The 57671-nt window shown below is 45.5% G+C and carries 61 protein-coding genes, 1 tRNA gene and 1 pseudogene (1 of these 63 running past the window's edge); 16 read left to right on the top strand and 47 right to left on the bottom strand.

The window, feature by feature from the left end; genetic code table 11:
- The 3 genes from PMI05_RS09065 to PMI05_RS09055 form a co-directional block, all read right to left on the bottom strand.
- A protein-coding gene (locus PMI05_RS09065) for an ABC transporter substrate-binding protein (RefSeq protein ID WP_007720233.1) crosses the window boundary here: on the bottom strand, positions 1–430 show its 5' portion. Its footprint begins 554 nt before the window's first position; 430 of the gene's 984 nt are visible here — the first part of the coding sequence; it begins with the start codon at positions 428–430; its stop codon lies beyond the left edge, outside the window.
- Positions 431–517: 87 nt separating this feature from the next.
- A complete protein-coding gene (locus PMI05_RS09060; RefSeq protein WP_007720232.1) occupies positions 518–1345 on the bottom strand; it encodes an AraC family transcriptional regulator in 828 nt (275 codons plus the stop codon).
- Between the two features lie 262 nt (positions 1346–1607).
- Positions 1608–2117 carry an SRPBCC domain-containing protein gene (locus tag PMI05_RS09055; RefSeq protein ID WP_007720231.1) on the bottom strand — a complete coding sequence of 170 codons (510 nt, stop codon included), beginning with the start codon at positions 2115–2117 and terminating at the stop codon, positions 1608–1610.
- A 293-nt stretch (positions 2118–2410) separates the two neighbouring features.
- Here PMI05_RS09055 and PMI05_RS31330 point away from each other — a divergent pair, with 293 nt between their 5' ends.
- On the top strand, positions 2411–2722 hold the full coding sequence (locus PMI05_RS31330; protein WP_039960504.1) for a helix-turn-helix transcriptional regulator: 312 nt from the start codon (positions 2411–2413) through the stop codon (positions 2720–2722).
- 78 nt (positions 2723–2800) lie between these two features.
- Positions 2801–3976, top strand: a complete 1176-nt coding sequence (locus tag PMI05_RS09045) for an MFS transporter (protein WP_007720228.1) — start codon at positions 2801–2803, stop codon at positions 3974–3976.
- A gap of 150 nt (positions 3977–4126) precedes the next feature.
- Here PMI05_RS09045 and PMI05_RS31775 read toward each other — a convergent pair.
- Positions 4127–4463, bottom strand: a pseudogene (locus PMI05_RS31775) (DUF2785 domain-containing protein); the annotation flags it as partial.
- Positions 4464–4618: 155 nt separating this feature from the next.
- Positions 4619–5938 (bottom strand): hypothetical protein, encoded by a 1320-nt coding sequence (locus PMI05_RS09035; protein WP_007720226.1) that lies wholly within the window; start codon positions 5936–5938, stop codon positions 4619–4621.
- Between the two features lie 143 nt (positions 5939–6081).
- On the opposite strand from PMI05_RS09035, the gene PMI05_RS29620 reads away from it, so the two are divergent.
- Positions 6082–6525: a recombinase family protein gene (locus tag PMI05_RS29620; RefSeq protein ID WP_007720225.1), complete on the top strand. Its 444-nt coding sequence runs from the start codon at positions 6082–6084 to the stop codon at positions 6523–6525.
- A 3-nt stretch (positions 6526–6528) separates the two neighbouring features.
- Positions 6529–6993: a recombinase zinc beta ribbon domain-containing protein gene (locus PMI05_RS29615; protein ID WP_007720224.1), complete on the top strand. Its 465-nt coding sequence runs from the start codon at positions 6529–6531 to the stop codon at positions 6991–6993.
- 329 nt (positions 6994–7322) lie between these two features.
- On the opposite strand, the gene PMI05_RS09025 is transcribed toward PMI05_RS29615, so the two are convergent.
- The 5 genes from PMI05_RS09025 to PMI05_RS09005 all read right to left on the bottom strand — a co-directional run bounded on the left by PMI05_RS09025 (position 7323) and on the right by PMI05_RS09005 (position 11271).
- Positions 7323–8147, bottom strand: a complete 825-nt coding sequence (locus PMI05_RS09025; RefSeq protein ID WP_007720223.1) for a YecA family protein — start codon at positions 8145–8147, stop codon at positions 7323–7325.
- Between the two features lie 9 nt (positions 8148–8156).
- Positions 8157–8678, bottom strand: a complete 522-nt coding sequence (locus PMI05_RS09020) for a hypothetical protein (RefSeq protein ID WP_007720222.1) — start codon at positions 8676–8678, stop codon at positions 8157–8159.
- A gap of 106 nt (positions 8679–8784) precedes the next feature.
- A complete protein-coding gene (rlmH, locus tag PMI05_RS09015; RefSeq protein WP_007720220.1) occupies positions 8785–9264 on the bottom strand; it encodes a 23S rRNA (pseudouridine(1915)-N(3))-methyltransferase RlmH in 480 nt (159 codons plus the stop codon).
- Positions 9265–9268: 4 nt separating this feature from the next.
- A complete protein-coding gene (locus tag PMI05_RS09010; protein ID WP_238543272.1) occupies positions 9269–9535 on the bottom strand; it encodes a CxxH/CxxC protein in 267 nt (88 codons plus the stop codon).
- A gap of 503 nt (positions 9536–10038) precedes the next feature.
- On the bottom strand, positions 10039–11271 hold the full coding sequence (locus PMI05_RS09005; protein WP_007720216.1) for a S1C family serine protease: 1233 nt from the start codon (positions 11269–11271) through the stop codon (positions 10039–10041).
- A 281-nt stretch (positions 11272–11552) separates the two neighbouring features.
- Between PMI05_RS09005 and PMI05_RS09000 the strand changes: the two genes are divergently transcribed.
- Complete coding sequence (locus PMI05_RS09000) at positions 11553–11789, top strand: hypothetical protein (RefSeq protein ID WP_007720214.1); 237 nt, start codon at positions 11553–11555, stop codon at positions 11787–11789.
- Here the strand turns inward: PMI05_RS09000 and PMI05_RS08995 are convergent.
- The 6 genes from PMI05_RS08995 to PMI05_RS08970 form a co-directional block, all read right to left on the bottom strand.
- On the bottom strand, positions 11784–12572 hold the full coding sequence (locus PMI05_RS08995) for an MBL fold metallo-hydrolase (RefSeq protein ID WP_007720212.1): 789 nt from the start codon (positions 12570–12572) through the stop codon (positions 11784–11786). The two genes, PMI05_RS09000 and PMI05_RS08995, sit on opposite strands and share 6 nt — an antisense overlap.
- A gap of 43 nt (positions 12573–12615) precedes the next feature.
- Positions 12616–13389, bottom strand: a complete 774-nt coding sequence (locus PMI05_RS08990) for a two-component system regulatory protein YycI (protein WP_007720206.1) — start codon at positions 13387–13389, stop codon at positions 12616–12618.
- On the bottom strand, positions 13376–14758 hold the full coding sequence (locus PMI05_RS08985) for a YycH family regulatory protein (protein WP_007720205.1): 1383 nt from the start codon (positions 14756–14758) through the stop codon (positions 13376–13378). The genes PMI05_RS08990 and PMI05_RS08985 overlap by 14 nt, the downstream gene beginning before the upstream one ends.
- A complete protein-coding gene (walK, locus tag PMI05_RS08980) occupies positions 14755–16578 on the bottom strand; it encodes a cell wall metabolism sensor histidine kinase WalK (RefSeq protein WP_007720204.1) in 1824 nt (607 codons plus the stop codon). The genes PMI05_RS08985 and walK overlap by 4 nt, the downstream gene beginning before the upstream one ends.
- A complete protein-coding gene (yycF, locus tag PMI05_RS08975; protein WP_007720203.1) occupies positions 16575–17285 on the bottom strand; it encodes a response regulator YycF in 711 nt (236 codons plus the stop codon). Before yycF ends, walK begins: the two co-directional genes overlap by 4 nt.
- A gap of 207 nt (positions 17286–17492) precedes the next feature.
- Complete coding sequence (locus PMI05_RS08970) at positions 17493–18989, bottom strand: peptidoglycan DD-metalloendopeptidase family protein (protein WP_007720202.1); 1497 nt, start codon at positions 18987–18989, stop codon at positions 17493–17495.
- A 173-nt stretch (positions 18990–19162) separates the two neighbouring features.
- On the opposite strand from PMI05_RS08970, the gene PMI05_RS08965 reads away from it, so the two are divergent.
- Positions 19163–19618, top strand: coding sequence for a hypothetical protein (locus PMI05_RS08965; protein WP_052006419.1), 456 nt, complete (start codon positions 19163–19165; stop codon positions 19616–19618).
- Between the two features lie 68 nt (positions 19619–19686).
- Here PMI05_RS08965 and PMI05_RS08960 read toward each other — a convergent pair whose 3' ends face one another.
- From PMI05_RS08960 to ychF, 10 genes are all read right to left on the bottom strand, one after another.
- Positions 19687–19902 carry a hypothetical protein gene (locus PMI05_RS08960; protein WP_007720197.1) on the bottom strand — a complete coding sequence of 72 codons (216 nt, stop codon included), beginning with the start codon at positions 19900–19902 and terminating at the stop codon, positions 19687–19689.
- Positions 19903–20035: 133 nt separating this feature from the next.
- The gene (locus tag PMI05_RS08955) at positions 20036–21322 is read right to left on the bottom strand and encodes an adenylosuccinate synthase (RefSeq protein ID WP_007720196.1); all 1287 of its coding nucleotides are present in this window, start codon (positions 21320–21322) and stop codon (positions 20036–20038) included.
- Positions 21323–21503: 181 nt separating this feature from the next.
- Positions 21504–22853, bottom strand: coding sequence for a replicative DNA helicase (gene dnaB / locus PMI05_RS08950; protein ID WP_007720194.1), 1350 nt, complete (start codon positions 22851–22853; stop codon positions 21504–21506).
- Positions 22854–22877: 24 nt separating this feature from the next.
- The gene (gene rplI / locus PMI05_RS08945) at positions 22878–23321 is read right to left on the bottom strand and encodes a 50S ribosomal protein L9 (protein WP_007720193.1); all 444 of its coding nucleotides are present in this window, start codon (positions 23319–23321) and stop codon (positions 22878–22880) included.
- Between the two features lie 26 nt (positions 23322–23347).
- Positions 23348–25285, bottom strand: coding sequence for a DHH family phosphoesterase (locus tag PMI05_RS08940; protein WP_007720189.1), 1938 nt, complete (start codon positions 25283–25285; stop codon positions 23348–23350).
- A gap of 4 nt (positions 25286–25289) precedes the next feature.
- Positions 25290–26198, bottom strand: coding sequence for a DUF2232 domain-containing protein (locus PMI05_RS08935; protein WP_007720188.1), 909 nt, complete (start codon positions 26196–26198; stop codon positions 25290–25292).
- 101 nt (positions 26199–26299) lie between these two features.
- Complete coding sequence (gene rpsR, locus PMI05_RS08930) at positions 26300–26530, bottom strand: 30S ribosomal protein S18 (RefSeq protein WP_007720187.1); 231 nt, start codon at positions 26528–26530, stop codon at positions 26300–26302.
- Between the two features lie 40 nt (positions 26531–26570).
- The gene (locus tag PMI05_RS08925; protein ID WP_007720185.1) at positions 26571–27050 is read right to left on the bottom strand and encodes a single-stranded DNA-binding protein; all 480 of its coding nucleotides are present in this window, start codon (positions 27048–27050) and stop codon (positions 26571–26573) included.
- Positions 27051–27079: 29 nt separating this feature from the next.
- Entirely contained in the window at positions 27080–27367 is a 288-nt protein-coding gene (gene rpsF, locus PMI05_RS08920) for a 30S ribosomal protein S6 (RefSeq protein WP_007720183.1), read from the bottom strand.
- Between the two features lie 143 nt (positions 27368–27510).
- Entirely contained in the window at positions 27511–28611 is a 1101-nt protein-coding gene (gene ychF, locus PMI05_RS08915) for a redox-regulated ATPase YchF (protein WP_007720182.1), read from the bottom strand.
- A gap of 212 nt (positions 28612–28823) precedes the next feature.
- Here ychF and PMI05_RS08910 point away from each other — a divergent pair, with 212 nt between their 5' ends.
- Entirely contained in the window at positions 28824–29447 is a 624-nt protein-coding gene (locus PMI05_RS08910) for an NAD(P)-dependent oxidoreductase (protein ID WP_007720181.1), read from the top strand.
- Between the two features lie 66 nt (positions 29448–29513).
- Here PMI05_RS08910 and pepF read toward each other — a convergent pair whose 3' ends face one another.
- Positions 29514–31424, bottom strand: a complete 1911-nt coding sequence (gene pepF / locus PMI05_RS08905) for an oligoendopeptidase F (protein WP_007720180.1) — start codon at positions 31422–31424, stop codon at positions 29514–29516.
- Positions 31425–31780: 356 nt separating this feature from the next.
- Here pepF and PMI05_RS29900 point away from each other — a divergent pair, with 356 nt between their 5' ends.
- Positions 31781–31867 carry a YjcZ family sporulation protein gene (locus tag PMI05_RS29900; protein ID WP_017246824.1) on the top strand — a complete coding sequence of 29 codons (87 nt, stop codon included), beginning with the start codon at positions 31781–31783 and terminating at the stop codon, positions 31865–31867.
- Positions 31868–32087: 220 nt separating this feature from the next.
- On the opposite strand, the gene PMI05_RS08890 is transcribed toward PMI05_RS29900, so the two are convergent.
- The 4 genes from PMI05_RS08890 to PMI05_RS08875 form a co-directional block, all read right to left on the bottom strand.
- Positions 32088–32867, bottom strand: a complete 780-nt coding sequence (locus PMI05_RS08890) for an Ig-like domain-containing protein (protein WP_007720178.1) — start codon at positions 32865–32867, stop codon at positions 32088–32090.
- 114 nt (positions 32868–32981) lie between these two features.
- The gene (locus tag PMI05_RS08885) at positions 32982–33191 is read right to left on the bottom strand and encodes a DUF951 domain-containing protein (protein WP_007720174.1); all 210 of its coding nucleotides are present in this window, start codon (positions 33189–33191) and stop codon (positions 32982–32984) included.
- A gap of 15 nt (positions 33192–33206) precedes the next feature.
- Positions 33207–34082, bottom strand: coding sequence for a mechanosensitive ion channel family protein (locus PMI05_RS08880; protein WP_007720170.1), 876 nt, complete (start codon positions 34080–34082; stop codon positions 33207–33209).
- On the bottom strand, positions 34079–34360 hold the full coding sequence (locus PMI05_RS08875) for a DUF3343 domain-containing protein (RefSeq protein WP_007720168.1): 282 nt from the start codon (positions 34358–34360) through the stop codon (positions 34079–34081). The genes PMI05_RS08880 and PMI05_RS08875 overlap by 4 nt, the downstream gene beginning before the upstream one ends.
- Positions 34361–34574: 214 nt before the next feature.
- Between PMI05_RS08875 and yyaC the strand changes: the two genes are divergently transcribed.
- Positions 34575–35180, top strand: a complete 606-nt coding sequence (gene yyaC / locus PMI05_RS08870) for a spore protease YyaC (RefSeq protein ID WP_007720159.1) — start codon at positions 34575–34577, stop codon at positions 35178–35180.
- A gap of 90 nt (positions 35181–35270) precedes the next feature.
- Here yyaC and PMI05_RS08865 read toward each other — a convergent pair whose 3' ends face one another.
- From PMI05_RS08865 to rpmH, 16 genes are all read right to left on the bottom strand, one after another.
- Positions 35271–36170, bottom strand: a complete 900-nt coding sequence (locus PMI05_RS08865) for a diacylglycerol kinase family protein (RefSeq protein ID WP_007720157.1) — start codon at positions 36168–36170, stop codon at positions 35271–35273.
- 166 nt (positions 36171–36336) lie between these two features.
- The gene (locus PMI05_RS08860) at positions 36337–37050 is read right to left on the bottom strand and encodes a DUF554 domain-containing protein (RefSeq protein WP_007720154.1); all 714 of its coding nucleotides are present in this window, start codon (positions 37048–37050) and stop codon (positions 36337–36339) included.
- Positions 37051–37080: 30 nt separating this feature from the next.
- Complete coding sequence (locus PMI05_RS08855) at positions 37081–38235, bottom strand: aminotransferase class V-fold PLP-dependent enzyme (RefSeq protein ID WP_007720150.1); 1155 nt, start codon at positions 38233–38235, stop codon at positions 37081–37083.
- A 15-nt stretch (positions 38236–38250) separates the two neighbouring features.
- On the bottom strand, positions 38251–39096 hold the full coding sequence (locus PMI05_RS08850) for a ParB/RepB/Spo0J family partition protein (protein WP_007720148.1): 846 nt from the start codon (positions 39094–39096) through the stop codon (positions 38251–38253).
- Positions 39093–39851, bottom strand: coding sequence for a ParA family protein (locus PMI05_RS08845; protein WP_015894094.1), 759 nt, complete (start codon positions 39849–39851; stop codon positions 39093–39095). The genes PMI05_RS08850 and PMI05_RS08845 overlap by 4 nt, the downstream gene beginning before the upstream one ends.
- Positions 39852–40357: 506 nt before the next feature.
- Positions 40358–41212 carry a nucleoid occlusion protein gene (noc, locus tag PMI05_RS08835; RefSeq protein WP_007720143.1) on the bottom strand — a complete coding sequence of 285 codons (855 nt, stop codon included), beginning with the start codon at positions 41210–41212 and terminating at the stop codon, positions 40358–40360.
- A 637-nt stretch (positions 41213–41849) separates the two neighbouring features.
- A complete protein-coding gene (locus PMI05_RS08830) occupies positions 41850–42413 on the bottom strand; it encodes an MgtC/SapB family protein (RefSeq protein ID WP_007720139.1) in 564 nt (187 codons plus the stop codon).
- Positions 42414–42626: 213 nt separating this feature from the next.
- On the bottom strand, positions 42627–43343 hold the full coding sequence (gene rsmG, locus PMI05_RS08825; protein ID WP_007720137.1) for a 16S rRNA (guanine(527)-N(7))-methyltransferase RsmG: 717 nt from the start codon (positions 43341–43343) through the stop codon (positions 42627–42629).
- 11 nt (positions 43344–43354) lie between these two features.
- Positions 43355–45253, bottom strand: a complete 1899-nt coding sequence (gene mnmG / locus PMI05_RS08820; RefSeq protein WP_007720135.1) for a tRNA uridine-5-carboxymethylaminomethyl(34) synthesis enzyme MnmG — start codon at positions 45251–45253, stop codon at positions 43355–43357.
- A 22-nt stretch (positions 45254–45275) separates the two neighbouring features.
- Positions 45276–46652, bottom strand: coding sequence for a tRNA uridine-5-carboxymethylaminomethyl(34) synthesis GTPase MnmE (gene mnmE / locus PMI05_RS08815; RefSeq protein WP_007720133.1), 1377 nt, complete (start codon positions 46650–46652; stop codon positions 45276–45278).
- Positions 46653–46940: 288 nt separating this feature from the next.
- Positions 46941–47570 (bottom strand): RNA-binding cell elongation regulator Jag/EloR, encoded by a 630-nt coding sequence (gene jag / locus PMI05_RS08810; RefSeq protein WP_007720132.1) that lies wholly within the window; start codon positions 47568–47570, stop codon positions 46941–46943.
- Complete coding sequence (gene yidC, locus PMI05_RS08805) at positions 47567–48325, bottom strand: membrane protein insertase YidC (protein ID WP_007720130.1); 759 nt, start codon at positions 48323–48325, stop codon at positions 47567–47569. Before yidC ends, jag begins: the two co-directional genes overlap by 4 nt.
- Before the next feature lie 38 nt (positions 48326–48363).
- Positions 48364–48588 carry a membrane protein insertion efficiency factor YidD gene (gene yidD, locus PMI05_RS29890; protein ID WP_238543271.1) on the bottom strand — a complete coding sequence of 75 codons (225 nt, stop codon included), beginning with the start codon at positions 48586–48588 and terminating at the stop codon, positions 48364–48366.
- A gap of 4 nt (positions 48589–48592) precedes the next feature.
- The gene (gene rnpA / locus PMI05_RS08800; RefSeq protein WP_039960495.1) at positions 48593–48973 is read right to left on the bottom strand and encodes a ribonuclease P protein component; all 381 of its coding nucleotides are present in this window, start codon (positions 48971–48973) and stop codon (positions 48593–48595) included.
- Between the two features lie 141 nt (positions 48974–49114).
- Positions 49115–50083 carry a nucleotidyltransferase domain-containing protein gene (locus PMI05_RS08795; RefSeq protein WP_007720126.1) on the bottom strand — a complete coding sequence of 323 codons (969 nt, stop codon included), beginning with the start codon at positions 50081–50083 and terminating at the stop codon, positions 49115–49117.
- A gap of 158 nt (positions 50084–50241) precedes the next feature.
- Complete coding sequence (rpmH, locus tag PMI05_RS08790; protein WP_007720125.1) at positions 50242–50376, bottom strand: 50S ribosomal protein L34; 135 nt, start codon at positions 50374–50376, stop codon at positions 50242–50244.
- A gap of 584 nt (positions 50377–50960) precedes the next feature.
- Here rpmH and dnaA point away from each other — a divergent pair.
- The 7 genes from dnaA (at position 50961) to PMI05_RS08755 (ending at position 57572) form a co-directional block, all read left to right on the top strand.
- Positions 50961–52322 (top strand): chromosomal replication initiator protein DnaA, encoded by a 1362-nt coding sequence (dnaA, locus tag PMI05_RS08785; RefSeq protein ID WP_007720124.1) that lies wholly within the window; start codon positions 50961–50963, stop codon positions 52320–52322.
- Positions 52323–52529: 207 nt separating this feature from the next.
- Positions 52530–53669, top strand: a complete 1140-nt coding sequence (gene dnaN, locus PMI05_RS08780; RefSeq protein ID WP_007720122.1) for a DNA polymerase III subunit beta — start codon at positions 52530–52532, stop codon at positions 53667–53669.
- A gap of 32 nt (positions 53670–53701) precedes the next feature.
- Positions 53702–53917, top strand: coding sequence for a S4 domain-containing protein YaaA (gene yaaA, locus PMI05_RS08775; protein WP_007720120.1), 216 nt, complete (start codon positions 53702–53704; stop codon positions 53915–53917).
- 16 nt (positions 53918–53933) lie between these two features.
- Positions 53934–55052, top strand: coding sequence for a DNA replication/repair protein RecF (recF, locus tag PMI05_RS08770; RefSeq protein WP_007720119.1), 1119 nt, complete (start codon positions 53934–53936; stop codon positions 55050–55052).
- A 12-nt stretch (positions 55053–55064) separates the two neighbouring features.
- Positions 55065–55352, top strand: a complete 288-nt coding sequence (gene remB / locus PMI05_RS08765; protein ID WP_007720118.1) for an extracellular matrix regulator RemB — start codon at positions 55065–55067, stop codon at positions 55350–55352.
- On the top strand, positions 55352–57277 hold the full coding sequence (gyrB, locus tag PMI05_RS08760) for a DNA topoisomerase (ATP-hydrolyzing) subunit B (RefSeq protein ID WP_007720116.1): 1926 nt from the start codon (positions 55352–55354) through the stop codon (positions 57275–57277). The genes remB and gyrB overlap by 1 nt, the downstream gene beginning before the upstream one ends.
- Positions 57278–57495: 218 nt before the next feature.
- Positions 57496–57572 (top strand) — tRNA-Ile (locus PMI05_RS08755).
- Positions 57573–57671 lie beyond the last annotated feature (99 nt).

Genomic DNA, 57671 nt, shown 5'->3' with positions numbered 1-57671 from the left:
GTGAATCATACATTTTTTCATGATGCTCAGTTGCTAAAATAATGTCAGGCTCTATCGATAGGATTTTTTCAATATTAGGTGATAATTTTTCTCCTAATTCATCAGCTGAATCCAGCTTTCCTTTTAAATAGGATAAAGAAGATAGATACTCTTTTTCAGTAGAAGCAGCAGGCGGCTCACCTAATGCAACTAGTATTTCAGGATAAAAATACCATAATGAAGCAATATTCTCTGGTTGTTTCTCGATAACAATTTCTTTACCTAAGGCATCCTTAAATGTTCTTGGCCATTCAGTTGTATCTACCTTACCTGCTGTTGTAGATGCGCCTTCTGTCGTTGATCCTTTATTTTCAGCAGGTGTTTCATTACAACCTGCCAGTATGCCTGCTACTAATAGCATGGAGATTAGCAGGCCTTTCATCTTTTGCATACGAAAATTCCTCCAACATCATGTTATCTTTCGTTTGCCATTAGTATAGAAAAGGAATTTTTAGATGAGAATGGATGCCTGTTGAAGTTAGCATGGATTATTGATGAACTTCTCTCGATATTCAGTAGGAGAGATACCGAGTTGTTTCTTGAACACTCTACTAAAATAAAACGGGTCAGCAATTCCAACCGTTTGCGCAATTTGTTGTACAGACGCATCACTTGTAAATAGCATTTCTTGCGCCATGTTTATACGATGTTTTAATATGTATTCCGCTGGTCCCATACATGCATGTCTTCTAAATACATAAGACAGTCGATTTCGATTCACGTTATGTTGTTCTGCAATCGATGCTATTGTAAGGCTTTGATCATAGTATTCATGAATATAATGAGATACCCGTTCGAACAAAGTTTGTGATTCACAGCTATTCTGCCTATTCACAACACATAATAAGGTTTCATTCAGTACATCACGAAACAGCATTTCGGTCTGAAACATCGAAATGCCACCAGGCTGATTATACACATGCCAAAGGCGCATAATTAATTCAATCAGACGAGGAGATTGACCCGTTGATAATTCAAAATGCTGATGGGAAAAGCTTGTCTCTTCTAGTTCTGAGTTATATATCCGATATAAAACAAGGATATATTCCCAGTTTGTGTTACCGAACATTTTTTGAGCTAGTTTCATTCTTGCACCGCCATGCACAACTTTTCCTGGCGAAAAGATATAAGGCGTTCCATTAAATTGAAATTGTACCTTCCCTGTAAGTGGAAACACAAATCCAGGAAAAGAATCTGTATATTCAGCGTAAGGTACACCTGGATTTTTCGCATATCGATATACTCCTTCTACTTGAAAAGGAATGTGTGCCAAATGCTCCGCTAACTGATTAACGTCGATTTTCACATTGCATACCTCATTTCAAAAGTCGTTTGCCAGTAATACGTAAGATCGATCGTTGTACATCCTGTGCAGCTTCTTGATCAGATGCAGATGAGGGCCTTGTTTATTTTACCATTATCGATAACGATTATCATTGTCAACCTGTGCGGACAATAAAAATGCCGCACCCGCTAATGTTAAAACAGCGGGTAACGGCAAGTGTAAAGATAACTTTTCTGCTCACAGAACTTTGGACCAAAAAAAGACATCCTATTGGACGCTTTGGCTAGTTTTTTTCCTCCGACAAATATTGTTCAAGCTGATCAAAAGTTCCTCCGAAGCCCTGCTTCATAGAATCGAACATCCCCTCAAAGAAGCTGCGCTCTTCTTCAGTAGCATTGATCGGTCGGCTGCAAAGGGTTATTTGGGTTGTACCATTATTATCGCTCATTGTTACCTCATTGCGAATTTCGAGCGGGATCAAATCACTGAATGGAGACCTGACAATGTTTCCTGCCTCATCGGAAAAGCAGTTGATCCAGACAATCTTCTCGGGAGCCTTGATCTCCTGGTACACAAATTTACCCCACATTTGACTGCCATCAGGAGCTTGCATGCTGTAGTGGAAAAATCCGCCCTTACGAAAATCGAGATGCTTTACACTTATTTCAAACCCTTTCGGCCCCCACCAGTGCTTCAGGTGCTCTGATTCAGTCCATACTTGGTATACAAGTTCGCGTGGCGCATGAATCTCACGCGTTATTATTAACTCTTTGCTTTCCGAGTTGGGCGTCATATCGATTCCTCCATCAATCAGTATTCCTTTTAATTTATATAAGTGCTTGGACGAGATACCGTGCCCAACCGCGATTACTGACACCGCCAATATTATTAAACAAAGTTAATACCTTTAAACATACCCACCCAGTTAAATATATAAATCTAATCATTACGAACTTTATTTCAAAGCAACTACTTTGTTAATGCTTGTAAATACTTGCCGTTACTTATGATAAGGCTGAGCAAGCATCGTCGGAGAAACAGCCTTTTCATATTTACAGATCTATAAAAATAGATATAATGATCTATATGGAACCTTCATTGATTTATAAAGCTTTGTCTAACGAGACTCGTAGTCAAATTATGCAATGGTTAAAGAATCCAGAGGAATTCTTTGATGAAAAGCCCTATTTACAACAAGGCCTCAATTTTCGGATTGGTGTATGCGTGGGAGATATTCAGGCAAAATCGGGACTTGCACAATCTGTTATCTCGAGTTATTTGTTGACTATGCAAAAAGCTGGTTTGCTAGAATCTGAGCGAATTGGGAAGTGGACGTACTATCGTCGGAACGAAAAGATAATACAGGAATTTTCCGAGTACATCAAAACGAAACTATAAACGGAAAGGAGCTCTTTTTTTGTTTATTTATATCTATAATTCTGTATATATGAATATGATTGGAGGCTTACATTTAACATGAAACAGGTTAACCCTTTGCTTATTATGATTCTGGCTTTAGGCGTATTCGGCATCATTACAACGGAAATGGGAATTATAGGTGTTTTACCCCAGGTCACTCAAAAATTCAATATTTCGACTGCACAGGCCGGATGGCTTGTAAGCATATTTGCGTTAGTTGTTGCCATTTCAGGTCCATTCCTGACATTACTCGTTTCTGGTATTAATCGTAAAGTCATTTTATTAACCGCTGTGCTTATTTTTGCGATTTCAAATATTGTTTATGCCTTCACAACCAGGTTCGATGTGATGCTAGTTTTCCGTATTCTCCCTGCTATTTTTCATCCCATCTTTTTCTCGATTGCCCTTGTGACCGCAGCCAAACTTGTCCCTCCGGAAAAAAGCAGCAAAGCGGTCACAAAGGTTTTCGCCGGAATAACGGTCGGATTTGCTTTTGGCGTGCCTTTGACTTCTTATCTCGCGGACAAGATATCGTTAGAAGCTGCTTTCCTATTTGGAGCTGTTGTAAGCATGATTGCCTTTGTAGGAATACTAGCTTGGCTTCCTTCCATGCCTGTTACGGAAAAAATGTCTTACGACCAGCAGCTTGGTATATTACGCAAACCTCAATTGTGGTTAACGATCGCGACCGTTATTTTTATCTTTGCAGCTATGTTTTCTGTGTACAGCTACTTTGCTGAATATTTAGGACAAGTAACACATATGAACGGGTCATGGATTAGTATCATGTTGATGGCCTTTGGAATCATCATGATTTTCGGAAATTTTTTATTTGGGGGCTTTTTGCATAAAAGCATTACAAAGACCGTTATCTTGTATCCTCTGCTCTATGCGGTCATTTACTTATTCACTTATTATTTAGGTTCTTCTTTCTTTCCAATGGCTGTTATCGTATTCCTTTGGGGGACAGTGCATTCCGGAGGGCTTATTGTCAGTCAAGCATGGTTAACGATTGAGGCAAAAGAAGCTCCCGAATTCGGCAACAGCTTGTTTGTCTCATTTTCCAATCTTGGAATTACTGTAGGGACTTTTATCGGCGGTTGGTTTATTTCTCACTTGGGCATACATCAACTCATGTGGAGCGGCATTACGTTTTCACTTCTAGCTTTCTTATTGATCATGGTAAAAATAAAAATTTCCAAATCGAACGCAGAGGAAGTAAACGTACGTTAAACGAACGGAATCCATCGATCAATATAACGTGGCAGTCTAGAACATTGTTTCCGTGTTCAGGACTGCCACGCGGCAAGCAAGGTAGCTCCAAGATCATTCCCTCGGCTAGTTGCCGCACTGTGCCAAGCCGTTTATCCACTCAGCGATCTCCTACTGCGGAAGCAGACCTTTGTCAATCATGGTATCCACGATGCTAGCGATCCACTCATCTTCCTCCTCGCTAAAAATTTGTATCCCGATATGAAGCATCCCTTGAATAGCGCCAAGAACCTCGAGTTGCACCGCGGCATCACTCTCCGGGCACTACACTAACTCATCCAAAGCATCCGCACCATGGACTGCGCTGTGAGCCCAGCCTCCTTCGGACAGATAAATAACCGCGCAGATCCTTCTCCTCTTTATAATAGCAGAGCAGTGAATGCTTCAGGTGCTGGAAATCAGCTTGATCCAGAAAAAGCTGCTTCCTGTGATATTGCATAATCAAAGCATGTATGTAATCAATGTAATATATGGTTGCCTATCGTGGTCATTATATATTTTCTATTAATTATTTTCTCCTTGTTCGTACTAAAACTGTTGCCGTTACTTATGATACGGTTCACCGAGCTTTGAAAAACGGCAACGGGAGTGTTATTCAATTACTCATCTGATAAACCTCAACAAAACCATAAGTAACACTAGTAAGCAAAATACCGGTTTTACAATGTAATAAATTAAGAAAGTAGCTAACCAAGGAACCAAAAAAGAAATTAGAATGCTCACGAATAAGATTAAAATCAGGATTAAGCTAAATAATCTTAGTCTTTCATTCCAATTAATGCTACTGAATCTCAGTAATAATCTGCTAATAACCCAAAATAGACCTATTACTCCCAACAATAACAGGAAAATATTCTCTGCTAGTTCTTTATTCCCGTTAAAAACAGCATACCATTGTAATATAAGTTGATTTTTGAGATAGTCAGCATATCCTTGAATTGCTTTCATGCCCGTAAACATTATCGAAACAATGGAAATCATCAGAAGAGGAATAGCAATGGCACCTATGACTCTTCTTCGTTCTCCAATTCTCCATAACCTTCTGGTCTCTTCGATTCCTTGAACGAACTCGAGTCTGTAGTTCTCGAAAACTCTTAAACAATCGGTTAAAGAATATGTACTACTGAGTTCTCTCCAAACACGTCTAATCGTTCTACGATGCGTTGCCCCTACTTCATTAAACAATGTTCTTGCCTTATCAAGTACTGTTGCTAGTACAAATACTAACCCAATAATCAAAAGACCTGCACTAATGACAGTTTGCTCATCCCAGGTTCCATTCTCATATAAAAGGAGTTGGTAAATATTCAAATATAGAAATCCACTAAACAATAAAAGATATAAAGCAAGCTGTCTGCTAGCCCTTGATAAAGTGCTTATCGTTCCTTCATTAAATATGATTACAACAATTAAAAAAGAGATAGGTGCTATTGTCCAAAAAACTTTGCCGATCATTTGATCAGGAATTCCTATCGATATAACCATTGGAAATAATACTAATGTCAGAAAAAACGCAGTTATGAATACAAACAACAAACTTCTCCATAACTGTCGAATAGGTTGTAGTATCAGTATTGAAATAAAAGTCAGCATTAGAATTCTCGGTATACTAAAGCTAAATATTCTATCGATATTAAGCAATAAAAATGCTCCAAAACAAATAAAAACGTAACCAGAAACAGGTAACAAAATTCCGTAGTATGGATTTAGATTAATAGTACTCATTTTTAGATGTTCCATAGCTACTAGTACAAGTAGCATAGTAAAGAACCCTAAACCTAGCGATAAAACTGCACAGTACAGCAGGTTCACAAAGACTATTAGAGATGTAGAATTTCTCCTCCTCAATCTTCTTATTAAGTCATCACCCCATTTCGATATAAATAAAAAAGCATTCAAAATTATGTAATTTAAAAACGGCATATCATCAACTCCTTATAACAAATATACGCACATACGTTCCTTCCGTTTCGCTTTCTCTGAAAATCTATTTACTTCCCCCTCCCCTGCTGAACCAAAAAAGCGGGAATTCCCCGCTTCATCAGCAAAAAGGGGATGAGTTAGTATTGGGGTATGAATCTGTTGAAGTGGAAGGCAGTACATTCCGTAAACGTAAGGAGACCCAACTTGTAATTGTGGAGCCAGAATCGGTATTGGTACAAATGATCTTTGAAAAATATTCCAGTGGAAAAGGGATAAAAGCGATTGCTAACGAGCTAAATCACCTTGGTTATAAGACCAAATGGGGTAAACCGTTTAGTGTAGTGGCGGTTAAAGACATCCTAAACAACCCACTTTATGTGGGCAAAATCCGCTTCAACAAACATGAGAACTGGTCAACCAAAAGGAGAAAAGGCACTAATTCCAACTACATTGAAGAAAAAGGTGAGCATGAGGCTATTATTTCTGAGGAACTTTGGAACACGGTACAAGCTATGTACAAGGTCAAATCTGAAAAGCCAGCACAGGTTTTTCATGGCTCCTTCCCCTTTACTAGTGTCATGCGCTGACCAATGTGTGGGCACGGCATGGTTGCCACACGTAAAAATAAAAATGGGGAAATCAAGTACACCCTGTATTATCAATGTGGGCAGTTTGCCAATAAAGGCTCGGCTGTATGTCGGGCTAATAGTGTAAGAGCTGATTACGCAGAAGAAGAGATTCTGGCTCGTATTGAGAAGATTGTAAGCCAGCCTCAGATTACGGAAGATGTGGTAAGGGAACTGGGACAACGCCAAGATATGGACAAAGAGCCTCTCCAGCAGGAAATTAAGCATCTGGATAAGGAAATAGCGGATGTTAAGCGAAAAATGGGCAAGTATATGGCACTGTACGAAAACGATATGCTTGAAGTTGAAATGTTGAAAGAAAGATTGGAAGAGCTAAAGGAACAGGAACAAAGATTGCAGGTACGGAAAGCGGAATCGAGAGCAAGTTGCATGCTGGTGATGCCGCTCCGATACCATTTGAGGTATTGAAGGGTATGTTAAGAGAGCTTCGGAATGTGTTTAAAAGGGCTGATCATAGGAAAAAGAAGCAGTTGGTGCATGCGATGATTAAAGAGATAACGGTTACTAATGATAGGAAAATTTACAAGATAGAATGGCGGTTTGATAATGTTATTAGAGGTTTATTGGCCAGCTAGAGATAGTTTTATTGCAAATGGCGAAGTCGGAGAAGTTTAGCCGCTTCGCCCTTCATACATTTTCAAAACTTCTAGAAAACTGCCTTAATAATAGGATGAAACCCATGATTGATTGCATTTCCACAGAATTATTGACAGACCCCATACTTGTTGAAAAATATTCTATTTCCAGGTATGGACTCTTTCTATTGGTTTTTGAAAGTTCTTGTTTTTCTCTAGAAAGGTTATCCTATTATGATCATAGCGATCTTTGCCTGACCTATAACAGCATTTTTTGTATTTTTCCCCAGAGTTACATGGACACTTTTGATTTCTGCCTACACCTTTATACTCATCTTTTAACTCTTTAGTAATCTCCAAGTCCCATTTTTCATATGGACTCTTTAGATGTTCCATCAAGCTGTCTAGAATACGATAATTATATTCCATACCTTGAGGGAAGAGGACTCCATATTTATCGAATGGATTTTCAACTATTGCTATTCCTAGAAACTCTACATCTTCAACATTTCGGCAACACTGTTCTCCATTATATATTTCTCCAACTTTATGGTCACATGATCTTCTTAACGTCACTTTTTGACCACATATTGAACATTTCTCACTTTTAATGAGAGATTCTCTGCTACTAAAGTATTGATAAGGAAACAGTTTTTGAAATTTAACTATATTAGTCTCAATAAAGAGTAAGTTATACTTATTGTTACTGTAATCGAAATGTTTTTTTAAAAATGATAACTCAATATCAGCTCTATCAAACTGATTCCATGCATCGAAATGTTTCTTAATTTTTAAACATTTAAAAGCAGAAATGTAATGTCCAAGAATTTTATAGACTTGCTCAATACACCATATTTCTTTTGCCCCGGCTTGATCGTCAATTCCAACCGCTTGTCTTTTCAATTCCTTTAGAATATTAGGTATATCAGGATTTAACGTTGTACCTCTAAATTTTTGAAGGTATTCCTTTAATTCGTTTACAACCATGTTCCTCACCTACTTATTAAATAACTCCTTACTAACTGTTTCTATTGTTTCTTTAAATTTATCTGCATCACCTTCGTAGGATATTCTTTTTGAACTACCATTGGATTCAACTACAATACCTACTTTGATTTTTAGATCTGATTTTCTAGTTCTCATTTTTTCATATAGGTATGAAGATACTAAATTAATTGTAATTGGTAATACGTATAGATTAACTAACATCTCAGGTAAATTCATCACGTCAGCATGTAATTCTAATGCTTGGAATTTTTCATCCGATATACAGATATCAGAAATTACTCCGAATTTAACTGAATTTTCCCTAAGATACTCAAAGAAATCACGAGTTTCTTCAGGAAATACAGGTCCCTCGATAACTCTAAACTTTTCATATGGAATTAATAACACATTTGCCTTCTTAATCTCTTCTTCGTATTCCTTTGGAAAGTAGGGCTTATTATATATTTCACTAAATGTTGTGGCTACATCGTTTATCTCTATTTTCTTGACTTCGTTACTTTCATGAATCACATTGAACTCCTCCATGATTTCATATTATATATTTTAATACGATGCAAGAGTAATTTAGTTCCAAAGAGTTTTTTAGTTCCTAGACATTTTATCGAATCCGTTGCCGTCACTTATGATACGGCTCCCCCCGACTAATCCGAAACGCCCGATAAACCTGCTCAAGTAGTATTAACCGCACCAACTGATGCGGAAACGTCATCTTCGAAAACGACAGCAACGCATCCGCCCGCTTCAACACCTGATCTGCCAAGCCCAACGACCCGCCAATCACGAACGCCACCTGACTCCGCCCATGCAAAGCCAGCTTGTCCATCTCCGCAGACAGCTTTTCCGAAGACCACATTTGCCCACCAATCGCCAGCGCAATCACGTACTGATCCTGCTTGATCTGCGCCAGGATGCGCTCGCCTTCCTTGCGCTTCACCTGCTCCATCTCCGCCGCACTCATCTCTTCCGGCGCCTTTTCATCATTGACCTCGATCACTTGCAGCTTGCAGTAAGCAGACAGACGCTTGCTGTATTCATCAATGCCCTCACGCAAATATTTCTCCTTCAGCTTTCCTACTGTAATAATCGAAATTTGCATGATCCTACATTCCCTTCTCTTTCAAAAGCGCAATCTGCCCAGGCTCCCCACATTCCCGACAACGCTTGTCTACTCCATCGCCCTCAATCGCCTGTGCCGTATACGTATCCGGCGCCGCCTCAAAATCATTTACGTAATCATCCAGCTCCTGCTCCAAATGCTCCATGCAAGCAAACCGCACCGGATATTCCACCAACAACTCAACTTCTTTGCCTTCTATTTGTAAGCTCTTCATCTTCATGTCCATATCAAATGCCTCTTTTCCGTTCAATAATGTCGCTTCCTATTCTACCCCAGAACCGCAGCAAAACAAATGAATCAGGCAAAAAGTCATCATTAACTTCCGGCGGACATTAAAAACTGTAGAGAGAAAAAAGAAGAAAAAAGCGAAAGTCTTTGGGATACCAACCGAAGCGTAATGGAAAAAATGAAACCTGCCTTTAGCGTCCACCGCTGAGACACTGCGTAGCTGCGCGACTTTGGACGTGGGTTTCACTTTTTACATGAAGCTGGGCAGAACCGCCTCCCAGCAGGTAGCCCAAGAACTTGAGCGTTTTCTTCTTTTTTCTCTCCTCCACCAAAAGCCCGTCTAACGAAAAAAAGAGAGCGCCGTATCAGCTCGGCGCTCTTAAGAAGGGATCTATTAAAAAATAGATAGAGGGGGGAACTTCAGAAACTGCATATATGCAAACGGGACAAAATGCATCCCGGAATTGCCCGTCAAAATTTGTTTCCATCATATGCCTGCCCAAAAAATCGCTTGGTCAGTGATTCTTACTGCTGTGGCGGAGCGGTCAGCTTCACTTTGGCAGTCTTCTGGATACCGTCACGATAGTACGTAACGTCCATCGTATCGCCCGGCTTTTTGCTCATCGTCAAATACTTGCGCAGCTGAGCGCTATTGGAAATGTCCTTATTGTCCAGCTTTACGATGACGTCGAATTGTCTCAAGCCTGCTTCACCCGCAGGAGAGAATTTGCCTACCTCAGTTTGTACGACGACGCCGGCTTTCACACTGTCAGGCAGATTCAAAGTTTCTTGCCATTCGTAGCGTGGAACATTGGCTAGGTCGAGTGGCTGAACACCAAGGTAAGAACGTGCCAGCGTGCCTTTTTCCATCAGCTGATCCACGATCACTTTGACATCATTGATCGGGAGGGCAAAACCTAACCCTTCGACACCTGCCTTCGAAATTTTCAAGGTGTTAATCCCGATAACCTGACCCTCGATGTTCACGAGGGCACCACCGCTGTTACCAGGGTTGATCGCTGCGTCTGTTTGAATGACATCCAGCTCCCAGTCGTCCTGGCCATCTTCGTTAAAGTCCATTGGCATGGAGCGTTCCTTGGAACTGATGATGCCTTGTGTGACGGTCCGGGAGAACTGCATGCCCAGCGGGTTCCCGATAGCAATTGCCGGTTCACCCACCTGTAAGGTAGAAGAATCACCAAACTCAGCAACGTCCGTAACTTTGGACCCGTCGATTTCCAATACAGCCAGATCGGTGTAACCATCGGCGCCGACCACTTTTGCCGATACTTTTTCACCTGTTGGTAGGGCGATTTCCAGCTTTTGCGCCTTATCGATTACGTGGTAGTTGGTAACGATGTAGGCTTTTCCGCCTTTTTTCTCAAAGATGACACCAGAGCCTTGGCCCTGCTCTACATCCATCGAGTTCTGCATCCAACTGTTTCTGCGCTGACCGATGTTGATTACCCCAACGATCGCATTTTCCACTTTTTTCACCGCATCTACTGTACCCGATCCCACACTAACAGATACTGGCTTAGCAAACAGGCTAGAAGCGGAGGAATTACTGCTTATCGCATTTTCTGTACCAGGCTTAACCATATTAATATATCCCGAATTAGAGAGAGTCGGCAGCGTGAGCAGGACGACCATCCCCCCAATCACCGCGGACGTTACCGACGTCACGACCATACGTCCAATGCCAGAACCGCGTTGTTTCTTTCGCTCCACGTGAGTTAAATCATCATAATAACCCATGATTCATACTCTCCTTTCTATCTTCTACCATTACTAGCTTTGCAAGTTTTTCATGCTCGTATACACAATGACATGCGCCTTAATTGGTTTGCATGATTGATTTCGTTGATGTCTGTTTCCTTTTGACACCCTTAGTATACGACCCGCTTTCGGTAAAATGGCGTGAGAATTATGGAAAGGTTGTGGAATAGAAAAAAGCTCCCGGAATATTTCTCCGAGAGCACGGATATGATAGATTAAAAGCTTTTATCTGCCAGACCAAATAGAAAGGATTGATAGACTTGAAAGAAGTCCACCTCATCGCCAAGCTGGCTGACCTTCAGGAAGTAGACTACCACAATACGCTTGTCCTGCATGCCCTTATCGAGCTGCTAGTTGCCAAAGGACTGCTGACACATGACGAGCTGACTGCCAAAGTGAATGAGCTCGATACACAATTAACTTTCCATATCGATACGTACGCGAAGCTCACAGAGCGAATCGCCAGTCGTCAAGCGGGGATCAAACCGATCTCATAGCTCTTCCAGCTTGGTAGGTCGATCCGGGTACGTATCGCGCAGATGCACATCGTCACCAACAGACAGCCCCCGCTCCTCCAAGATGTTTTTGACCGTCAGTCGAGCCAAATCAATCATGTTGTTTTCCTTACTCAAGTGGGCGAGGTATACACGTTCTGCCCCACCTGTTAGACAATCGAGCAAAGCATCGCCCGCCGCTTCATTGGACAAGTGCCCGACATCGCTCAAGATACGTCGCTTGATACTCCAAGGATACTGGGACATGCGCAACAGCTCAACGTCATGATTGGACTCGAACACATACGCATCTGCTCCACGAATCGTCTCCTTGATCCGATCGCTGACATACCCCAGGTCAGTCGCGACACTGAGCTTTTTCTTGCCATGATAAAAACAGAAGCCCATCGGCTCAGCGGCATCGTGCGAGATTCCGAATGACTCGATGCCCAAATCCTCTAACTCTTTCTTTTCCCCCACAGAAAAGAAGCGTCGCTGATCTTCCTTGATCGTCCCGATTTGCCCATCCAGCTCCGACCAAGTCTTATCATTGGCGTAAATCGGCAATCCATATCGCCGCGCCATGACGCCGACTCCTTTTATATGGTCGACGTGCTCGTGGGTGACGAGAATGGCGCTGAGCTCTGCTGGATTGACACCAATGGTCTCCAGTGCCGCTTCTGCCTGCTTTCCTGTAATGCCTACATCGATCAATACGGAAATACGGTCTGTTGCCACGTAAATGGCATTGCCCGTACTCCCGCTTGCCAACACACTAAATCTCACCGAACATCCCTCTTCCCGTATCTTTCCCAGGTTGTCTATCTATTCAGCGCTGCGTTACCATCGGACGCTCCAGAGCCCCTGTAATCGCGTTGACAAAATGCCATTTGCCATCGTGAACCACGCGCCATACAGGCACCAGCGTCTGAATATCCGCATCGTAAGAACCGTAATAACCCAGGCTCACATTCTCAATCCGTTCCCCTGGTGAAATGATTTGCTTGTCCACCAAAGAGCGTAGTGCCGCATAACCAGAGATCACCTGTCGTTCCCCCTGCTGTTTGCGAAGGTGGAAAAAGGTCTGCCTGTATCCGAGTATCGTTCCGTTGTCCAAATACATTTCCAACGGTGCGACGAATACTGGCATTTTATCATAGACCTGCCAATACAAGAGCCGCGCTTGATTCGATTGATACGGATCGGCTACGTATTGATCGGAATAAATCAGTCTTGGACCAATTTGACGCAAGAGCTCCTGAGGATTCAGTTGACCACGAATCTGCATCGGAGGGTCCAGCTTGGCAGCCAGAGCCATCTTTTCTACCGTCGCCTGAAGTCCTGATATCTCATGCAAGGAGATCGGATTAATTCCGATATACTCCGCATCCAAATTGGACATTTCCGGTGTATCCTGCGGCACTTCTGTATCCAATGTGATATTTTGCTGATTCAAGTACAGCTCTGTATTCCATTTCTCGCTCTGCGCGACTTCCTTGTCATTCCACAGGCTAACGCGCGTCACATACACCTGATACAGGAGAAACAAATCGAGGAGAAGAAAGGCCCAGATCAGAATCGTCTTCGTCCTACTCCAATCCATGCGCCTTCCCTCCTCCCTGCTTGGTGTGCGCAGAAATATACAGGTTCGCCTGATTCGCCAATTCCACAACCCAGATTGGCATCAGGTCTACGTATCCTTCACCTACTTTGGTATGGTAAGCCAAATAAGCGTTGGTGATTTTTTCTGTATCCGCCAGCTTTTTGTCGCGGATATATTGATACAGCTCCGGACCAGACATAACCGTCCACTCTTTGTTATCGATATACTTGTCCAAATCCAGCAGCGATCGGCTCATCGTCACAACCTGGCCTGCTTCTGAAGTAATTTGGATCGTATCGATTTGCTTGGCCTCCCCTTCGCTGATCAAGGGATACGCCCCCAAGTACTGGCGGAACGTGATCAAGTCTTTTTCATTGTAGCTCTTCTTGATTCGTTCAAAATGATATTCATCAAGCCAGCCTAAGTGCTTATTCATGAAGGTAACCGCACTCTGCACTTTTTCTTCATCAGACAGCTCCTGATCCCGCTGTTGATACGCCGGATCAGTAAACGTGAACGCCTGCTGCTCCGATCTCAATTGAATCGATCTGCTGCCATCTGTAAAAATAACCGTTTTGTCCCGCTCCATGATCTGTCTGACGAGCGACTGATCGATAAAGTAGGATTCGATCAATCTTTCATTCGTAACAGGTACGTAGCTGTAGCGGAATTGCTGCATGCGCATCTGATTCTTGGGCAAATAGTAAGTGCTCCACATCAGCGCAGTGCCTTCCAAATCTACGAAGCTTCGCTCTGGTTTGACGATTTTCATGATTTGCTCAGGCATTAAATCACCAGAAGCTAAATACGATTCTCGCAAATCCTTAGGGCTGATCGACGTTCGAGAACGCATCATTCGACCTTCCTCAGTCGACAAAAATAACGCGTAGACGACATCCTCGTCCTTCTCGTAGTACAACCACAATCGGTCAATCCCTTTCATTCGGTTGTCAAACTCATCCCGAAAGGTTACCAGCCGACCTACAATTGACAAGGGAACCGTGCTCCGAAAGCGCACTTCCAAACCCATCTTTTCCCGGGCAATATCTTCCCATTTCTCATTGGAGATGGTGAGCGGAGAAAAATCGAGGAAGATCCATTTCGACATTTCTCGCACGATCAAACTGTAAGGAGCATCGGTTGCGGATGCTTTCGTATGGCGATCTTCCCCATAGTGAAAAACAACGGATTCCGGCGTAACGAGCTGTTCGAGTTGTTTTTCCTGAACTGGCTTTGACTGCGTGTACTCTGCCGGCTCAATAAATTGAAGGTTAGGTTGATTCGACCACAACATCGCTGTCAAAACAAAGCTGGCTAGCACTAGCAGATTGAGTAAGACGGTCTTGGCAGGCTCTAGCATCCGCTTCATCCCGTTTTTCCCCCTTGGGCAAATGGCACCCAGAACGTGACTGTCGTTCCCACGTTCCACTCGCTCGTAATCTCGATATCTGCACCGTGTGCCTGTACTAATTCGCGGGCAATCGCCAATCCCAGACCCGTTCCACCCTGACCGCGCGAACGCGCCTTGTCTACGCGGTAGAAGCGCTCAAAGATTCGCTTCAAATCGCGGCTGGGAATACCGATTCCTGTGTCGGTGATGGAGACTTGTACCCGCTTTTGCTTGTGGTTCTCTTTTGCCATGAGAACCACGGTGCCTCCTTGAGGCGTATACTTGATCGCATTGGACAAAAGATTATCCAATACTTGATTAATCGCATCCAAATCAATATAAACCGGCGGAAGCTTGCTCGGCATATCCAGACTGAGCTGAACCTCCTGTTGCTCACTGAACATGGAAAATCGATCAGCAGCATAGCGAAGCAATCGATTGATGTCCGCTTCCTTGCAATGCAGGCGAACCCCCTGCGAATCAAAGCGCGATAGCTGCAACAAATCGTTTACCAAGCGAATCATGCGCTCTGTCTCAGACGACGTAACCTTCAAGAACCGTTGGGACAGCTCTGGCTCTTCCACTGCGCCATCCAGCAGCGCTTCCACATAGCTTTTAATGGTCGTCAGTGGCGTCCGCAGCTCATGCGATACATTCGCCACGAATTCGCGGCGCTGCTGCTCCAGTCGCTGCTGCTCCGTCACATCGGCTACGACAGCGATGATCCCGCCCATTTTTTTGCTATCGTGCTGCAAGGGCGTAAACGTCACACGCAGGATCACTTCTTCCTTATTCGGCAGCGTCATCTCAATGAAAAGGGGCTCTTCCTGCGCATAGAGCGACATCTCATCTTCTGGCGGCAGACCCAACAGATCATACAAGGTGCGTCTCTTGAGAAGGACGTCTGCCATCGTCACCTGTAACATATCTTCTGCAGCTCGATTAAACAGGATGATCTGTCCATTCCGGTTAGCGGCAATAACACCGTCCGTCATGTTACTCAAAATTCCTGCGAGCTTCTCACGCTCTTCCTCTTGCTGCAAGATGGCTTCCTGCAATCGCAAGGTCATATGATTAAAGGCCATACCGAGCTGGCCAATTTCATCATCACTATATACTCGTACACTACTGTTAAAATCCCCGTCTGCCACCAATCGTGCCTGACGGGTCATCTCCTTCACAGGCTTGGTGATGGTGCGGGCCAACACAACCCCGAGCACCGCCGTAATGACCATGGCGATCATCGTACCTGTCCCCAAGATGCCGTTCATTTTACCAATCGTCGCATAAGTGCCTTCCATCGAAGCGATCATGTAGACCGCTCCGTATACGATCTGATCGCCCTTAACAGGTAGTGCCAATACTTTCACCCGCGCCCCTGTCTTCGGATCGATCCGCATCGATTCACTGCGCGTCCCGAGCAAGGCAACCGTTACTTCAGGCTGCGAGGTCCGCTGTCCAATTGTACTTTTGTCCTCTGTCGTCGCAACCACCGTTCTTGTCTGATCAATGACCTGCACATTCGCTCCATTAATTTTTACCAGGTTGTTGATCAGGTTGTCGATGTACTGTCGGTTTTGTTCGGCGTTGGATTCCTTCCCGTCATGCGGGCGCAAATCGCTTTCCAGCAAACTCGCTAACAAACTAGCTTGTCCATTCAATGCCTCGGAAAAGTTGTTGATGTAGTAGCTCTCGACTTCCCGGGCAAAATAGGCGCTAATAAATTGCATTGCAAGCAAAATCAACAGCATGTAAATGATAACCATTTTCCACTGAACGGTTTTGAACAGCCGCCTCATCCAGGCTGGCCTCCCATGCCGGGATTGCGTAATGTATAGCCCAAACCACGCCGCGTGATAATGTACTTCGGCTGGCTCGGATCATCCTCGATTTTTTCCCGCAAACGACGGATGGTCACATCTACCGTCCGCACATCGCCAAAATAGTCGAATCCCCAGACCGACTGTAGGAGATGCTCTCGCGTCAATACTTGTCCCTGATGGCGAGCGAGGTACACCAGCAGCTCAAACTCACGGTGCGTCAGCTCTAACGCTTCTCCTACCTTTTCGACGGTATACGAGTTCAAATCGATTTCCAGCTCATGCACGCGCAGTACATGCTGGCTATCCTTCTCTTCCACTTTCGAGCGGTTACGACGCAAATGGGCCTTTACACGGGCTACCAGCTCACGCGTACTAAATGGCTTCGTCACGTAATCATCCGCGCCCAATTCCAGCCCGAGTACTTTATCCAGTTCAGAGTCTTTGGCAGTCAGCATGATGATCGGAACATCATACGTTTGGCGAACGGTTCTGCATACGTCCATTCCGTCTCTGCCTGGAAGCATAACATCCAGTAAAATCAGATCTGGTCGCTCATCCTTGACCACGACAAGTGCCTCATCACCATCATAGGCGCACACGACCTGATATCCTTCTTTTTCAAACGTGAATTTCAAAATATCTGCAATCGGTTTTTCATCGTCAACTACGAGGAGTTTTGCCATCCTGCGCCCTCCTTTTTCTATAAGTACGTGTTCCAACAGTCGCCTGTTTCCTCGCAAACTGCCTCTTCAAGGATTCCACTTCGACTGTCACTATTCCTCTACAATACACTATGTACGCCGTGTAAAGAAGGGCTTGGCATTCAATCCCTGCCAACAAAAAAAGGGCCCCTCCTAAGAGTTGCCCTTTCTTATCCAGAAATTACTTGTCTATTTTAAGTAACGAATCGGGTTTTGATTTCGTCCATTTTGTAGAACCTCAAAATGCAGGTGGACGCCGGTCGATTGTCCAGTAGAACCCTTTACGCCGATTTTCTTTCCTTGGCTAACAACATCGCCGACTTTCGCATTAATGCTGCTCATGTGACCGTACAATGTCTTCATTCCATTGCCATGGTCGATGATAACCGATTTTCCATAGTCACCATTCCAACCAGCGAATGTAACACGTCCATTGTCTGCCGCCATGACAGAACCAGCACCGGCAATATCAATTCCTTTGTGCATGCTGCCCCAGCGTTTGCCGAAGCCACTGCTGATATACCCGCTAGCAGGCCAGCTCAAACGGCCAGTCCCGCGCGATGGAATTACTTTTGTACCGCGCTCCATAATTTTGGTTATAGGCTGCACAGTTACATCTTGTTTGATGACTTTGCGATTAACTACTTGTCCATTTTCTTTCACAACTTCGTACTTAACTGTTTTACTACCATTTTTACCTTCTTGTACGACCTTCGTTTCGCCTTTAGGAACCTTGTCATTATTGTTAATTTGGGTATTAAAAGCAATAACCTCTTGCTGATCTACTTCTTCTTTGACTTGTACAGTAACCAGTGGACGCACTGCGGTTACATTGATTTCTTGTCCCAATTTAAGGACGGTATTTTCCGTAACACCTGGGTTGTTCGCGTAAATATCTTTTGATGTAATGCCGTATTTCTTCGCGATGCAACCGATGCAATCGCCTTCTACGACCGTGTGCTTCATATCCTTGAAGGTGCCTTTTACCAGCAACTCCTCGAGTTTATCGGCAGACAAAATTTGAGATGCATCGATTGTTTCGGTTTGCATCTCTACATTTTCTTTAAATGCGACTTCTTTTACCGGATTTGGTTTGACTGGGACTGTGGACGCTGCTGCTACAACAGCCTTTTTCCCTGTCGTTGCAGGAACTCCGGAATATTTTTGTTTCACTTCAGCCAGTACTTGATCAGCCGATTGCTGGTCTGGCAGGTAACCTACCACTTTGCCGTCAATCGTCAGCTTAACGCCCTGAACCTTGATATCCGCTACGGATGCCAGAGCTTGCACAGCGGCATCATTATTGAACGGTGCCTTGAATTCACGCTCTTCTTTGAATGTGATATAGTCAGCCAATTGCAAGTTGAGGCCTGTTTTTGCCTTTTCCTCTTCCAGCTTGGATGCTGTCCAGTTATGTATCACATTTGGATCATTTACCACGCCAATCTCTTTGCCGTTCACACTGACATGGTAGACAGAATTGACATTGCTTGTGTAATAATATTGTGCCGATGCTCCAGCAGCAATCGTCAATACTAAACCTGCCGCAATTGAAAGCGATTGTTTTTTATGCGACTGGATGTAAGAGCTTGTACGTTTCATAGTACGTTTCGCCAGATCACTGCAATCCCGAACGATTCGTGATGACCGTTCCTGCAGCTTGGCCTTCCATTCTGACCAATGCATAACTTGTCCCTCCTGAAAACAGATACAACTTGCTCGTTCCATTTCCTGAAAATTTTTAATTTATTGACTAGGTCGTAAATCCCATAATTTAGTTTCCATTTATCTGCCAAATTGCCTAAAGAAACCAACTATGTCGACTTTACCATAAGATTAACGACAACATCAAGTGTAAATTGCTGTCGAATAAAAAAATAGACATAGAGTCACTATATGTACAAACAATTGGTAGTATTTATCATATCTGGAGGCTGATATACGTGAAGGAACGTAACATTCTTGCAGGATTTCACACCGAAGATGGTGCCCAAAAGGCAGAAAAAGCACTTCGACAAGCTGGTTTTTCCATCATTCAGATCGACAGAATCGGACAATTCCCTGGTGACGGGAATGAACATATTCTGAATCCCATATCCGGAGATTTTTCCAGCTTGGGCAACCTTACACTGGCAGCTGACTTCCCAAGCGGCAGGGATGCAAGCATCATGGCCGCAGTAAATCCAGACGCCAGCGGCATGGCCGATCGGGGCGATGACAATTTGAATCGCAGTGTCTTGTTAACGGCAGTGGTACCAGAGGAACAAGGTGATCTTGCGACTGAGATCATTCGATCGTATGGAGGCATGATCTAAAATAAATATAGCCATCTTCCCTTAACTGACTAGGAAAGATGGCTTATTTCGTTATGGACATCTGTGACTCACACCTCTTGCATCGAGGTAACGTCTTTTAACGCAAGTCTGCGTATTTTCGTTTTCTCGGCGTCATTTGGTTGTTTGTATGTGGTGATAAAGCATAGGTAGCCATTGTTGAAATGAGTCATGGTTCCCTTGATGACGACGCCATTGATCATCTTTACCTGTACATTTTTGCCCAGCAGCTTCATGGCCTTTTGGTCAAATCCAAAACCCATCATCACTTTTCACCTCTCCATTTCTCCCTATGTCTATCCATATGCCCAGAGGGTGTCGTTTCGTGTCTGTCCCTTGCAAAAAAAAAAGAAAGCTGCCGAATGCTCGACAGCTTTCTTCTATTATATAGTCGATAACTTATCCGTAAATGCCACGAACAATGACCGTTTGTTCACGATCTGGTCCTACGGAGAAGATCGACATTGGAATACCAGTCAGTTGCGTGATGCGCTCAATGTAGTGACGAGCGTTTTCTGGCAAGTCGTTCAGATTGCGAATGCCTGTGATATCCTCTGTCCAACCTGGCAGTTCCTCATAAACTGGTTCGCATTTCGCCAGCAGGTTGAGGTTCGCCGGGAACGACTCGATGACTTCTCCATTGTATTTGTACGCTGTGCAAATACGCAGTGTCTCAATGCCAGACAATGTATCCAGCTTGGTGATCGCCAAACCGGTGATACCGCTGACACGACGAGCATGACGAACGACAACACTGTCGAACCAGCCTACGCGGCGTGGACGACCTGTTGTTGTACCATATTCGAAACCAACCTCACGAATATGGTCGCCAGTTGCATCAGTCAGCTCAGTCAGGAACGGACCGTCACCTACACGCGTCGTGTAAGCTTTTGCAACCCCGATTACTTGGTGGATCTTAGTTGGTCCAACACCAGAACCGATAGTCACACCACCCGCAATTGGGTTGGAGGACGTTACGTAAGGATAAGTACCTTGGTCAATATCGAGCAAAACGCCTTGTGCGCCTTCAAACAATACGCGGTTGCCGCTATCAATGGAATCATTGAGGACAACAGATGTATCGGTTACGTAAGGACGAATGATTTCTGCCAGAGCCAAGTATTCATCCAGAATTTCTTGAAGCTCAAAGCCAGTTGTGTTGTACAGCTTCTCCAGCAGCAAGTTCTTCTCTGCCAGGTTGCGCTCGAGCTTGCGAGCAAACTCATCGCGATCCAACAAATCAGCGATACGAATACCGATACGCGCAGCTTTATCCATGTAAGCAGGTCCGATACCTTTACGGGTCGTACCAATTTTGTTGGCACCGCGGCTATCTTCCTCTACGCCATCCAGCTTGATGTGGTACGGCAGAATCACATGCGCGCGATCACTGATTTTCAAATTGCTTGTAGAAAAACCGAAGCTGTGAATGTAATCCAGCTCTTTTACCAATGCTTTCGGATCGATTACCATACCGTTTCCGATTACGCAGGTCTTGTCACTATAAAAAATTCCGGATGGAATCAAATGCAGCTTATACTTGTTACCATCAAAAATAATGGTATGGCCTGCGTTGTTACCGCCTTGATAACGAGCCACTACCTCTGCACTTTCAGCTAGATAGTCTGTAATTTTACCTTTACCTTCATCGCCCCACTGGGTTCCGACGACAACGACTGTTGACATCGAAAAACACCTCCTGATATTATCATGTCTTTTCGGGCCTGAAACAATCTAAGTTTACTAAACGAGACTCCCCATGTCAACGCTAAATACGAACATTCATATAGTTAGTTCTTAATATGTTCGGCAATTCAATATATAAAAAAAAGCCGGAATTTCTCCGGCTTTTCGTTCATTCCATCTATTAACCTGCTTGATTTCGAAAGCGATGATCCAAGTTAACGAATTTGTTGAATTCTTTCAGGAACGCCAACTCCACCGTTCCGGTCGGGCCGTTACGCTGTTTGGCGATAATGACTTCGATGACATTCTTGCTTTCTGATTCCTTGTCATAGTAGTCATCACGGTACAAGAAGGCAACGATATCGGCGTCCTGCTCAATCGATCCCGATTCACGGATATCGGACATCATCGGTCGCTTGTCCTGCCGTTGCTCTACACCACGGCTCAACTGCGACAGGGCGATAACCGGCACGTTCAGCTCACGCGCGATCCCTTTCAGCGTACGAGAGATCTCAGATACTTCCTGCTGACGGTTATCTCCTTTGCCTCGTCCATGAATCAGCTGAAGGTAATCGATCAGGATCAAGCCCAAGCCCTTCTCTGTTTGAAGGCGACGGCATTTCGCCCGGATGTCCTGTACAGTAACCCCAGGTGAATCGTCGATGTAAATCGGCGCTTTCGCCAGCGTACCGATTGCCATCGTCAGCTTTTGCCAATCATCTTCCTCCAGTGACCCTGAACGCATCCGGGACGCATCCAGATTGCCCTCCGCACAAATCATACGCTGTACCAGCTGAGGAGCACCCATCTCCAAGGAGAAGATGGCTACAGTCTCACCTGCACGGGCCGCTACGTTTTGCGCGAGATTCAAGGCAAAAGCCGTTTTCCCTACGGAAGGACGAGCTGCCAAGATAATCAGGTCACTGCGCTGCAATCCTGCTGTCATCTTGTCCAAATCTGTATATCCCGTAGAAATCCCCGTAATATCACCGCGTCGCTGACTCAAAAACTCAATCCGCTCGTATGTTTCCAGAAGGGCATCACGAATCGGTGTAAAACCACCACTGTTGCGGTTTTGACCGATCTCCATGATGTACTTCTCTGCATCCGCGATGATCTGCGTGACATCATCCTCACGGGAGTATCCGTCATTGGCAATCTTGGTAGCTGTATGAATCAATCGCCGTAGCAGCGATTTCTCTTCTACAATTTTTGCGTAGTATTCGATGTTGGCAGCCGTTGGAACTGAGCTGGCGATTTCCGTGATATACGTAACCCCGCCGACTTCATCCAGCAGCTTGTGATCCTGTAGATCCGCTGTAACCGTAACCAGATCGACAGGTTCGCCTTTTTCATACAGGTCCACCATCGTTTGAAAGATGCGCTGATGCGCTGTCTTGTAAAAATCCTCCGGACGGAGAATCTCAATGGCCGTGATTAAAGCTTCCTTAGACAAGAACACGGCACCCAGTACCGATTGTTCCGCTTCCTTGTTCTGTGGCGGCACACGATCCAAAAACAGGTCGCTCACGTCACACCCCCCACAATTGAGACATTATTCTTCTACAACGTGTACTTTCAGAGTCACGGTTACTTCGTTGTGCAGTTTTACTTTGATTTGCGTCACGCCCAAAGCACGGATTGCATCCATTTCGAGCTTACGCTTGTCTACTTTGATTTTAAACTGATCTTCCAGCGCTTGCGCTACTTGTTTGCTGGAAATTGCCCCAAACAAGCGACCACCTTCGCCTGCTTTTCCTGCTACTTTCACTGTCAGCTCTTCCAGCTTTTTACCCAGCTCCTGAGCATCCAGCTTTTCTTGCTCCTTGCGCTTATCTTCGCTGCGCTTTTGAGCGTCGAGCGTTTTCACGTTGCTATCTGTCGCTTCTTTTACCAGCTTCTTTGGCAACAAGAAGTTGCGTACATAGCCCTCTGACAAATCCTTAACTTCGCCTTTTTTCCCTTGGCCTTTTACATCTTGAAGAAAAATGACTTTCATCATCGTTTCCCCCTTTATATTTTGGCCTATACGACCGAGTCAATCGCTTCTTTCAAACGACGTGTAGCTTCTTTAATTGATATGCCTTGAATTTGTGTCGCAGCACCAGTGAGGTGACCGCCTCCACCCAGCAGTTCCATAATGGACTGAACATTGATGTCGCCCAGAGAACGTCCACTGATCAAGATCGTATCGTCGGATCGCTCTGCAACAACAAACGACGCCTGGATTCCTGACAAAGTGAGTAGCTGCTCAGCAGCTTGCGCCACCTGTACCTGCGTGTAATCCTCAGACGGATCGCCTATGGCAATCGCCATGTTGTCACGGTACGTTTCCGTATTCATGATGATTTTTGCCCGCTTCACATACTGCCCCAGATCTTCCTTCAACAGACGCTGGACAGCCGCGGTATCAGCCCCGTTACGACGAAGGAACGACGCTGCTTCAAAGGTACGTGAACCTGTGCGGAAGGCAAAGCTTTTGGTATCCACCACAATCCCTGCTAACAGTGCCGTTGCAATCAGATTGTCGATATTCAATCGCTCGCTCTGGTATTGCAAGAGCTCCGTGACAAGCTCCGCCGTCGAAGAAGCATATGGTTCCAGATACAAGAGTACTGGCTCAATGAACTCCTCCGAACGTCGATGGTGGTCGATCACCACAATTCGGCTTGTTTCCGTCAACAGCTTCGGCTCAATCACCAGCGATGGTCGATGTGTATCGACGACTACCAGCAACGTGCGGCCGGAGATGAGTCGGATCGCCTGTTCTGGCGTGATAAAGGTCTCAGCCAACTCTTCATTGGCATAAATCTCTTTCATCAGACGCTCGACAGAATGATTGCCCTCGTCCATGACGATATAAGCCGTTTTGTTGTGCAGCTGCACAGCCTTCAATACACCAAGTGATGCCCCAATGGAATCCATGTCAGGCTGTTTATGCCCCATGACGATGACGTGCTCCGCCTCATGAATGAGATCACGCAAAGCATGTGCAATAACACGAGCCCGGACACGTGTCCGCTTTTCCACCGCATTCGATTTCCCACCGTAGAAAGTGAGCTTGTTGCCAATCTTGACAGCGCACTGGTCGCCACCGCGCCCCAATGCGATATCCAAGCTTGATTGCGCCATTTGTCCCAGCTCAATGTAAGTGGTAGCGGCCGCTCCAACCCCGATACTCAGCGTAATCGGAATTTTGTTGTCAGCCGTCATCTCCCGTACTACATCGAGAATGTCAAATCGCGATTCTTCCAATTTATCAAGTGCTTCCCGTTCCATCAGAGCCAAAAACTTGTCGGCCGTGATTCGGCGAAGATATATGCCATGTTTGTTGGCCCACTCTGTAATCACACCAGCCACGCTTGTAGAGAGCAGCGTACGGCTCTGATCATCCATGACTTGTCCGACCTCGTCCAAATTGTCGAGGTGAATGATGGCAAGTGCAGCCTTTTCTCGATGGTAACGAGTCGTCAATTCTTTGAAGTCCGTAATGTCCTTGAAATACAAAAGGCGCTCATCGGACCGCACAATGACCTCGTATACCCGCTCGTTATAAGTAAACTCCAGCCGTTTTTGCTCCGGCTTCCAAACCAGTTGGGGGAATACCTCTTGGAGGCTTTTCCCGATCATGGATTCATCCCCGGACATATGCGTCATATACGGGTTTACCCACTCAATTGCCTTTTCCTCGTTGTATAAAAGAATTCCGATCGGCAGTTCCTGGATAACGCCTTCTCCCGCCTTCTTCACGCGATGGGTGACCGTCGCCAAATACAGGCGCAAGTCTCGTTGGAACCCCTTTTCTGCTTGAAGAGCGTAAAGAACCAAGCCAATCAGGCAAATCATGCCGATCGCCCCGTACATCCAATGGAACAAGGTCAAAATCCCCAACAACAGCAAGCTAAAGCTGAGTGCCAGGACCATGTGCATCCCGTACCAACGCTTTAACAGGAACTTGGGCATTTCCTCAGCCCCTCTTCACTCTTGTTTCCAGTTTTTCACGCAAACGAATTCCTAGGTCAAATATCCCTACTAGACTAAGTATAGTACTTAGGGGTGGAAAAATAAATAGACAGACAACGAGCACAGGAGTCAATCTCTTCCAGCCATACAAATAGGCAGCAAATAGACAAAAACTCAAGCCCTGCAAAACAAAAATAACATCCAGCATGACTTTCAGGTTCATCAAGGCGATTTCCCAAAACGTGCCCTGCATGCTTTCAGCAAACAACAAAAGACTGATCATCGCAATGAAGTAGTAATAAATCAATGATCGCGGGAAGCTCCATTCCCGAATTGGCTTCAATGCTGGAATCGGTCTGCGCAGACGTCGCCCAATCAGACTCGCCAATCCATGAATAATGGCGGTCGATAAAAAGCTGAACATGATAAGACTCGTAGGCAAGACGATTTTACCCAGTTCAAGGAGCTGATCAAACTGCTCTTTTGGCATCATTGCTGGACGCATCTTAGCAACTTCTTGCACGATGGCATTAAAATCAACGTTCATTCCGAATGCCGCGAATGCCAGCATGGAAACGACACTCAAAAAGGCAACGCCTGCCCCCGCCACAATCGCCGGAAGAGCCGCTCCTTTTTTCGCATAAAAAATCCCCATGGCTGAGCCCCAAACCGCACTCGAAAAAGCAAGTGTTGCCGCAAACGGACCAGTAACGATCCAGCCCAGAAACGTAAAGGCAAGGGAGATCCAAACCATGTTAGGTACTGTTCGATTTACTGCCAAAAGGATAAAAGGCAGAGGTATCAGGAAACTGACGAGTCCTCCCAGTATGGTATATGTACCGAGAAACAGCAGCACCAGTGCGATACCCAGCATAAGGGCATTTTCAGCCAAGTGTTTCGTTTTGGACGGCATGTCAGCACCTCATTATTCATGTCTCATGTACACTCTCCATAGAAAACTATGGAAAAAAGAGGGCCACGCAATTGTGCCCCCCTTTTTATAGCTTTTGCAACTTATTCAGCAGTGTAAGGCAACAGTGCTACTTGACGGGATCGCTTGATCGCGATTGTCAGTGCACGTTGATACTTCGCAGAAGTACCAGTTACACGACGTGGCAAGATTTTGCCGCGTTCGCTGATGAACTTTTTCAGCAAATCAATATCTTTATAATCGATGTGCTTGATTTTGTTCACTTTAAAGAAGCATACTTTACGACGCTTATTAGGACGTCCTTTGCGTGCCATGATAGTCCCTCCCTCTTAGGAATGTGAAAGTTATACGATACTAGAACGGCAAGTCATCATCTGAAATGTTGATCGGCTTGCCTGCACTCGCGAAAGGATCACCAAACGGATCATAGTCATTATTTCGTTGACCGGATGGTTTGTTACCGCCACCCATGCCTGGTCCTGGATCGTATCCTGAATTGTCTCCGCCAGATTCATTGCCTCGACCGCCCAAAAATTGAACGTTCTCCGCAACGACTTCCGTCACGTATACCTTTTTACCTTCTTTATTATCATAGGAACGTGTTTGCATACGTCCTTCGATGGCTGCTTGTCTACCTTTACGCAAATAGCTTGCGCACAGGTCGGCAAGTTTTTGCCAAGCGACAATGTTAATGAAGTCCGTTTCTTTCTCTCCCGCTTGATTGGTGCGGGGACGATTAACGGCCACAGTAAAAGTAGCAACGGCAACGCCATTTGGCGTGTAGCGAAGTTCAGGATCTTTCGTCAGGTTGCCGATGAGAATGACTTTATTCATCTTGGTTCCCCCTCTGATCGCGACAATGATTACTTCTCATCACGAACAAACATAAAGCGGATTACGTCGTCATTGATTTTCATCAGACGCTCAGCTTCCGCAACAGCATCGGAGTTCGCTTTGAAGTTCATCAAAACGTAGTAACCTTCACGGAACTTGTTGATCTCGTACGCAAGACGACGTTTACCCATTTCTTGAAGCTTAGAGATTTCGCCACCATAGTTAGTTACAACATCGCTGTAACGAGCTACATTGGATTTTACTTTCTCTTCTTCAAGGTCTGGACGCAATACATACATTACTTCGTATTGGCGCATACCTTTTCACCTCCTTATGGACTTTAGCGGCCCTATTCGGGCAAGGAGCGAGTGCTAAAACGAAACGCACAAAACATGCACTCCATAAATACTCGCATTATCGTATTATAGCAAACCGCCTAGCTCGAATCAAGAATTTCGTACTAAACATTGAAGCGGAAATGCATAACATCTCCATCTGCCACTACGTACTCTTTCCCTTCAAGACGGTACTTCCCACGTTCTCTGGCTACTGCTACAGAACCAGCATCTACCAGATGATCATAAGCAATCACTTCGGCACGAATGAATCCGCGCTCGAAATCAGTATGAATCACGCCTGCTGCTCCTGGAGCTTTTGTACCCTGACGGATGGTCCAAGCGCGTACTTCTTGTACACCTGCAGTGAAATAAGTTACTAATCCCAACAGTTTGTAAGCTGCACGAATCAATCGATCGAGACCAGATTCAGTAAGTCCCAGCTCTTCCAAGAACATTTCTTTGTCTTCGCCTTCTAGCTCAGCGATTTCTGCTTCAACCTTGGCGCTGATAACAACCACTTCTGCGCCTTCACTCGCCGCATGCTCACGAACCGTCTGCACATGCGGGTTGCTGTCTGCATCGTTAATGCCGTCTTCTGCTACGTTGCACACGTACAGCATTGGCTTGATTGTCAGCAGATGCAAATCGCGAATCCATTTGCGCTCTTCGTCATCGAGTTCAACACTGCGAGCAGATTGACCCTCTTCAAATGCTGCTTTCAATTTCTCCAGCACGTCCAGCTCTTGCTTGGATTCCTTGTCGCCGGATTTCACTTTGCGTGCAATGCGGTCAATACGACGATCAACAGAGTCCAGGTCAGCAAAAATCAGCTCCAGGTTGATTGTCTCGATATCGCTCAAAGGATCGACACGACCTGCTACGTGCGTGATGTTCTCATCTTCAAAGCAACGTACAACATGTGCAATCGCGTCCACTTCACGGATGTGTCCAAGGAACTGGTTGCCAAGTCCTTCGCCTCTGCTCGCGCCTTTTACCAAGCCAGCAATGTCCACAAACTCAAACGCTGTCGGAACTACCTTGTTCGGTACAACGATTTTTGTCAGCTTTTCCAGACGCTCGTCTGGCACCTCTACGATCCCTACGTTCGGGTCAATCGTACAGAAGGGGTAGTTAGCCGATTCAGCGCCCGCTTGTGTAATGGCATTAAACAATGTCGATTTTCCTACGTTAGGAAGACCTACAATCCCGCATGATGCACCCATCTATATACACTCCCTTATCATCATCCTGATATCCTTTTAAGTATATAGATTTGGTTTTCAGATTACAATTGTCTCCTTGTGGAAGCTTTTTTTACTTTCTCCTCCTGTGCTCATCATAGCTTCATCTGGTGGGACAAAAAAAGAAATGCTAGACTAGACAAACAGAATCTATTTGCTACGGTAAAAGGAAAGGTAATGAGGTGACTACAAAAATGAAGCTCTTACTTCTCGGTGCCACTGGTCGTGTAGGACGCCATATCCTCGACTATGCATTAAAAGATGGTCATGAAATAACCATTCTCGTTCGCTCAGCAGACAAGCTCCCTCATCTGACTGATGAAAATGTCCGTGTCCTGACAGGAAATGTTCTCGATCAAAAGCATGTTGCATCCGCCATGGGTGGAGTTGACGCGGTCATTAGCGCACTCGGGACAGACAAGGCAACGACGTTATCCGAGGGAACACCCCATATTATTGAAGCAATGAAGCGAGAAGGCGTTTCACGCATTATTACGGTGGGCACCGCCGGCATCTTGCAAAGCAGAGTTTCTCCTGACCTGCTCCGCTATCAATCCAGTGAGTCCAGACAAAAATTGACGCGTGCTGCCGAGGAACATCACAAGGCATACTCGCTCTTGGAACAGTCCGAGCTCGATTGGACCATTGTATGTCCGACTTATTTGCCTGATGGTGAGTATACAGGCACTTACCGGGTCGAGGCTCACCAGTTGCCTGTAGAAGGGATGCAAATTTCCGTTCCCGATACGGCGGAGTTTACGTATCAGCAGCTTTCTACTTCCGAATACATACGAGCACGAGTTGGCATTGCTTATTGATACATACTGAAAAAAACAGGCTCCTATCCGTAATGGAAGGGAGCCTGTTTTGCTTCTGGCGTGTCTTTACTTCTCGTTTACCAGCTTTTCCAGCTCATTCAATGTCTCTTCAAAGATTTCCATTGCTTGCTCGATTGGCTGGGACGTGGACATGTCCACACCTGCTGCTTTCAGCACCTCGATAGGCGGAGCAGAGTTACCCGCTTCGAGGAAGTTTTTGCGAACTCGATCCACTGCTGGCTGACCTTCATCCATGATTTGCTTCGCTAATGCTTGTGCAGCAGCAAAGCTCGTCGAGTATTGATAGACATAGTATTTATAGTTGTAGAAATGGCTTACACGTGCCCATTCCATCCCGATTTCCTCATCGGAAACCATGTCTTTTCCGTAGTACTTTTTATTGATGTCGAGGTAGATCTTCTTGATCGCTTCCGCATTCAGAGATTCCCCAGCTTGCTCCTTCTCGTGAATCGCTCTCTCAAACTCCGCGAACTGCGTCTGACGGAACAGCGTGGAACGGAAGTTTTCCAGATAGTGATTCAAGAGATACATCTTCTCTTCTTTCGTCTTCGCCTTTGCGTACATGCTCTTGAACAGCAGGGTTTCATTCATGGTAGAAGCTACTTCTGCTGTGAAAATTGGGTAGTTAGACGAAATGTACGGCTGGTTTTTATTCGTGTAATACGACTGCATAGCATGTCCCATCTCATGGGCGATGGTATACACATCATCGAGCGTACCTTGGTGATTCAACAGAACGTATGGATGTGTATCATAAGCACCCCATTGGTAAGCACCCGTACGCTTGTCATCGGTGGAATATACATCTGCCCAACCGCCATCCAGGCCGTCAGACATTGCCTTCACATAGTCATCACCCATTACCTGTAACCCATCAACGACGATTTTCTTTCCTTCGTCGAAGGAAATATATTTGTCATCAGACGGAACGATCGGCACGTAAATGTCGTACATGTGCAATTCCTTCACGCCAAGCATTTTCTTTTTCAAAGAAATGTAGCGATGCAGCAATGGCAGATTGTCATTCACCGTATCAATCAGCTCATCATATACCTTCGTCGGTACGTTGTTCGGTGTCAGGCTTGCTTCCAGCGCAGAATCGTAATTGCGTACAGCTGCGTAGAAATTATCGCCCTTTACTTTGGCAGCCAACGTCGATGCAAACGAGTCTTGGAAATTGATCAGTGCACTATAGTACGCCTTGAACGCTTCTCTGCGCACATTTTGATCCTTGCTTTCCAAATAGGAAATGAAATTAGCACGCGTCAACTGAACTTCCTTGCCTGTCTCATCTTTGATTTTAGGGAACCTCACGTCTTTGGACAGCATGCTGTAAATGTTAGTCGGTGCACCGCCCAACGGAGACGATTTCGCCAAGAGCTGCTCCATTTCCGCAGAGAGTGCATACGGCTTCGTTCTCAGCATGTCTTCGATAAACAGCTTGTAAGGCTCTAGCTCCTTTTCGGACAGCAAGCTCTTTATTTTGTCATCGGAAATCGCAACGATTTCAGGCTGTACCCACGAGGTTTTTTCTGTGACAAGCGTGTACATTTTCTCAGCGCGGTCTCCCAGCTTTTGCAGATCAGGATTCGCGGAGTTTACATCGAGAGACATATTTGCGTACACGTATGCTTTGTCATTTAAGCGCATCAATTCAACATAGTCATCGAATGCCGCCTGCATCGCAGCAGAAGATGTACCCAACTTGCCTTGGTGCTTTGTGAAAGCGTTTGCCAAAGATTCAACTTTAGCAACATCCTTTTCCCATTCCTTAACAGTCGGATAAATATGATCCAGCTTCCACTTGTACGCATCTGGGATCTCAGTGCGAGTTTGATAAGAAGGCTTTTCGGCAGCAAGAGCTACCGCCTGCGTGCTGTAAGGAATGAATGGTACGGATACTGTCGACAATGCAATGGCCAAAGCCGTAACTGATGCAAATACTTGCTTCTTCAAATCTCAATCGCCCCTTTTCTTCTATCTATTTTTGCCAAAATTATAAGTGTGTAATTATATTTTCACCTGCCAAATTCCTTCTTACTAATAAAAATTTTTCAAATATTCAATAACAACCGTCAATTTATCCAGAGAAAATCGCCTTTTGTGGATAAGTCTGTGGATAAGTATTTGCTGACAACTTTTTATTCCCCACAGCGTTTGCAGACACTCCTTTTCTTCGTAAAAAGTTGTCCACATTTTCTGTGGATATGCTGTGTATAACTTATTTTCTTGGAACTGGGGCATCCGCCTATACCTCGTTGTGGGTTCCTACATAGCATGAGTATTGAAACTACGGTAGGAGGTGTTAGCAAGTGGGTATCTTTAACGGCTTCGACGATTTCGCGCTGATCTTGGTTCTGTTCATCCTTCTCGTTATCGTAGGTTGCGACTGCGACTAACCTACTCCGCTGCCATCCAGCCTATCTGAAGGTAAGCTTGCATCCTCAGCAGCCTTACCTTCTCCAATTCCACATAGATCATAGCCAAGGCAATGCAGCCTAGGGATAATGATCAGTCATAACCTAAGTACCATCACCGGGAGATACATTGGATCGTACAAAAGGAAAAAGGATGCGCCTCTATTGGCTGCATCCTTTTTTTTTTACCCACATACTTGGACTATTTCGACCCAGTCTGAAAAGTTATCCACTGCGCTTGATTTACATTACCTGCTGTGTCCTTAACTAAACCCGCAATGAGACTTACCTGATATCTCGTATATGGCTGCCATTTTCCTTTTGGCTTCACAGACAACATCCGCTTGCTTTTGTTCCACGTAATCGTATGCGGAACGATATCCCCTTTTTCATCCGTCACACGAACTAATGGCCCGGCCGTTTTGCTGGAGAGGGCTCCACCACCAACCAAAGCAATCTCTTCTGCAAACTGGAGTGTCACTTTATCCTGGAGCTTTACATTTTTAGCTCCGTGACCCGGCAATATGACTGTTTGTGGAGCGATATTATCCACAGGTTTTTTCGTTTGAAATGAGCTGGTCAGCTCTGGATTCAAATTGCCTCGCTGATCCTTCACTTTTTTGGCCAGCAAGCTTACTCGATAAGACGCCCCTGCTTCCAGATTTCCTACTGGATCAATCGTCATGCTTCGATCTGTTTTGTTCCATTTTGCCGTAAAACGAACTTTCTTTTTTTTCGAATCCGTGAGCGAAATGATCGAGAAACCAGACTTATCGGAGAGCTCTTGCCCATTTTTTAACGAAACCGGCCCTGAAAATGTCAGTCTAATGATTTGATCCGGGTCTATTTCCGCCGATTTGTCAGCCGGGGTTATTCTCACTCCCCATTCGTTTGCCGACTTTGCCCACACTCCCTGTGATGGAAGTAGGAAAATCGCAAGCACTACTACCCATTGCAACCACCGAACACTCATCTTTATCATCGAACCCCTCCCGTCTAAAACGACAAAGTCGATCCCTGAAGCATATAAGCGCGTCGCTTCATCGTTTACAGGCATTGTAGAAAAAGACAGATGGGTTGATCAAAGAAATATGGTCTATGCTTGCGGTTCTTCCTCCGCGCGAATCAGTATCTTTTTCAGCTTGCGTTCAAATTCTAGTCGTCCAATCATCACACTATGATCGCAACCCGTACATTTGATTCGCACATCCATGCCCATGCGTATGACCTTCCACGCATTCGTGCCACATGGATGTGGCTTTTTCATCTGTACGACATCCCCCAGCCCAAATTGCTTGCGTTCCATTTCTCTTTCTCCTCTCTACACTGTTCCCTTTCCAGACACCGCGACGATTTTTGGATACGGAATTTGAATGCCTCGGTTGGTTAATTCCGTTCTGATTTTCGCACGCAAATTTCGATTGACCCCGTGATGCGTGTTCGGCTTGCACTCAGCCGTAACCCGAATGATGACTTCGGAAGGTCCCAGTGCGTGCACTCCCAAAATCTGTGGCTCAGCTACGATATCCGTCAATTCTGTTTGAGCCGATGCCAATACTTCTTTGAGCACAGACTCAACTTGGTTCAGATCTTCTTCATACGCTACAGATACGTCGACAACCGCTAACGTATTTTGCAAAGAAAAGTTCGTTACTTGATTAATCGTGCCGTTTGGAAAGATGTGTACCTCACCCGTCCAGCTTCGCACCTTTGTAATGCGCAGACCAATCTCCTGTACCGTGCCCGTCAAATTGTTGATCGTTACGACGTCTCCGACAGCAAATTGGTCCTCAAAAATAATGAAGAATCCCGTAATGATATCACGAACGAGACTCTGCGCCCCAAAACCAACTGCCAGCCCCAGTACCCCTGCGCTTACCAAAACAGGGCGCAAATCAATGCCCAACAGCTGCAAGATCATGAGAATCGCCAAAAAGTAAATGCTGTACTGAACGACATTGTTGACGAGCACCCGCATCGTGTCCACTCGGCGTTGATCCATTTGAATCTTGCTTCCATGGCGGTGCTGGAACACTTTATTTACGCCTGATTGCACAACGGAAACGACAATTCGAGATAGCAGGATGATCGCTACGATTTTCAGTACAGCCATCCCTATATTTACCCACATATCTGCATCTGCCACATACGCATATACTTGGGCATAAATTCTCTCAAAAAAACCAGCTTGCTTCATTCCTCCCGCTCCTTCTGCTCCCCGTTTTCGTCGACCTCGCTATACTGGCCAAAAAACTGACGGAAGTATCCTCGTATTACCACTTGTTGTTCCATCATGATTGTTTTCGCTCGTGAGTAATCCGACAGTGGGAACTCAATGGAAAGTGCACAGCCTGCCGTTATTTCTTTTGGCGTTGGTCTTGTATCGATCTCAATATCTTCGTACTCCAGCAGCATTTCTGCCCGCAAGGCTTGCTGCGTGGAATCAAACGCGATCAGCACCGTCTCTCCTCCCATTTCACTCCCCCTCATCTTTTTCACACAAACTACCATAGGCTCCTCTTATTTTACCTGTTCGTTTTCATGCATGCCAGCCTCGCTGAGTTTTCAAAACCTACGTAACTTTCCCATTAGCAGGTATAAAAATGTCATATAGGTACGATACTGTGAATACTTTTATATAACCTTTTACAGGTTGGTTTAAGCCAAGTCGGCAAGAGTGGGGGTTTCCATGAGTACATCCGATAATCGCAAGGATTATTCTTTGCCACCTTTTAAAGTGGAATACCGCAGTGAAAACGCAGACGAGCATCTCGCCGGTCACCTTGCACAGCGCTTTCGCTTAAATCGGTTCGATGACGACCTTGTCATTGTATGTATTGGGACAGACCGTTCTACTGGTGATGCTCTAGGCCCATTAGTAGGAACCAAGCTCATCGCACAGTCACCTCGTTTTTTGCAAGTGTACGGAACGCTTGAGGACCCTGTACACGCCATGAATCTCAAGGAAAAATTAGAACTCATCCATGCGAATCATCCGACAGCTACACTCATTGCAGTTGATGCCTGTTTAGGTCAATTTAGCCACGTCGGAAACATCAATGTAATTAATGGTCCACTAAAACCAGGCGCTGGTGTAAAAAAAGAGCTGCCTCCTGTTGGTTCCTTCCACATTACCGGGATTGTCAACGTAGGAGGATTCATGGAGTATTTTGTCCTTCAAAATACCCGCCTCTCCATCGTAATGAACATGGCAGATATCATAGCTTCCGGACTGGCAAAAGCCGTAACACTGGCTTCTACGCCTAGTCGATTCGATAGTGTCTTATATGATTGACCGTTTTTCCCTGCAAAAGGTTCCATCCCTCTTTGGAAAACTTGCTTTTCGATCTGTTCTCTCCCTCAACGGATGACAGGTCTATTTTTTTTACACAAAAATCGTCAGGCGCTTTTCGATCACTTGAGCACTGATCGGCGTTGGCGCTACGCTTTCTCCATCTGCGTGGACAGGCAGCTGTCCTGCTGCTTGTAACGTTACCTGCTTGCCCCTATAAAAACGGACACCCGGATGATGACGGTGAGCTCCTGTGAATATTTTCGGAAAAGCAGCTAACAATCCGAGTCGACTCATACCACTTACTACGCAAATGTCCGCAATGCCATCGTCCGGTATAGCATCGGGACAGATTAGCATTCCGCCTCCGTAATTCGGAATATTGGCAGCGACAACTAGCCAGACAGCCTCTAAACGAACCTCATGACCATCAACGTTCAGTACGATGTCACGTGGCTGATACGTACATACGACGCGAATCACCGATATAATGTAGGCGAGTGCTCCTAGCTGGTACCGATTCAGCCAAGCTTTGTACACAGCTTGATCCGTTATCTTTGCTACCTGTGCATCGAATCCGGCCCCGATTGAATTCACAGCTACTTTTCCATTCAATAAAATCAGATCGATTCTCTTTTCCCCTTTTTCCGACAGAATTCGCTCTAATGCCTGTAACGGTTTCATCGGAATTCCATGTCCGCGAGCGAAATCATTCCCGGAACCAGCCGGTACCATTCCAAATCGACAATCTTGGTTCGATTCGTATATCCCGTTTATCACGCCTCGGACCGTTCCATCCCCTCCGACAGCAATGATTTTATTTACTCCCTCTTTTTGGATCAGCTCTTTTGATAATTTTTCGGCGTCCCCCTCTCCTGATGTCAACCTGACATGAAAAGGCGCTCCTAGACGTCGTAGCGTCGGCTCAATTTGCCTCCATACTTTCAACCCTGTGCCATTACCTGATACAGGATTGACGATTACACCCAACATAATCATTCTCTCCCCAACATGCTGTCGTACTGTACTGTCCCGTCCTACTTATCCATACTTGCTCGCAAATCAAGTTTTTGTATCATATTATCGCATGCTATTTTTATCGATGATAGTTGATTTTTCATAAAAAAGACTCCTCCCGAAGGAAGAGCCTTTATGCCAACTATGAAAACAGCTTTGAAACCCAATCGATAAAGGGAACTCCGACTGCTGCGATCACTAATGCTGGCATCATGTTGGCTACCCTTATTTGTTTGATCTCCAAAACGTTTAACCCAATGGCAATAATCATCAAGCCACCTACCGCCGTTACTTCTACCAGGATGGCATCCAGCATCGTTTCGCTCACCACACTGTAAATGCTCGTAGATAATAACGCAATCATGCCTTGATATAAAAACACGGGCACTGCCGAAAAGATGACACCGATTCCTAGCGTTGATGCGAAAATGATCGCAGAGAATCCATCTAGCATTGCTTTCATAAACAGTACTTCGTGGTTGTTACGCAAACCACTGTCCAATGAACCGAGTACAGCCATGGCACCAATACAGTACACCAACGTCCCCGTGATAAAACCAGTGGCGATACTGCCTTGGCTCCCCCCGACTTTCCTCTCCAGCCAGTGCCCCAGATTGTTTAGGCCTTTTTCAATCCCAATCCATTCACCTAGTACTGTTCCTAGCACAATACTGATAATCACAAGTAAAAAGTTATCCGAACCCAGGCACATTTTAATGCCCAATACGAATACGGCCAGAGCAATTCCTTGCATGACGGTTTGTCGCATCGACTCCGGAATTCGCTTCAACATTCTGCCTAACAATGCCCCTAAGATGATTGCTCCGGCGTTGACCAATGTTCCCAGCAAGATCACTTGCGCTGTCCCCCTACAGATGCCTTACCCTTACACAAACGCTGCTGCTATTTCCCGAACAGCGTTATGAAGCGCTTCTACATCTTTCTCTGAGTTGAAAATTCCAAAGCTGGCTCGAACCGCTCCACGTTGTTCTGTACCGGCAGTCTGGTGACCCAATGGCGTGCAATGAAAACCCGATCTGGTCGCAATCCCGTATTGTTGATCCAGGATAAACGATACCTCAGCTGCATCCACCTCTCCGATATTAAAAGCAACCACACCCACACGTTCGATCTCAATCCCCGGTCCGTAGACATGTACACCCTCGATTTGCTGCAATCCAAGGATCGTTTGTTTCACCAATTCCCATTCATGCTGACAAATGTTGTCCACACCTTTTTCCATGACAAAATCAACGCCTGCTTGCAGCCCTGCCAAACCAACCGTATTGAGTGTCCCGCTTTCGTATCTGTCTGGACGAGTTGTCGGTTGATCGATCGCTTCAGACTGACTGCCTGTCCCCCCATGAATCAAGGGCTCAAGATCAATATCACTACTCACGTACAAACCACCTGTACCTTGTGGACCATACAGCCCTTTGTGCCCAGGAAAAGCAAGCATATCAATATTCATTGCCTCTACATCAATAGGCAAAACACCAGCAGACTGAGAAGCATCCACCAAAAACGCAATTCCGCGCTCTTTTGCCAGTTTCCCCAGTTCGGCAACAGGCAGGATGACACCTGTCAGGTTGGAAGCATGGCTCACAACGATTAACCGCGTTGAGGGCGTAATTGCCTTGGCAAAATCCTCTACATAGAATTGATGGTCTTCTCTTGGCTCTACAAAAGTAGCTTCTACTTGGTTGTTTTTGCGCATGAACTCGATGGGACGTCTTACCGAATTATGCTCAACAGACGAAGAAATAACATGATCGCCTGCTTGTAAGAACCCTTTTATCGCCTGATTAAGCGCTTGAGTGGCATTGAGATAAAAAAAGAGGTTATTCGGGTTTTGAATCCCAAACAACCGCGACACTTGCACCCGTGTCCGAAACACAGCTTTACTCGCTTTCATCGCCAGTGCATGTCCACCTCGGCCAGGATTTGCAGCAAAATCCTCGATGACCTCCGCCATCATTTCTTTGACTGCTGGTGGTTTCGGCCATGTAGAAGCTGCATTATCCAAATAGATGATCGCCATGACTACCTCCTGGACTTACTTCTCTGTGTTCAACATCTCGATGATTCGCTCTAAATCTTCCTGTGAATAGAAGTCAATTTCGATCTTGCCGCGCTTCGATCCTTTTTTAATCTTGACCGATGTTCCAAAACGACTGCGTAGCCGTTCCTCCATCTCGATCAAAACTGGCTCATTTTTCGCTGGCTTTTTCTTTTTTGTTTCACGTGAAACATTGAGCTGCTTCACAATCTCTTCCAGCTGACGAACACTCAATCCTTTTTCCACCACGTCATTTGCAAGCTGTTGTTGTACTTTCTTATCCGTTACCCCAAGCAAAGCACGCGAATGTCCCATGGATAGTTCGGCTGCCGAGACCATTTTTCGGATCTTCTCTGGCAGTTGCAGCAAACGCAGCATGTTGGCTACATGCGGTCGACTCTTCCCTATCTTTTGTGCAAGCTGTTCTTGCGTATAATCATGGTGAGAAATCAGCTTGTCATAAGCCTCAGCCTCTTCGAGTGGATTCAGATTTTCCCGTTGCAAGTTCTCAATCAGGGCAATCTCCATTAATTGCTGATCTGTGTACGCCTTTACTACTACCGGAACCTCTTTTAACCCCGCTACTTTTGCAGCACGCAATCGTCTTTCCCCAGCTACCAGCTCATAGCCTTTGATGCTTTTCCGAACAATGAGCGGTTGGATGATCCCATGCTCTTTGATCGACTGTGCTAGTTCTTCGATAGCTGATTGTTCGAATTCTTTCCGGGGCTGATAAGGGTTAGGACGAATCTCATTGATGGAAACCTCTTTTACCTGTTCCCCTTCTTCGATGAGATTGGAAGTAATAAGTGCATTCAGCCCTTTTCCCAATCCTCTACTCATACCCCTACCACTTCCTTCGCCAAATCAGTATAGACTTCCGCTCCTCGTGAGCGTGGATCGTACGTAATGATGGCTTGTCCGTGTGACGGTGCTTCACTCAAGCGAACATTTCGAGGAATAATTGTCTTGTATACTTTGTCCTGAAAATACTTTTTCACTTCTTCAATCACTTGTAAACCGAGATTCGTACGTGCATCGAGCATCGTCAGCACGACACCTTCGATAGCAAGCTGTGAATTCAAATGTTTTTGGACCAAACGAATGGTGTTCAACAGTTGGCTTAATCCCTCTAGCGCATAGTATTCACACTGGATTGGAATTAAGACGGAATCAGATGCTGTTAAAGAATTAACGGTCAAAATCCCTAAGGATGGCGGGCAATCGATGATGACGTAATCGTACTTGTCTTTGACTACTTCCAGCGCCTTTTTTAGACGAACCTCACGAGAAATCGTAGGAACCAGCTCGATTTCTGCACCTGCCAATTGAATGGTGGCAGGAATGATCATTAATCCTTCAATTTCAGTTGGCAAAGTCGCATCGACGGGGTTGATATCATTGATCAGGACATCATAAATGCAGTACTTAACATCTGCCTTATTTACCCCGATCCCACTGGTTGCATTTCCTTGTGGATCAATATCAACCAGCAGCACCTTTTTCCCCAATGCGGCCAAACATGCACTTAGATTGACGGACGTAGTCGTTTTCCCGACGCCGCCTTTCTGGTTCGCAACCGCAATGATTTTTCCCAACTTCTCCACCTCTTTTTTGTCGTGTAGGAAAGCTTGTGGCTTGACCATTACACTCTCCAGTACGTCTTTCAAAGTCATCTTCTGTATCCTCATCTAGTTAGTCATTCGAGTCTATTTACGATTTGCTCGTATTCTTGTAAAACGATGATCTTTTATACAATTTCCTTCGTTCACTGCCATTCAGTAACCTTTACATGGCTGTACATGATAAGACGAAAAAATCTCTGCTAAGTTATCCTCATTTATTATCGAGTAAACCTGCAAGTATGCACAGGTTGGTACCTTCCATGTTATCAGATTTGCAGCTTAGTCGTACGCTGTTTTTTTAGAGAGTGAGACAAAAAAGCCTGATTTTTGTCCCGAAAATGCCGATTTTCCTGGCTTTTTTGTGGAAAATGCATATTTTTGGAAATTAAATACTACCGAAAGTCTCATTTTCCTATAAATAATCAGCATTTGCCCAAAAAGAAAGGCGACCTTGTCGCCCTTTTTTGTTACCATCACATTTATTTTCCTGTTTCCTTGTTTTTCGGAATACGAATGGTGAATTGATAGAATTCATCATGATCTTCTTCCGCTGTCTCTACAGGTAGGCCTGTCTGGATCACCATATCGATCGATTGTCGAACTGTATTAATTGCAATCCGCGTATCTCTTGAAAATGCTTTCCAGCGAGGCTTCGCATCTTTTTCCGATTTAGGGTTCTCAGCCAATTCTAGAATCTGCTTCACGCGCACTTCCGTCTGTTTCACATTCCATTCCCGCTCCAAGATCTCCAGCAGGACCTTATTTTGTAATTCTGGATCTTTTAACGGAATCAGAGCCCTTGCATGACGCTCTGTTACTTGTCTAGACAACAAGGCATTTTGAATTTCTTGCGGTAAATGGAGCAAGCGCAGTTTGTTTGCGATTGTCGATTGTCCTTTGCCTAAACGTTGAGCAAGACTCTCTTGCGTCAAATTGTGCAAATCAATCAGCTTTTGATATGCGACTGCCTCTTCAATGGCTGTCAAACCTTCTCGTTGCAAATTCTCAATCAATGCGATAGAGGCTGTTTGCGAGTCATTAAACTCTTTGACAATCGCAGGAATCCTCTCCATGCCCAATTTTCTAGTTGCACGCAAACGTCGTTCCCCAGCAATCAATTCATAACGACCATCGCGAACCCGCACGACAATCGGTTGAATGAGCCCATGAGTTCGTATCGTTTGACACAACTCATCAATTTTCTCGTCATCAAATACAGTACGAGGTTGATAAGGATTCGGTACAATGTCCTCAACTGGTATTTGTTTGATTTCTTCGTTATCTGTCTTGTCCGTCAAGCCAAAAATCCGAGAAAATGAATCTTTAACTGCCATAGAAAAATCCCCCACTTCTACCCGTTCCATCCGTGCTATTTTAAAGTCTTTGAAAAGGTGTTCAGAAAGTCATTTTTGATCACGAAGTAATCCTGAAAGATTGTGCAACAACGAAACTAGCATTCACCTTCGAAAGCTGGGCGCTCATGTAGCTACTCTACATTCCGCTCCTCCTTCTTCAGCTTCTCGCCGCTTTCTTCGTGCTGAAAAGACAACTTTTTGAATACGTCCTAGAAACTGAAAAAGGTCCTGTCCAATCAACGACAGAATCTTCCTAGAAACATTTTGTATCCCCTGCCCATCCATTGTGCGGATATGACAGATTGAATATGTTCTTTGAGTGTTGCTGCTAAGGAAAAATGGCATATTGGCGTCGTAAGTGAGTTTAGTCCTACTCTTTTAACATAGGTCCTCCTCTTACATCGTTAAAGACAGCATGCATCTTCTTTTAAAAAGGCTTCACAAGCCCTATAGTACATACTGCTTAACAGACTCTTCTTGCCCATCCGGTCGGTTTGTAAAATTGCCTTTGACCTAATCTTCTTTCCCTACACACTTTCTTCAGGTTCATTTATATATATGTAATTCTGCAAGATTCGTCCAATTCCTGCTAACGAAAAACGTTTCACGTGAAACATCAATCGTGATCTTCTTCATAAAAATCGTGATCGTCACGGTGCTTTGGCCTCTCATCACTTCCAATGCTCTCATCAGTAGAATGTGAAATCTTGGTGACAGAAAACAAGCGAGGAAAAAGTCTATGAAAGTCTAACGTCAGGTACGAAAAAATCGCGGCAACGATCGCAGCGACATACATCCCTGCACTGAACATCAGACCAATGGCTGAAGCAACCCACATCCCTGCTGCCGTCGTCAGGCCTTTTACCGTACCATTGAATTTAATAATAGCTCCGGCTCCCAAAAATCCCATTCCCGTCACGACTTGTGCAGCCACCCTCCCCGGATCATGATTTACGCCACTCGAAGAAAAACCGTAAATAGAGGCTAGTCCAAAAAGACACGAACCAAAACAAACGAGACTATACGTTCGAAAACCAGCGCCTCTTTGCCTACTCACATCCTTTATAAATCTCTCTCGCTCCCATCCCATGATGGCACCTGCTAGAAAAGCAAGAAAGAGCCGAAGCAATATGGTCGGGAGTTCTGACGGGAAAAAGGAGGAAAGTACTGCTGCTTGCATAGTCTAATCACCCTCTCATACGATGTCATTCTTTCGAAGGAGCTAGTACTATGTATATGCCGAGTTGTAGACTCCATGATCCAAGAAGCAAACCTGAGAGACTACTTTTGAGGCATACTTTCCATTTCATCAGGAACGGGCAGTTTCACTTAAACTTTCAATACGAAAAAAAGGCCGCAGCACGTGGCTACGACCCTCTCTTATGACTGACTCCTACACTAATGGCTTTTTCGCAGGAACTCCTGCCTTGCGCGGATAGCTTTTCGGTGTCGCTTCTATTTTTTCCATGATGACGATGTTACGCTCTCCCGCTTCCTCTAGAAGCTGAAATGTCTCGACCTTTCTCGTCTTTCCACCAAGCGTCTTGATTGCCTTTTTCGCTTCAGCAAGCTCTGGAGTAATCTCTGCTCCCTTGAGAGCGACGAAGTGTCCTCCAACTTTGGCAAAAGGAAGGCAGAACTCCGATAACAGATTGAGTCTCGCAACAGCACGTGCTACTACGAGATCAAATTTTTCCCGATAAACCGCTTCTTGCCCACGATCCTCAGCACGCCCATGTACCGGATTCACGTTCTCCAGACCCAGTTCCTGTGCTACATGCTGCAAAAAGCTCATACGCTTGTTCAGGGAATCAATGATCGTCATTTTCAGATGTGGGAAGCAAATTTTCAAAGGAATGCTCGGAAAGCCTGCGCCCCCACCGATATCTACCACTGATTGCACCTGGTCAAATGGGAAGTAAAAAGCCGGCGTAATCGAATCATAAAAATGCTTGTTGTACACTTGCCCCTCTTCGGTAATCCCGGTCAGGTTCATCTTCTCATTCCATTCCACCAGCAGGCGGAAAAAATGATCAAACTGCTCCTTCTGACGATCCGTCAAAGAAATCCCCTGGGCTGCAAGTACCTCGGCAAACTGTTCTTTCGTCATAGCTCTTCTCCTTACTCGGCTACTCCCACGCGTTTGTACTCCAGATATACCATCAACACCGAAATGTCTGCTGGAGTAACTCCTGCGATACGAGCCGCCTGCCCGATATTCAACGGACGAATTTTGGTCATATTGTCGCGGGATTCCTTGGACAAACCGGAGATTTGGTGGTAGTCAATATCCGTTGGGATGCGGCGCTCCTCCATTTTTTTCATCCGCTCTACTTGTTGCAATGACTTTTTGATGTAGCCATCGTATTTAATCTGGATTTCAACCTGTTCGGTCACATCCTCTGGCAGTGCTTCTGGTGCAGGGACCATTTGAGCAATGTGGCTGTAGTTGATTTCCGGACGACGCAGCAATTGAGCCAGCTCGATGACATCTGTCAGTTCAGGAGAGCCTGCGTTGCGCAAAACCTCTTGGACATGTGCCATTTCAGGGCGTACGCGCGTGTTTGCCACACGTTCTTTTTCTTGCTCGATCAGCTCGCGTTTTTGATTAAATCGATTGTAGCGCTCTTCGCTAATCAGACCAATTTCGCGGCCGATATCCGTCAGGCGCAAGTCCGCATTGTCATGACGCAACAACAAGCGATATTCTGCACGAGAAGTAAGCAAACGATAAGGCTCATGCGTTCCTTTAGTAACAAGGTCGTCAATCAAGACACCGATGTAGGCTTCTTCTCGTCCCAAAATAACTGGTGGTTTCTCTTGAACGCGGCGTGCTGCGTTAATCCCTGCCATGAGACCTTGACCCGCTGCTTCTTCATAGCCAGAGGTACCATTGATTTGTCCTGCTGTGAACAAGCCAGGCAAGGTTTTGGTTTCCAAAGAAGGCCAGAGCTGCGTCGGCACGATCGAATCATACTCAATCGCATAGCCAGGGCGCATCATTTTGACTTCTTCCATTCCAGCCATGGAGCGCAGCATGGAAAGCTGAACATCTTCCGGTAAGCTGGTCGACAAGCCCTGTACATACATTTCTTCGGTATTGCGTCCTTCTGGCTCCAAGAAAATTTGGTGACGCGGCTTATCGTTAAAACGAACTACTTTATCTTCAATCGAAGGGCAATAACGCGGACCCGTTCCTTCGATCATTCCCGAATACATAGGTGCTCGATGCAGATTGTTATTAATGAGTCCATGCGTTTCTTCATTTGTATATGTCAGCCAGCAAGGAAGCTGGTCCATAATAAATTCCGTTGTTTCATAAGAAAAAGCGCGCGGTACCGGATCACCAGGCTGAATCTCCATTTTGGAGAAATCCACACTGCTGCTATGAACACGTGGAGGCGTCCCCGTCTTGAAGCGTGTCATTTCAAAACCGAGTTCCTTCAAATGATGTGCCAGACGAATGGACGGACGCATGTTGTTCGGTCCACTTTCGTATTGGAGATCTCCGAGGATGATCTTTCCGCGCAAATAGGTTCCGGTCGTCAATACAACGGATTTGGCCATGTATCGCGCCCCAGTTTGCGTAATAACCCCTTCACAGACTCCATCGTTCACGATCAGCTCTTCCACCATCGCTTGACGCAGGATCAAATTCGGAGTATTTTCAATCGTTTTCTTCATTTCATGCTGATACGCAAATTTGTCTGCTTGTGCGCGCAAGGCATGCACAGCAGGTCCTTTACCTGTATTCAGCATCCGCATTTGGATATGGGTTTTGTCGGTATTGCGTCCCATCTCTCCACCAAGCGCGTCCAATTCGCGTACAACGTGTCCTTTTGCAGGACCACCTACGGAAGGATTACATGGCATGTACGCCACAGCATCCAGGTTGATCGTCAACAGTAATGTACTGCAGCCCATACGCGCAGCCGCCAATGCCGCTTCCGCACCGGCATGACCCGCACCAATGACAATGACGTCAAACGAGCCCGCTTCATATGCAGGTACAACGTTCATTTTTTGTCCTCCTCTTCCTCTATCACTTACCCAGACAGAACTGGGAGAAAATCTGATCAATCAAATCTTCGCCGACGCTTTCTCCGATGACTTCTCCAAGCAGCTCCCACGACTTTTTAATGTCGATCTGAATCATGTCTACTGGCATTAAATCATCGATTCCACCCAGCGCTTCATCTATGGCTCGTTCTGCCTGACGAAGCAGTTGAATATGTCTGGCGTTACTCACGTAGGTCAGGTCATCCTGCTGCACACGGCCACTGAAGAAAATCTCCCCAATAGCCTGCTCCAGAAGATCGATCCCCGTCTCCTCACGCGCAGACGTCATAATCAACGGCTGCTGAGGGAAATGACGCTTGATCTCTTCCAAATCCACTTTTTGCGGCAAGTCGAATTTATTAATAATCACAATCACATGGAACCCTTTTGCCGCTTCAAAAATCGCGTAATCATCAGCGGAGAGAGGCTCGTTGTAGTTGATCACGAGCAACACGAGGTCAGCCTTTTGCAACAGCTGTCTGGACTTCTCTACCCCGATTTTCTCCACGATGTCCTCTGTATCGCGAATTCCTGCGGTATCGATGAGTCGCAAAGGAACCCCGCGCACATTGACATACTCTTCGATGACATCGCGTGTCGTTCCCGCAACGTCAGTCACAATCGCCTTTTCCTCTTGGACCAGACTATTTAATAGAGAGGATTTCCCTACATTTGGACGTCCAATAATCGCGGTCGACAAGCCTTCACGCAAAATTTTTCCTTGCTGTGCGGTCTGCAACAGTCGTTGGATTTCACTTTTAACCTCCAGGCACTTTCCTCGCAAGAAATTTTGTGTAAACTCCTCAACGTCATGCTCTGGATAGTCCAGTGTTACTTCTATATGGGCCATCGCTTCAATTAAGTTTTGGCGCAGCTGCCGAATGAGCCTGGACAGCTTCCCTTCTACTTGATTCAATGCGACCTTCATCGCTCTGTCTGTTTTCGCCCGGATCAAATCAATGACGGCCTCGGCCTGAGACAAATCGACACGTCCGTTTAAGAACGCACGCTTTGTGAACTCCCCCGGCTCCGCCAATCTTGCTCCATTATCCAAGATTAACTCCAGAACCTTTTCAACGGAAACGATTCCTCCGTGACAATTTACCTCAACTACATCCTCCCTCGTAAATGTACGGGGAGCCTTCATTACGGAAACCAGTACCTCTTCCACTCGTTCACCTGTGTTTGGCTCATACAAGTGCCCATAATGGATCGTATGGCTGTCCACAGTGGACAACCGCTGCTTTCCTTTATATATCTTATCCACAACTTCGATTGCTTCCGTACCGCTTACTCGGATCACGGCAATACCGCCTTCACCCATCGGTGTTGCGACCGCCGCTATTGTATCGAATTTCATGCTGTTCACCTCAAGCTTTCCACTCTTACAAGTCAGCCACTAACTTACTAGCATAACAGATCGTCTAGAAAAATTCCAAAAGAAAGTGCAGCCAATCCATCTGGCTAAACACCCAATAGGAAATAGCAACCCTTTCTCCAAGGTTGCTGTCCATTTTGGTTATCCACAGTATAATCATTTTCGCAAATCCTCAACCATTTGGTCAATTATCCACAGTGGACAACTTTTTGAAGAGATTGTTCAAAATGTCGTCGCTTGCTCACTTAAATTCAGGCAAAAAAAAGAAGCCTAGCGAGAGGCTTCTTTCGGTGCAATCACGATATAACGATTTGGCTCGTCTCCTTCACTGAAGGTAACCACATCCGCTCTCTTTTGCAAGAAGGCGTGGATTACTTTCCGTTCAGCAGCAGACATTGGTTCCAGACGTACATCCCGTTTGGTCGATAACGCTTTTTTCGCCACACGATCTGCGAGCTGCTCCAATGTTTCCTTGCGACGCAGCCTGTAATTTTCGGCATCCAGAGTGATACGTACATGTTTGTCCGCATGACGGTTCGCTACGACGTTTACGAGATACTGTAATGAATCAAGAGTTTGCCCCCTGCGGCCAATAATGATTCCCAGATTGGTTCCCTGGATGTCAAACAGCATGCCCTCTTCATTTGTACGCGTCTCCACTTTGGCATTCACCTTCATGTTCGACAAAACGTCTTGAAGAAAGTCACGTCCCTGTGCAACCGGATCAAAGTGAAATTCTACTTGCACTTTAGCGTCCTTTGCCCCAATCAGTCCAAACAATCCTCTGCTTGGTTCCTCTAGAACTTGGATCGTTGCCCGCTCACGCGGCACTCCCAATTCCAGCAAAGCTTTTTGCACAGCATCGTCGATCGTTTTTGCCGTAGCTACCACCTTTTTCACTTGGAGGCTCCCCCCTTAGGAGTAGGCATATTACCTTTATCACGATACAGGAAGTAAGTTTGTACAATGGTAAACAGGTTACCGTATACCCAGTACAGAGACAGCGCTGATGGCAATGTGACGGCAATCGCCAAAATCATCAGTGGCATCATGATGATCATCATTTGCATTTGTGGATTTCCTTGATTGGCTTGACCCATCATCTTGGACTGCAGGTACGTCGTAATCGCAGCAATGATTGGCAAGATGTAGTACGGGTCTTTTTCTCCCAACGTCAACCACAAGAAGGTTTGTGAGTTAATTTCGGTCGTACGGATGATCGCATGGTAGAAAGCGATCAAAATCGGCATTTGTACCAACATTGGCAAGCATCCAGCCAACGGATTGACACCGCTCTTCTGGAACATAGCCATTGTTTCCGCTTGCGCTTTTTGTGGATCATTTTTGTACTTGTCACGGATCTTTTGCATCTCCGGTTGAATCTCTTGCATTTTCTTGGAGCTCTTGATTTGCTTGACCATCAATGGAAGCACAATGATTCGAATGATAATCGTTGCAACCAGGATACCCAGACCGTAGTTGTTTCCGAGTATCAATGCGCTCTCTTTAATTAGCCAGGACAATGGATAGACAAAATACTTGTCCCAAATGCCGGTTGCGTCAGGGCCAATTGGTGCAGCAGCTTGGGGGTTACAGCCCGACAAAACTAGAACCAGCATAGTCAGCATAAGAATGCTGAGTGTACGTCTACTCAAGGGTGATCCTCCTTTTCCCCGCTTCAATTGAGGTAATCTTATTTGTGCTGATCCGGGACTGGATCATACCCGCCCGGGTGGAACGGATGGCATTTCAAGATGCGACGAAGGGCCAACCAGCCTCCCCACCACGCTCCAAATCGACGAATCGACTCGATGGCGTAGTGAGAACAGGTGGGCGCAAATCTGCATGAAGGTGGTTTATACGGAGAAATCATCAGTTGGTATCCCCGAATCAACCAAACCATGATCTTCACCATCATCGTTTCACCCTCTTTTTCCATCTCTTTTTCCATTATGTACGGGTGCCTGTTTGATCACTTTGGCTCGCTTCATCACATGTAACAGAGTTTGCTCAATGGCTTCAAGCGTCATCGCTTCCACACCCGGACGGGCGATGATGACGAGATCGAGACCGACTGGAATATCAGACTCCATTCGAGCTACTGCTTCGCGTATAAGCCGCTTGACTCTATTGCGGACAACAGCATTGCCAATTTTTTTACTGACGGAAATTCCAGCGCGAAAAGCCGCTTGTCCCTCTTGCTTTGCTGAATACAAGACAAACTGCTTATTAGCAGCAGAACTTCCTCGTTGAAACACAGCTTGGAATTGCTCATTTTTTTTGAGCCGGTGTGAACGATGCAAAGGTAAACAACCCCTAACATCACAATTATAGTAGAAAACGTACACAGCATCTACCAGTATATCCTTGTTTCGTCCACTTTTTTCCCCCAAGTATACTCGGTTTAGAACAAAATCAAAAATTCAGCGAAAAAATATAGGCTATCAGCCAACTTTTGCGATGATTTCTGCACTGGCATGGCGCAAGTCAGAGAGCAATTGATCATCCGCTTGGAAAAATCCCAATTTTGGAAGGGACAAGGAAATCTTGGTAGGCAGATCCGCCCAATGATTCTCCAGCCATTCATCAGAATCGACGCTATGATATAACCAGATCGCCTCTGAAAATAATAAAAACCTGGCCATATCAAGCTGATTTGTCTCCTGCAATCTCTGAACCTTCCTCTTAATTAACCAATCATTTTCAGCCGCCAGCGCAAACTCTATCCCCTCATTTATTGACCGTAGATGAGCGCGATAGTCCGCCAATGGCATGAGTGCATCCTGTACATCTTGATTACTCCGGTATGTCTCCTGAAAAAAGCCATCCATACCATCCGAACGTCTTGCTTTCTGAACCAACTGATACAACTGTGCATCACTCAATGAATGCCCCTGGAAAAAGGCACACATTTGCAGCGCACCGATCCATCCTGCCCATGCAGCCAAATAAGCGGAGTAAGGAAAGCCTTCTATTAAGGCAGCCTGAGCTTCTTCGTGGAACGAATCTACCTCCGCTTTTGCCTGTGCGAACATTTTCGCTTTTCCAGTCGGGGAATCCATATAGGCACACATGTCATTCATCCATGAAGTGAAACGATCCTCTGGGTCTAGAACAACCTTTGCTTCTTTTAAGTAACGCCACGCCCACGGATTCTCGTATACTTCTTCATCTGTAGGAGCAGATTGGACCTGCAACTGTATCACATACCCTTTAAACAGACGATTTTCGCAGGAAGGATCTCTTTCTCCCTCCACAAAGATGTGTAAATCGAGGTCGCTGTATGCGTCCGCTTCTCCCCTCCCGACAGATCCACCAGCATAGGCACATACCAAGCTGGCTAGAGGCCATTCATCAAGGAACTCGCGCGCCAACGATACAAAAAAGTCGGTTACGTCCTTGCTTTGCTCCATCGGCCTCCTCCTGTCTCTTCAATAAATAGTAGGATTTTCGGTAGCTAGGTAACGATTATCCCTCAAAAGGTTTCCACATCGGAGAAAGCCTTCCTCTTTCTATAAGAACGAATTTTCAGACACATATAGACAAACAAAAAGGCCACTGAAAGTGTGGCCTAAGCGGAAAGAACTTTTCTACCTCTTTGACGACGAGCAGCCAAAATTTTACGGCCATTTTTCGTGCTCATGCGCTTACGGAATCCATGATCCTTTTTGCGCTTGCGGTTGTTAGGATTGAAAGATGGTTTCATTACGTATACACCTCCGTCTTGCAAAGACATTCTTTTGCATTATAAGAACATATGCCTAAAAAGTCAAGCGACAGTGGAATTTCATTACCAAGGCAAATATCCCCATAAAACTATTTCCCAGATCTGTGGATATCATTTTATCCACAAAAACAGCTTTCGACAAGTTTATCTACAGCTTGTACACAAAATATAGGGATGTGAATATGTGGCGAGTACCAGAAGTTGTGTTTGTGGATAAGTATGAAAAAACCATTGATACCACGCTTTATATCTGTTATTATGTTTTTGTTTTGAAGCGTGAATAACTCCGATACGTAAATCGGTTTTTCCACAGGGTGTGGATAAGTTTGTGGACAGATTCTTTCCTATGTGTATGTCGTTACTCACAGGATTGAGGATAACCGTCTGCTTTTTTTCACTTCTACGAGCGGAATCCCTATATTTCGACTTTTTTTATCCACAGTCGCTTCAAACGGCTGTGTTGACAATTAGGTCACGACATAGCAGGTTTTTGCACTTTTTCTCGATCATTATGGATCGGTGTTTCATCAATTTTTCGGATGGTCCAGAGGGAGGGATTCTGGTTGGATGCAGCGATTAGCGAACTATGGCGCAAAGTACTCGCCAAGATAGAAAAATCGCTAAGCAAACCCAGTTTTGATACCTGGCTGAAGGCGACAAAGGCAACTACATTAGAAGAGGATGCACTGATCGTCGTCGCACCAAACGACTTTGCTCGTGATTGGCTAGAAACCAGGTACGCACAACTGATTACCGATACACTATATGAAGTGACGGGTATCAATATGAAAGTAAAGTTCGTCGCGATGCAAAATCCTGATGGGGCTTTTGCCGACGAACAACCTGCCCCACGGGTGAAAATGAGCGAACCGCCAACAGTCGCGGATGACCAGCCACCCAGTATCTTAAATCCCAAATACACCTTTGACACGTTTGTCATCGGCTCAGGGAATCGATTTGCTCACGCCGCATCGCTTGCGGTTGCTGAAGCTCCTGCGAAAGCTTACAATCCCCTCTTCATTTATGGAGGAGTCGGACTTGGCAAAACCCACTTAATGCATGCAATTGGCCATTATGTCATTCAGCACAACCCATCGGCGAAAGTGGTCTATTTGTCGTCTGAGAAATTCACCAATGAATTCATCAACTCTATTCGTGACAACAAAGCCGTCGAATTCCGCAATAAATACCGTAGTGTTGACGTTCTTTTAATTGATGACATTCAGTTTTTGGCAGGCAAAGAATCGACACAAGAAGAGTTTTTCCATACGTTCAATGCCTTGCATGAAGAAAGCAAACAAATCATCATCTCCTCCGATCGACCTCCTAAGGAGATCCCGACACTGGAGGATCGCCTCCGCTCACGCTTCGAATGGGGACTGATTACTGATATTCAGCCGCCAGACCTCGAAACGCGGATTGCGATTTTGCGCAAAAAGGCGAAAGCAGAAAATCTCGATATCCCTAATGAGGTAATGGCGTACATCGCCAACCAGATCGACAGCAACATCCGCGAGCTGGAAGGCGCACTGATTCGTGTCGTTGCCTACTCCTCCTTGATTAATCGCGATATCGACACGCAGCTGGCAGCGGAAGCATTGAAAGATATTATTCCTTCCTCCCGCCCGCGCGTGATTACCATTATCGACATCCAACGAATCGTCGGAGAAGCGTTCAGCCTGAAACTAGAAGATTTCAAGGCGAAAAAACGGACAAAAACCGTCGCTTTCCCACGTCAGATTGCGATGTATCTCTCTAGAGAGCTGACAGATGCCTCCTTGCCGAAAATCGGTGATGAATTTGGCGGCCGTGACCATACGACAGTCATCCATGCCCATGAGAAAATCTCTCGTGCACTGGCAAATGACCCTCATATGCAAACAACCATTCAGTCGCTCATTGAAAAGTTAAAAGCAAACCATTAAACCTGTGCATAACGCAAAAAGCCTATACACAACTTACCCACATGTGTATAGGCTCTCTTTTACGTGTTGAGTCCACATATCCACAAATCCACAGGCCCTATTACTACTTCTGTTAAAAAGATCTATCCTAATAAGTTATGATAAAGGCGCAGCCATTATGCAGATTCCAACCAAAAATAATGGCGCCGGAGAGGGAGGCTCACGTCGATGCATATTACCGTTCAGCGTGAAAAGCTGTCGAACGCCGTATCGCATGTTAGCAAAGCTGTTTCTAGTAGAACTACGATTCCAATTTTGACCGGGATTAAAATCAAAACCGACGATGAAGGTTTGACACTGACAGCAAGCGATTCTGATGTGTCTATTGAAGTTCAGATCCCGATGGAAGAAGCCGGAGAATGGGGAGTAACCGTACATCAGCCTGGTAGCATTGTGTTGACTGCACGTATTTTCAGCGAAATCGTGCGCAAGCTGCCAAGCAATGAAATCGATATTCAAGTTGATGATCGTCTCGTAACCCAAATTCGTTCCGGACAAGCTGAGTTCACCATTAACGGAATGGATGCCAATGAATATCCACAGCTACCGCATCTGGAAGAAGATAAAGTCTTCAGTGTTCCCTGTGATTTACTGAAGGCAATGATTCGCCAGACTGTTTTTGGTGTCTCTACTTCCGAAATGCGTCCGATCTTGACCGGTTTGATGTGGTCGCTTGATCAAGGCAAATTGCGTTTTGTGGCAACTGACAGCCATCGCTTGGCTAGCCGTACCGCAATGGTCGAATGCCCAGAAGATCTTTCTTTCCATAACGTGGTTGTTCCGGGTAAAAGCTGCAATGAATTGGTAAAAATATTAGATGACGACCAAAATCTCGCGGATATCGTTGTTGCGGACAATCAAATTTTGGTGAAGTCTAAGCATATCCTGTTCTATTCCCGTCTCTTGGAAGGAACCTATCCGGACACGACCAGAATTATTCCACAAGGAAGCAAAACGGAGATCACCGTTAGCACAAAGGAGTTTTTGCAATCCATCGAGCGTGCTTCCTTGTTGAGCCGCGAAGGCAAATCGAACGTAGTCAAGCTCGTTACATTGCCTGATGGAACCGTCGAAATTACGTCCAATGCACCTGAGATCGGGAAAGTAACGGATATTTTGATGCCAAAAGCAATGAATGGCGAAGAATTGAAAATTTCCTTCAACGCCAAATACATGATCGATGCGCTGCGTGCAATCGATAGCGCGGAAATCAAAGCGAGCTTTAGCGGCCCAATGAGTCCATTTGTGATTCGTCCGACCGATCATGATTGGATGCTCCATCTGATTTTGCCGGTTCGTACGTACTAATTTGTTTTTACGTAAAAGAAAGGAGCCAAGCCATGCGTGAGGTTTCCATTAGCACAGACTATATTGCACTCGGCCAATTTTTGAAGTTGGCTGAAATCATTGACACGGGGGGAATGGCCAAAGCTTTTTTGGCTGAGGTTCCGATCCAGATCAATGGAGAGCTGGACAACAGACGAGGACGCAAGCTATATCCTGGCGATGAAGTGGCGATTGAAGGCTTTGGTCGCTATCAAGTGGTACGCCCCTGAGAGGAGAGCGTGATTCTTGTTTCTCAAGAACCTGTCGCTAACCAATTATCGCAACTACGATACGATGTCCCTGTCGTTTGACGGTCCCATCCAGTTGTTTATTGGCAACAACGCTCAAGGGAAAACGAATGCTCTCGAATCGATCTATGTTTTGGCACTCGCCAAATCCCACCGAACGCCCCGCGACAAGGAGCTTATTTCCTGGGATGCCGATTATGCCACGATCCGTAGCGATGTTCTTCGTCGCTACGGTTCTGTTCGTTTAGAGCTGCAGTTGACAACCAAGGGAAAGCGGGCCAAAATCAACGGAATGGAACAGCAGAAGCTGAGTGCCTATGTGGGGGCATTGAATGTCGTCATGTTTGCACCCGAGGATCTTTCCATTGTCAAAGGCGCACCTGCCCAGCGCAGACGCTTCATCGATATGGAAATCGGTCAGGTTTCACCTACGTATCTTTATTATTTGAGCAATTACAACAAAGTGCTGGCCCAGCGAAATCAGCTTTTAAAGGATTTGGCCATGAAAAAAAGTAACTCGCTGGAAATGCTGGCAATTTGGAATACCCAATTAGCCGATTTAGCGGTAAAATTGTTACGGAAGCGTTTTGAGTTCATTCGGAAGCTGGAGACGTGGGCACAGGAAATCCACACCGGCATCACCGATGGCAAGGAAAGACTTTCTTTGCATTACGTTAACTCATCTCCCGTTACAGAAGAGATGACGATAGATCAGGCTGTAGATAAAATGCTTGCTGCCTACGAAGAGGTTCGCGACCGGGAAATCATGCGGGGGAGCACCCTTATTGGGCCACACCGTGATGATTTTTCACTTAAAGTGAACAACATGGATGTGCAAACGTATGGTTCCCAGGGACAGCAACGTACCAGTGCGCTGTCCATTAAATTAGCCGAAATTGAGCTGATTAAAGAAGAGGTGGGAGAATATCCCGTTCTGTTGTTGGATGATGTCTTGTCAGAGTTGGATGAACATCGGCAAACATTGCTGCTCGAAACCATTCAGGATCGAGTACAGACGTTTGTAAGTACCACAGGTGTGGAAGGCTTAAAGCATCAGGTTCTCCAGCAAGCCTCTCGTTTTTACGTGAGGGAAGGGAAAATCTCCGGAGAAAGGTAGGGGAAGACAGGGATGTTTATTCACATTGGTGGAGATACTGTGGTGAGCACGAAGGAAGTCATTTCCATTCTTGATCATCAGACTGTGAAATCCTCAAAAATCAATAAAGCGTTCTTACTCGAAAAAAGTAAGACGGTTGTTGACCATAGCGAGGAAGAAACGAAGTCTTATGTAATCACCCAGAACGCCATTTACTGTTCACCTATTTCTTCTCTGACGCTGAAGCGACGCGCTCAGTTCGTGGACAGCTTGGATCAGTTTCCCTTTGTACAAGCTGAAGTGGAGGAGTTGACAGAGTAGTGGATCAAGTGACGACGAAAGATACAAACTACGATGCGAGTCAGATTCAGGTACTGGAAGGGTTAGAGGCAGTTCGGAAACGTCCCGGCATGTACATCGGGTCGACCAGCAGCCGAGGTTTGCATCACCTGGTATGGGAAATTGTCGACAATGCCATTGACGAGGCGTTAGCCGGTTATTGCGACGAGATCTTGGTGGTCATTCATCCAGACAACTCCGTATCTGTAACCGATAACGGTCGAGGAATCCCGACTGGCATTCATGAAAAGACCGGAAAATCTACTGTTGAAACCGTTTTGACTGTATTGCACGCCGGTGGTAAATTCGGCGGTGGCGGATACAAAGTGTCCGGCGGTCTTCACGGGGTAGGTAGCTCGGTAGTGAACGCGCTATCCGAATGGATGGAAGTCGAGGTTAAACAAAATAATCAGGTATACTACATGCGCTTTAAAGTAGGCGCACCGGATGCCGATCTTGCTGTTGTGGGCGAGACCGAAGAGACGGGAACAAAAGTTACCTTCAAGCCTGACCCGACTATTTTTACCGAAACAACGGTATTTGAATACGAGATTTTGCAAAAACGTATTCGCGAGCTGGCGTTCCTTAACAAAGGATTGCGCATCACGCTGAAAGATGCGCGTCCAGATCATGAGAAGGAAGAATCCTTCCACTACGAGGGCGGTATCATCCAGTTCGTAGAATACTTGAATAAAAACCGGGAAGCCCTGCATGACGATGTGATTTATTGCGAAGGAGAAAAAGAAGGTCTTGTCGTGGAGGTTGCCCTTCAGTACAACGACAGCTATGTGAGCAACATCTACTCTTTTGCCAATAACATCAACACGCATGAGGGTGGTACTCACGAAACCGGATTTAAAACAGCTCTTACCCGTGTTATCAACGACTATAGCCGCAAGTTTAACTTCCTGAAGGAAAAGGATCCGAATCTTTCCGGGGACGATGTGCGCGAAGGCATTACCGCGATTATCTCCGTAAAAATTCAAGAGCCTCAGTTCGAAGGACAAACAAAAACGAAGCTGGGCAACTCGGAAGCGCGTAGCATTACCGAGTCAGTCTTCGGTGACCGTTTTAACACCTTCATGGAAGAAAACCCGGGTGTAGCCAAAAAAGTTGTGGAAAAAGCGCTCATGGCTTCTCGTGCCCGTGAGGCAGCTCGTAAAGCACGTGAAATGACTCGTCGCAAGAGTGCGCTGGAAGTAAGTGCTTTGCCGGGTAAACTGGCGGACTGCTCTTCCAAGGACGCATCCGAATCTGAACTGTTCATTGTAGAGGGTGACTCTGCGGGCGGTTCTGCGAAGATGGGACGCGATCGTCATTTCCAAGCCATTCTTCCTCTTCGCGGGAAGGTATTGAACGTAGAAAAAGCACGTCTGGACAAAATTCTCGGGAATAACGAGATCCGTGCCATTATTACGGCTTTGGGAACGGGTGTTGGCGAAGACTTTGATATTTCAAAGGCACGCTACCACAAAGTCGTCATTATGACGGACGCCGACGTTGACGGATCGCATATTCGTACGCTTCTGCTGACGTTCTTCTTCCGCTACATGAAACAGTTGATTGAAGCGGGGTATATTTATATTGCGCAGCCGCCTCTTTTCAGCATCAAGCAAGGGAAGACGTTGCATTATGCTTATACCGACAAGCAACGTGATCAAGTACTCGCCACCTTGAAGGCTCAACCGAAGCCTAACGTCCAACGCTATAAAGGACTAGGCGAGATGAACGCGGATCAATTGTGGGAGACTACGATGGACCCAGAAGTTCGTACACTGCTTCAGGTAGATCTCGAGGATGCTATGGATGCCGATATGGTGTTTGAGACACTGATGGGAGACGAAGTAGAGCCTCGCAGGGAGTTTATTGAGCAATACGCGGCAAACGTACGCGATCTTGATATCTAAGTTGGAACGAAGAAAAAGCTTGTCCTTTACCGGGCAAGCTTTTTCTTAATGAAAATATAAAAACATATTTGAAATATAGTATGAACATGACTTATAATAGATTTTGCTTTTGGTAAGTTCGTTTCACAGAAAAAGTTCACTCACGCAATAAAAAAAATCAAAAATTCTATTGCAATGAATTAAAAAGTATGCTAGATTTAAGTTCCGGAAATAATTATGGGCCTATAGCTCAGTTGGTTAGAGCGCACGCCTGATAAGCGTGAGGTCGGCTGTTCGAGTCAGCCTAGGCCCACCACTTACATAGCTGATATGACAACCTGTGTCATGAAAGCGCTAGAATGGGGCTGTAGCTCAGTTGGGAGAGCGCCTGCCTTGCAAGCAGGAGGTCATCGGT

The sequence above is a fragment of the Brevibacillus sp. BC25 genome (assembly GCF_000282075.1).
GTDB lineage: Bacteria > Bacillota > Bacilli > Brevibacillales > Brevibacillaceae > Brevibacillus.
This window is presented reverse-complemented; position numbering and strand designations above follow the sequence as displayed.

Bases quoted from the DNA above. Each gene is read 5' to 3' on its own strand.
- PMI05_RS09055 (WP_007720231.1), bottom strand. From the start codon at position 2,117: ATGACGCCCAACTCGGAAAGCAAAGAGTTAATAATAACGCGTGAGATT.
- PMI05_RS31330 (WP_039960504.1), top strand. From the start codon at position 2,411: ATGGAACCTTCATTGATTTATAAAGCTTTGTCTAACGAGACTCGTAGT.
- PMI05_RS09045 (WP_007720228.1), top strand. From the start codon at position 2,801: ATGAAACAGGTTAACCCTTTGCTTATTATGATTCTGGCTTTAGGCGTA.
- PMI05_RS09035 (WP_007720226.1), bottom strand. From the start codon at position 5,938: ATGCCGTTTTTAAATTACATAATTTTGAATGCTTTTTTATTTATATCG.
- PMI05_RS29615 (WP_007720224.1), top strand. From the start codon at position 6,529: ATGTGTGGGCACGGCATGGTTGCCACACGTAAAAATAAAAATGGGGAA.
- PMI05_RS09025 (WP_007720223.1), bottom strand. From the start codon at position 8,147: ATGGTTGTAAACGAATTAAAGGAATACCTTCAAAAATTTAGAGGTACA.
- rlmH (WP_007720220.1), bottom strand. From the start codon at position 9,264: ATGCAAATTTCGATTATTACAGTAGGAAAGCTGAAGGAGAAATATTTG.
- PMI05_RS09005 (WP_007720216.1), bottom strand. From the start codon at position 11,271: ATGGGTTATTATGATGATTTAACTCACGTGGAGCGAAAGAAACAACGC.
- PMI05_RS08990 (WP_007720206.1), bottom strand. From the start codon at position 13,389: ATGGATTGGAGTAGGACGAAGACGATTCTGATCTGGGCCTTTCTTCTC.
- PMI05_RS08985 (WP_007720205.1), bottom strand. From the start codon at position 14,758: ATGAAGCGGATGCTAGAGCCTGCCAAGACCGTCTTACTCAATCTGCTA.
- walK (WP_007720204.1), bottom strand. From the start codon at position 16,578: ATGAGGCGGCTGTTCAAAACCGTTCAGTGGAAAATGGTTATCATTTAC.
- yycF (WP_007720203.1), bottom strand. From the start codon at position 17,285: ATGGCAAAACTCCTCGTAGTTGACGATGAAAAACCGATTGCAGATATT.
- PMI05_RS08970 (WP_007720202.1), bottom strand. From the start codon at position 18,989: ATGCATTGGTCAGAATGGAAGGCCAAGCTGCAGGAACGGTCATCACGA.
- PMI05_RS08960 (WP_007720197.1), bottom strand. From the start codon at position 19,902: ATGATGGGTTTTGGATTTGACCAAAAGGCCATGAAGCTGCTGGGCAAA.
- PMI05_RS08955 (WP_007720196.1), bottom strand. From the start codon at position 21,322: ATGTCAACAGTCGTTGTCGTCGGAACCCAGTGGGGCGATGAAGGTAAA.
- rplI (WP_007720193.1), bottom strand. From the start codon at position 23,321: ATGAAAGTCATTTTTCTTCAAGATGTAAAAGGCCAAGGGAAAAAAGGC.
- PMI05_RS08940 (WP_007720189.1), bottom strand. From the start codon at position 25,285: ATGCCCAAGTTCCTGTTAAAGCGTTGGTACGGGATGCACATGGTCCTG.
- PMI05_RS08935 (WP_007720188.1), bottom strand. From the start codon at position 26,198: ATGCCGTCCAAAACGAAACACTTGGCTGAAAATGCCCTTATGCTGGGT.
- rpsR (WP_007720187.1), bottom strand. From the start codon at position 26,530: ATGGCACGCAAAGGACGTCCTAATAAGCGTCGTAAAGTATGCTTCTTT.
- PMI05_RS08925 (WP_007720185.1), bottom strand. From the start codon at position 27,050: ATGAATAAAGTCATTCTCATCGGCAACCTGACGAAAGATCCTGAACTT.
- rpsF (WP_007720183.1), bottom strand. From the start codon at position 27,367: ATGCGCCAATACGAAGTAATGTATGTATTGCGTCCAGACCTTGAAGAA.
- ychF (WP_007720182.1), bottom strand. From the start codon at position 28,611: ATGGGTGCATCATGCGGGATTGTAGGTCTTCCTAACGTAGGAAAATCG.
- PMI05_RS08910 (WP_007720181.1), top strand. From the start codon at position 28,824: ATGAAGCTCTTACTTCTCGGTGCCACTGGTCGTGTAGGACGCCATATC.
- PMI05_RS08890 (WP_007720178.1), bottom strand. From the start codon at position 32,867: ATGATAAAGATGAGTGTTCGGTGGTTGCAATGGGTAGTAGTGCTTGCG.
- PMI05_RS08885 (WP_007720174.1), bottom strand. From the start codon at position 33,191: ATGGAACGCAAGCAATTTGGGCTGGGGGATGTCGTACAGATGAAAAAG.
- PMI05_RS08880 (WP_007720170.1), bottom strand. From the start codon at position 34,082: ATGAAGCAAGCTGGTTTTTTTGAGAGAATTTATGCCCAAGTATATGCG.
- PMI05_RS08875 (WP_007720168.1), bottom strand. From the start codon at position 34,360: ATGGGAGGAGAGACGGTGCTGATCGCGTTTGATTCCACGCAGCAAGCC.
- yyaC (WP_007720159.1), top strand. From the start codon at position 34,575: ATGAGTACATCCGATAATCGCAAGGATTATTCTTTGCCACCTTTTAAA.
- PMI05_RS08865 (WP_007720157.1), bottom strand. From the start codon at position 36,170: ATGTTGGGTGTAATCGTCAATCCTGTATCAGGTAATGGCACAGGGTTG.
- PMI05_RS08855 (WP_007720150.1), bottom strand. From the start codon at position 38,235: ATGGCGATCATCTATTTGGATAATGCAGCTTCTACATGGCCGAAACCA.
- PMI05_RS08850 (WP_007720148.1), bottom strand. From the start codon at position 39,096: ATGAGTAGAGGATTGGGAAAAGGGCTGAATGCACTTATTACTTCCAAT.
- noc (WP_007720143.1), bottom strand. From the start codon at position 41,212: ATGGCAGTTAAAGATTCATTTTCTCGGATTTTTGGCTTGACGGACAAG.
- PMI05_RS08830 (WP_007720139.1), bottom strand. From the start codon at position 42,413: ATGCAAGCAGCAGTACTTTCCTCCTTTTTCCCGTCAGAACTCCCGACC.
- rsmG (WP_007720137.1), bottom strand. From the start codon at position 43,343: ATGACGAAAGAACAGTTTGCCGAGGTACTTGCAGCCCAGGGGATTTCT.
- mnmG (WP_007720135.1), bottom strand. From the start codon at position 45,253: ATGAACGTTGTACCTGCATATGAAGCGGGCTCGTTTGACGTCATTGTC.
- mnmE (WP_007720133.1), bottom strand. From the start codon at position 46,652: ATGAAATTCGATACAATAGCGGCGGTCGCAACACCGATGGGTGAAGGC.
- yidD (WP_238543271.1), bottom strand. From the start codon at position 48,588: ATGATGGTGAAGATCATGGTTTGGTTGATTCGGGGATACCAACTGATG.
- PMI05_RS08795 (WP_007720126.1), bottom strand. From the start codon at position 50,083: ATGGAGCAAAGCAAGGACGTAACCGACTTTTTTGTATCGTTGGCGCGC.
- rpmH (WP_007720125.1), bottom strand. From the start codon at position 50,376: ATGAAACCATCTTTCAATCCTAACAACCGCAAGCGCAAAAAGGATCAT.
- dnaN (WP_007720122.1), top strand. From the start codon at position 52,530: ATGCATATTACCGTTCAGCGTGAAAAGCTGTCGAACGCCGTATCGCAT.
- yaaA (WP_007720120.1), top strand. From the start codon at position 53,702: ATGCGTGAGGTTTCCATTAGCACAGACTATATTGCACTCGGCCAATTT.
- remB (WP_007720118.1), top strand. From the start codon at position 55,065: ATGTTTATTCACATTGGTGGAGATACTGTGGTGAGCACGAAGGAAGTC.